Origin of the sequence: Bartonella grahamii ATCC 700132 (genome assembly GCF_000518085.1) — a bacterium.
GTDB classification, from domain to species: Bacteria; Pseudomonadota; Alphaproteobacteria; order Rhizobiales; family Rhizobiaceae; genus Bartonella; species Bartonella grahamii.
This window is the reverse complement of sequence record NZ_KI912377.1, coordinates 180,631-238,301: the sequence shown is the minus strand read 5'-3', so window position 1 is coordinate 238,301 and position 57,671 is coordinate 180,631. Positions and strand designations below refer to the sequence as shown.

Genomic DNA, 57,671 nt, shown 5'->3' with positions numbered 1-57,671 from the left:
GATGATTTTCTATCGTTTTTTTCTCAAATTATAAGCAAGAAAAAAGGGTAAGATTTATCATCAGAAAGTTATAAAATTAGAATTATTTTAAAAATAAGATAAGTTTGATTGAAATTTTTGCACTTTACCTATAGCCTAGGAAATAACTTGCTACTTTAATCTTGTAAAAAAACAAGACTTTTAGTTACCGGTTTTTGACGCCAATAGTTACCGGTTTTTGACGCCAAAAAATGGAGAAAATTGATGCCGGCAGTACAAGAAACAATACGCCAAGTACGTGAAATAGATGTTGACCAATATAAATATGGTTTTGAAACCAATATTGAAACAGATAAAGCTCCAAAAGGCTTAAATGAAGATATTATCAAATTTATTTCTGCTAAAAAACATGAGCCTGAATGGATGCTAACATGGCGCTTAAAAGCTTACCGACGTTGGCTGACAATGCAAGAGCCTCATTGGGCGCGTCTTGAATATCCTAAAATTGATTTTCAGGAGCTTTATTATTATGCTGCTCCAAAAAATCATACAGGACCAAAATCTTTGGATGAAGTGGATCCTGAGTTATTAGCAACGTACGAAAAACTTGGCATTCCCCTTAAAGAACAAGAGATTTTGGCAGGAGTAAGAAAACAGTCTGATCCCTCTACTTTCGATGACAGTATGTCTGTATCGGGGCAGGTGGCTGTTGATGCAGTCTTTGATTCTGTTTCTGTTGTAACAACATTCAAAAAAGAGCTGGCACGTGCTGGTGTGATTTTTTGTTCTATTTCAGAGGCGATTATTGAACATTCTGAGCTTATTAAGGAATATTTAGGAACAGTTGTACCTATAAGTGATAATTATTATGCGGCCTTAAATGCAGCTGTCTTCACAGATGGTTCATTTGTTTATATTCCCAAAGGGGTTCGTTGTCCTATGGAGCTTTCAACTTATTTTAGGATTAATGAACGCAACACTGGCCAATTTGAACGAACATTGATTATCGCCGCTGAAGATTCCTATGTTTCTTATCTTGAAGGGTGTACAGCACCCCAACGTGATGAAAACCAACTTCATGCGGCTGTCGTTGAACTTATTGCCCTTAAAAATGCAGAGATTAAATATTCTACAGTACAAAACTGGTATCCTGGCGATAAAGATGGAAAGGGCGGTATTTATAATTTTGTGACGAAGCGTGGAGATTGTCGAGGTGATAGCTCTAAAATCTCATGGACACAAGTTGAGACTGGTTCTGCGATTACTTGGAAATATCCATCCTGCTTACTCCGTGGTGATAATGCGCGTGGAGAATTTTATTCTATTGCTGTTGCAAACGGTCATCAACAAATTGATTCCGGTACAAAAATGATTCATTTGGGAAAAAATACATCCAGTCGTATTATTTCCAAGGGCATTTCTGCAGGTTTTTCAAATAACACTTATCGAGGACAAGTTACAGCACATCGAAAAGCACAAAATGCGCGTAATTTTACGCAATGTGATAGTTTGTTAATCGGAAATGATTGTGGTGCGCATACAGTTCCTTATATTGAAGCAAAAAATGCAACAGCTCAGTTTGAACATGAAGCCACAACATCAAAAATTTCTGATGACCAACTTTTTTATGTTATGCAGAGAGGAATTCCCGAAGAAGAAGCTATCGCATTAATTGTAAATGGTTTTGTAAAAGAGGTCATTCAAAAACTTCCCATGGAATTTGCTGTCGAAGCACAAAAGCTTATTGGTATCAGCCTTGAAGGTAGTGTTGGATAATTTATTGTAATTAGATAAATAGAAGACTTGATGTAAAAGGGCTGTAACAGTAGCAAATAATGCTAAAAATGACCTCTATGGTAATTACAAAAGTAGATGGATGCTAAGGCAAAATAATACGCATTGGTATCTGAAAAACAGCCAAAACAGGATTAAATTATGTTAGAGATAAAAAATTTACACGCCCGTATTGCTGGGACCGATACAGAAGTTATTCGTGGTTTAAACTTGACAGTTCAAGATGGAGAAGTTGCCGCTATCATGGGACAAAATGGAGCCGGAAAATCAACTTTGTCTTATTTGCTTGCTGGTCGTGATGATTATGAAATAACAGAAGGAGATATTCTCTATAATGGAAAATCGCTTTTAGAAATGGATCCAGCAGAACGTGCTACATATGGTGTTTTTCTTGCATTTCAATATCCAATGGAAATACCAGGGGTAGCAACGATGGAATTTTTAAAAGTTGCGATGAATTCTCAACGCAAAGCGCGCGGTGACAAAGAGCTTAAAATTCCTGAATTTATAAAATGTGTTAAAGAAGTTTCCGCCAAACTTGAAATAGATATGGATATGCTAAAGCGTCCATTAAATGTAGGTTTTTCAGGTGGAGAAAAAAAACGCGCTGAAATTTTACAAATGGCACTTCTTGAACCTAGACTTTGCATTTTAGATGAAACGGATTCTGGTTTAGATATTGATGCATTAAAAATTGTTGCAGATGGTGTTAATAAACTTCGGGATTCAAAACGTTCATTTTTGGTGATTACCCATTATCAACGGCTGCTTAATTATATTATTCCTGACACGGTACATGTTCTTTATAAAGGACAAATTATTAAAAGCGGAGATAAATCCTTAGCGCTTTATTTAGAGCAAAATGGGTATGCTGATCTTATCAGGGAAGCGGTTTGAGGTTATTGAATATGAATACACAGCAAAACTTGTTAGCAGTTGAAGAAAATATACTCAGTAATTTCAATCAGTGTGTAAACGACTTACCTGGTGATAAAGCTGTACAGGAAATCCGCAAGAAAACTATTGAGCAGTTTCAAACAACACGGCTTCCTTCCCGTAAAATCGAAAGCTGGCATTATACCAATCTGCGTACCTTACTGAAGTCTATTAGCAACTTTTCACAAGTTCAAGACAATCAATTGGTTGATGCATTGCTTTCAGAAAGTGCTGTTTTCTCCATAAACAATGGAAAAACATCGATAGAGTCAAAGGTAGACAATATTACAGTAAAACGCCTTTCAGACGCATTAGAAGATAATTCTGTACAGATAAATCAAAACATTTCTGATGAGGATTTTATTGGACAGTTAAATACAGCTTTTGTTACAGATGGTTGGCTTTTTCACATCCCTGAAAATACAAAGTTAAATATACCCATTGAATTACAAAATATACAAATGGGGGGACAATCTCATATTTTTTCGGATATAAAAGTTGATAAAAATAGTCAAGTTATGTTTATTGAACATCAGGTTGGCAGTGATAAAGATACCTTTGTCAGTTCAATATTTTCATTAAATGTCGCTGCTGATAGTGATGTTACGTGGATTCTCATTCGCAATCGTGATTTTAATTCTACGCAATTTGGTCGATTTTGTGCTGTTCTTGATCAAAGAGCGAAGTTATCACTTTATGTCATTAATATAGGGAGCCAATTAAATCGCCAAGAAGTCGATATTGAATTACAGGGAGAAGAATCTGATTTTCAATTACGCGTTATAAATTTATTATCAGGACAAACACATAGTGATCTTACAATGACTGTTCGTCACGTGGAAGAAAAATCAACATCAACCGAAATTATACGCAATGTGGTCACAGATAAGGCTGTTGGTGTTTTCCAAGGAATAATACGTGTGTCTCAAAAAGCGCAAAAAACAGATGCACGCATGGCTTGTAATAGCCTTATTCTTTCAGATGATGCAGAATTTAATGCAAAGCCTGAACTGGAGATTTTTGCTGATGATGTTGCATGCGGTCATGGTGCAACAGTTGCTAATATTAATCATGGTTATCTTTTTTATCTTATGGCGCGTGGTATCCCATTTAAAACGGCTCGTGCACTTTTGATTAAAGGATTTATCTCTGAGCTCATTGATGAGATCAAGCAAGATAATATTCAAATTGCTTTGGAGAATATCATTAGTAAATGGCTTGCAAAAAATGTTTAAGGTAGAAAAAATGGAAAATAACGTAAAAACATTTACTTATAATGTCGAAGAAATTCGGCGTGATTTTCCTCTTTTGCACCATCAAGTTTATGGAAAGCGATTAGCATATCTTGATAGTAGTGCTTCTGCCCAAAAACCAATGTCAGTACTCAATGCAATGAATAATTATTATCACTATAGTTATGCTAATGTGCATAGGGGAATGTATTTTTTAGCCAATATAGCAACACAATCATATGAAAATTCTCGTGAAACCGTTCGTGTTTTTCTAAATGCTCAAAAAGCTGAAGAAATTGTTTTTACGAAAAATGCAACAGAAGCTATTAATACCGTTGCTTATGGTTGGGCTATGCCCAAACTCAAAGAAGGTGATGAGATTGTTCTAACGATCATGGAACATCATTCAAATATTATTCCTTGGCATTTTCTCCGTGAACAAAAAGGTGTGAAACTTATTTTTGTTCCTGTCGATGAAAATGGTGTTCTGCACATTGAAGATTTCCAAAAGGCTTTAAGCGAAAAAACGCGGCTTGTTGCTATTACGCATATGTCCAATATATTAGGAACTGTACCTCCTGTTAAAGAAATTATTAAGCTCGCACATCAAAATTCTATTCCTGTTCTTGTTGATGGTTCTCAAGGAGCAGTACATTTAACCGTTGATGTGCAAGATCTCGATTGTGATTGGTATGTCTTTACAGGTCATAAGCTTTATGGTCCCACCGGTATTGGTGTTTTGTATGGTAAGGAAGATAGATTAGAAGAAATGCGTCCTTTTCAAGGGGGAGGGGAAATGATCGAGGAGGTAACAACCGATAAGGTTTTTTATAATGCTCCTCCTTACCGTTTTGAAGCAGGCACTCCTCCTATTGTTGAAGCTATTGGATTAACTGCAGCTATTGATTATATACAAGAGAAAGGTCGTAGCACGATTCATGCCCATGAGAGGTCCCTTTTAGCTTATGCGCAGGAAAAACTTAAAATGATTAAGTCATTGCGTATTTATGGTCATTCTCCCAATAAAGGAGCTATTATATCATTTACAATTGAAGGGATTCACGCCCATGATATCGCTATGTTTATTGATAGAAAAGGAGTTGCAATACGTGCGGGAACCCATTGTGCACAGCCTTTATTACAGCGCTTTGGTCTAACATCTATTTGTCGGGCATCATTAGCCATGTATAACACTCAAGAAGATGTAGATCAATTAGTAGAAGCATTGAAAGAAACAAGGACATTTTTTAATGGCTGAATCAATTGAAAAGCGTCATTCTACAGAATCTGTTGAAACTGTAAGCGAAAATAAAAAATCTTATATATCAGCAATTCCAGCAGATGAAATTGATCGTATGACGAATGATATTATTGCTGCTCTCAAAACAGTTTATGACCCAGAGATTCCTGCTGATATTTATGAGCTAGGACTGATTTATCGTATTGATATTGAAGATGATCGTTCAGTAAAAATTGAAATGACTCTTACAGCTCCGGGATGTCCTGTTGCTGGTGAAATGCCGGGGTGGGTAGAAAATGCAGTCAGTGCAGTTGAAGGGGTTTCGTATGTTGAAGTCACTATGACTTTTGATCCACCATGGACACCTGATTGTATGTCAGAAGAAGCTCAAATTGCTGTCGGATGGTACTAAAAGTATTGTTAAGAGACTCTAATTTAGCCATTCATGAATAAGCTGTTTACTTTTCACAAGCGTTTGAATTTAAGGACGATCGCATGAGTTATAATAAACAAAAATTAGAACTTAACTGGATTGGAAAAGAAAAACGCCCAAAACTAGAGCCTCGTATCTTATTAGAAGATCTTGAAAAATCTTATCACGCTTCGCATCAAATATCATCCCAAGATATTTTTGATAATAAACTTATTTTTGGTGACAATTTGCTCACACTCAAAGCGCTTGAACAAGAATATATGGGGAAGGTAAAATGTATCTATATCGATCCGCCTTATAATACAGGCAATGCCTTTGAACATTATGAAGATGGTTTAGAGCATTCCCTATGGCTCAGCCTTATGAGAGACAGGCTAGAATTGTTACATCATTTACTGGCGGATGATGGAAGTATCTGGATATCAATTGATGATGATGAACAAGCCTATCTTAAAGTGATGATGGATGAAATTTTTGGTCGCCAAAATTTTATAAACAACATTATTTGGCAAAAGAAATATGCTCCACAAAATGATACAAAGTGGCTTTCAGACAACCATGATTTTATAATGGTTTATGCCAAAGATAAAATGTTTTGGCGTCCTCAATTGCTTCCTCGTTCAAGCGATATGGATGCGCGCTATAAAAATCCTGATAATGATCCTCGCGGCCCTTGGAAATCTGGAGATTTATCCGTAAAAAGAGTGACGCTTAAGGATATTTATGAAATCATCACACCTTCTGGACGCAAGGTGATGCCCCCTAATGGTAGAAGTTGGGCTATGAATGAAAAAAAGTTCTTTGAATTATTAAAAGATAATCGTATTTGGTTTGGTCCAACAGGAAGCAATGTTCCTTCTCTGAAGCGTTTTTTATCAGAAGTAAAAAATGGTACGGTTTCAATGACGATTTGGCCCTATACAGAAGTGGGGCACAACCAAGATGCCAAAAAAGAAGTCAAAGTTTTTAATTCTGATAATGTCTTTACAACTCCTAAACCGGAACGGTTAATGGAACGCATCATTCAACTTGCCACCAACCCCGGTGATCTTATACTGGATTCTTTTGCTGGTTCTGGCACAACCGGTGCTGTTGCTCATAAAATGGGAAGAAAGTGGATTATGATTGAACTTGGTGAGCATTGTCACACCCACATTATCCCTCGTTTAAAACAAGTCATTGATGGAACTGATCAAGGGGGAATTTCCAAAAGTGTCAATTGGCAAGGTGGCGGTGGATTTCGCTATTATCGCCTTGCACCTTCTCTGTTACAAAAAGATCCATGGGGACAATGGATTATTAGTCGCGAATATAATGCTGCGATGCTTTCAGAAGCAATGTGCAAACATATGGGATTTACCTACGCACCTGATGAAAATCATTATTGGATGCAAGGGTATTCAACCGAAACAGATTATATTTATGTCACAACAAGCGCTATGACCCATGAACAACTCCGTATAATGAGTGAAGAGGTAGGCTCTCATCGCACGTTGCTGATTTGTGGTACAGCCTTTGATACAAAATCAGCATCCTTTGAAAATCTGACACTCACTAAAATCCCCCGTGCAGTATTAGAAAAATGCGAATGGGGAAGGGACGATTACAGTTTAAATGTAGCCAATCTTGAACCAGTGATTGTGGTAAAAGAAAACAACAAAAATAAAGATATTGTGCAAGCAGAATTAGATTTATTTGAATAGTATATAAAAAGCGGAGTTTTTCATGAACACTATTGAAAAAAGGATTTCTGCTCGCTTATCGTTACGTGATCCTCAACGTGAATCTTTAAATATTTTGGTAAAAATCTTAGAAAATATAGAGCTTTCTAAAAATGCTGATTTGGTTGCAGAGTTAGAAGTGATAAAAAATCTTTATCCTTCTGTACAAGATTTTGAACGAAACTTTCCCTCTTTTTGTTTTGCCTTAGCAACGGGTGTTGGGAAAACGCGACTTATGGGTGCTTTTATCAGCTATCTTTATTTAACAGGTCGCAGTCGCCATTTTTTTGTTTTAGCGCCAAATTTGACTATTTATGAAAAGTTAAAACAGGATTTTAGTCCCCAAAGTCCGAAGTATGTTTTCAGTGGAATGAGTGAATTTATTGCCAATAGACCCGTTATTATTACAGGTGAAGATTATGAAAGTGGTAAAGGTATTCGCGCTGATGAACACTATTTTCAAGGACAAAAGCGTTTGTTTGAGAATAGAGATACGGCTTTTATCAATATTTTTAATATTTCTAAAATTAATACAACAGATAATAAAAAAGGCGCACTAAAATCTAGTATGCCGAGGATTAAACGCTTACAAGAGACAATTGGCGAAAGTTATTTTAATTATCTCGCAAATCTTCCTGATTTAGTTTTGTTAATGGATGAAGCACATCGTTATCGTGCTTCTGCTGGTGCAGCGGCAATTAATGAGTTAAAACCTGTTTTAGGAATAGAGCTTACAGCGACACCAAAAACAATAGGTGCAAAACCCGTAGATTTTAAAAATGTTGTCTATAGTTATTCACTTGCAGAGGCTATGAGGGATGGTTTTGTAAAAGAGCCTGCTGTTGCTACGCGTAAAGATTTTCAACCTCAAAATTATACATCTGAGCAATTAGAACATATCAAATTACAGGATGCAATTCATGCCCATGAAAATGTGAAAGCAGATTTAGTTGCCTATGCCAAAGATTATAACAAAAAGTTCATTAAGCCTTTTATTTTAGTTGTTGCTCAAGATACAACTCATGCACAAAAACTACGGAATTTATTGGAATCAGATGATTTTTTTTCAGGGGCTTATAAGGGAAAAGTTTTAGAGATTCATACAAAACAGTCAAATATAGAAGAAGATCAAAATATTCAAAAAATTATTGCTATTGAGGATCCTCATGAGCCAACGGAAATTGTTATTCACGTTAATAAATTAAAGGAGGGGTGGGATGTTACGAATCTCTATACTATTGTACCGTTGCGTGCATCGGCTTCAGAAATTTTAACAGAGCAAACAATTGGGCGCGGATTGCGTTTGCCTTATGGGTATAGAACAGGCGTGGAAGCTATTGATCGTTTAACAATTATTGCGCATGATCGTTTTCAAGATATTATTGATCGTGCAAACGATCCAAACTCAATTATAAAAAAGCATATTGAGATTGGAAGAGAGGGGGATGTACCCTCTGAAAAGTCAGATATTGTGACGGTTCCATGTCAAGTAGAAGCTTTATTGATGCAAACGATGGTAACACGTAATTCCGATATAAATGGAGCATCTGATTTACAAGGTATCATATTACGTAATCCAGATTCCCCTACATTAACGCCTGAAGAGCGAGATATTGCAGTGATCGCGTGGGATCTTATCAAAGAGAATGATAAATTGCCAAGTTCTCAAATGCTTTATTCTGCACCGATAAAGGAAAAAATTGCTAATAAAGTTATGAATATTAAGCCTTCATCACAAAAGTCTCTTGTATCAAAAGTGGTTACAATTTTGATACAACAATTAGCAGAATTGATGATAGATATTCCCAATATTGTATTCATACCTTCGCGTGACGTGACTTATGGTTTTTCTGATTTTGATTTGGAAAATTTAGAAAACTTAAATTTGCAACCTGTTAGTAAAGAACTTTTAATTCGAGAATTGCGTACCCATAAAAGCATTTTTCTCACTTCTGAGAATGAATATGTCAAAGAGCCTTATCTCGAAAATTACATCATTCGTGGTTTGATTGATAATGACTTTATCGATTATGATAGCCATACGCTCTTATTACGAAAATTAGCTGGTCAGATAGTAGAACATTTCCGATCTTATTTACCCAATGATGCAGCCGTTGAGAACGTATTAATTCACTATCAGCATAAGCTTATTAGTTTTATTGTTGCGCAATTAAGAGAACATCAATGGGAAACGCAAAAAGATTATGAGGGTAAAGTGACATGGGGTTTTACAACTTTATCGCCTATCCATTATGTATTACCGCAAGGGACGTCTCCTCTTGATTTTCGTAATATTCCTGCCATTAAAAGCGATATTAAGAAACTTGTATTCAGCGGCTTTAGAAAATGCTGTTATCCTTTACAAAAGTTTGATTCAGTAGAAGGGGAGTTACGATTTGCTCAGATATTAGAGGATGATGTACAAGTATTGAAATGGATGAAATCTGCTCGGGGGTTTTTCAGAATAGAATATGATAAAGGATCAACTTATGAACCGGACTTTGTTGTAGAAACGGAGGATGCCAAGTATCTTTGTGAGCCTAAAAAAGCTTCTGAAATGCAAAATCCTATTGTGTTAAAAAAGAGAGAAGCTGCAGTTCAATGGTGTTGTCATGCAACGCGCTATGCGGCTACTTATGGCGGTAAAAAATGGTATTATGTTCTTATTCCCCATGATGCTATTAAAGCAAATAATAGTTTTGAAGGTTTATGTGCAGATTTTACCATTTCAGAATCTATACTTGAGAGCTCATAATTTATTTTTTCAAAAATAAAACACATAAGTTTTTTAATCGACGGATGTGAGGTGCAATCAAATGTTTGGATAATTATTTTTAATTTTTTGCACTATCGCATCATTAATTTAAAAGTATTAAGGGGTTCTTAAATCAAAAAATTAGTATTTTTTTCTAACGACATTAAAATAAAAGGAAAAATGTATAGAAAAGTTACACAAGATTATGATTTTTTATGGGGATTTTTAGCACATTTACAATTTTTGATAAAAGTACAATCTTACTTTCCTTATGTGAAAAGATCTTTGAGTTTATAGTCACAAATTTAAAAAAATATTTTAATTTCATTGGGTAATTTTATAAATATGCTTTTTTTAAAAAACTTAAATAGTTTATTGTTCTTTCATTTAAAAAGCCTGAATATAATGAAATATCCAGAGGGTGAGAGGGGGGAATTTATCATATGACTTTGAATTTAATAAACACTGTTTTTAATTTTTTAAAGAAAAATCCGACAACAAAATTTACAGCTCGAGAAATTGCTCAATGGGTATTTGAAAATTACCCAGATAAATGCCGTCAAAAACAAAAGCATTCAACGGCAATAATTACTCCTCTTAATAGTGATGCAGCCCTTATTCAGCAAATTGTTGCTGAAATAGGAGCAAGACGCCCTCAGTTACAAAAGCGTTATTCAGAAATTAAAACCACTGAAGGACGACCACGGCAATATTATTTTACTAAACAAACAGATGATGCTGAAATTGATTCAGTAGAGAACAATGCAAAGAGTAGAACAGAAGATGGTTCTATTAAAGAGCATGATCTTTATCCGTTATTATCTAAATTTTTATGGTCAGAGCTTGCAGTTTACAGCAAGCGCATTAATGAGAAATGTTCTCGTAATAAACATGGTGCAGGCGGAAATAAATGGCTTTATCCAGATCTCGTAGGAATGCAAGATTTAAGCAGTGAATGGAATCGTGAAATCAAAGATTGTGTTTTGCAATATTTTGATAAAAAAACGAAGCTTTGGTCTTTTGAAGTAAAAATTCTCATCAATCGTTCAAATTTACGAAAAGCATTTTTTCAAACAGTTAGTAATTCTTCATGGGCTAATTTGAGTTATTTAGTTGCTAGTGAAATTGAAGGGGTTGATACATTAAAAGAGCTTCGAATGCTTTCAAGTTTGCATGGAATTGGATTTATAAGACTCAATAAGGAAAACTCTTCCGAGAGTGAGATCTTAATTCCAGCCAAAGAACGTAGTGATATTGACTGGGATACTGCTAATAGATTAGTGGAGGAAAACAAAGATTTTCTTGATTATATTAAGCTCATTCGTCAATTTTATCAAACTGGCGAGATGCGTCCACTAGATTGGGATCATATGTATCCATGAGAGGTATTTTAAAAAAGACTCTATTGTTTAAAAACCCTTTTTTCAGAGTGATAAAAAATTACTCTAACTATTTTATTTGACTTATTATATTGATATAATCTATTGATTTATAATGATAATGAATCATTTGCTTTAAACTTAAAGGGAAATATCCTAGCATTCAATCTTTTAAAACCACCTTATATTGATATTGTATCAATCAAAATTGTTTGCGTGCATCTCATGAGTGGGCTTGAGTAGGGGAAGAGTAAAAATTCCGTTTTAGACCCGTTCTATTTTGTACGTGAGGCGTAATTCCATTAGATACTAGACTTAATAATTATAATTTATTACAAATTTGATATTTTAGAAAGTGAAATTCAATTTTCTTGCTTTGTTTACATCAAACATTGAAAATATTACTTCCTCATATTGAAGTCTTCTTACGGAGAATTTATACCACTATTTCTTTAATTTCCATTGTTATTCGTTTTGATTATTATTAAGTTTTTTGTTATCCAAATTAAACATTCAAAAAACTTTACTCTTATAAAATATTCACACAGTTTGCCACAATATTCTCTTTATTTTTCAATAATACCGCACGCCAAACGCGCACCACCTCCGCCAAGCGGTAATGGTTTGTCTGATTGATTATCTGCTCCTAAATGAATGACTAAAGAGTGCCCTTTAATTTCAGAGATTTTTTTTAATCGTGGAGCAAGAACGCTCATCATAGCATACCCTTGCTTATCAACATAAAGTGCTGGTAAATCACCAAGATGACCATTGACATTATAAGGTCCTAAATGTTTTCCGGTATGTTCCGGATCATAATGTCCACCTGCGCTTCCACCAATTATGCCATCTTTTGTATCACATGAAGGATTTACATGTACATGAAAACCATGCATCCCTTCTGATAAAGTAGATAAATTAGGGATGAAAATCAAACCGTATGTATTTTCTTCAATTTTAATGCTACCAATAGCCTTTTTGGAATTATTATCTTCTAATTTATAAATATTTACTTCTGTTGATTGCGCTAATGCAGAGTTTTTATGAATTAAAAATGCCATAAAAATCAGTAATGATAATAATATTTTTTTCATAAAATACCTTATTATTTTTAAATAAATTTTATCTATAAAAATAATTTACATAGAAATATTAGTTCTTAGAAAGAGAAAATAAATTAAATTATATTTCTGAACATAACTCTCATTTTTTGATCTATAAAAAAGGAAGCCTTCATAGAAATGATAATTATATCTCTCTTACATTTCTTCAAGAGGTACTTTAAAAAATCTATTTTTTTGAGATGTAATAAAGCAATTTTAATAATTCAGATATTATTTCATTTATAATAATTGTTTCATCAAAAAACAGAACATATAATTTGTTGATGATTTGATTTTTTTCATAAAAAAATGACGCGAAATTTCTATTCATTATGAAATTTATAAGAGAAAGAATTATTATGATTCATATAAATTTCCCATAAAATACAGCATATACCAACACTCCCTCCCATTCCTGATCCTATCAGTGTTCCTATTATTATTCCGGTAGAAAGTGCTACTCCTATACCCATTGCTATAACTGGACCAAATCCTGGAAGAGCAATATAACCATAAGCTGCAAGAGTTGCTGCGATAGCTCCTGATATGCTACCATTTAAACCGCCAATGAAAGCAAATTCTTTAATAGAATGGCAGCACTTTTTTAATTTTTTTTCCTTACAGCTATGAACAGAAACGTTACTGTAAGTTTTAAAATCAATCATATTTTTTTCTTTCATTTTGAATGCTAACTGTTCCTGAATAGTCAACGGATACGAAAAAATGGGACTTTTTAAATTTTACTAAAGCACGCCAGATGCCTTTGTCATCTAAACGCAATCGTTTAATATTCTCAAAACCATTTTGCATAAGACAATTTTTAACTTGTGAAGCAGTAAATGAGTTCTGACCTATTTTAGTGACATTTTGAGTAGAGCTATAGGTAAAGGCTTGACAATAAGGAAGATGAAAAACCTCACTGATTGAAGTAGTGACTGTCAATGAGACACATACAATCATTATAAAAAAAATACTTAATTTCAAAAATTTATTTAGTTTCATCTTGTCACCATTTGTTGAAACAACACTTCATTAACCTCTGTGTTACTAACAAGTTCCCAAGATGATTTTATTTTTAATATTATACTTAATGATAAAAAGTTTTGAAACTCTATTGATTAAATAAAAATGTTTTTTATTATTTATTTTCTTATTAAAATTAATGTTATAAAATAACTATTTCAAAATGGTATTATTTTTCATTTGCTTTATAGTGTAAAATTTAACAGACATGATTTAGCAAGATATCTTTACAATTCCATCTGTAGTCTATAATTAACTTAATTATTATGCTTATTAGTTTTTTATCTGTAATTTTTATATTTCATACAAAACTATAAGAAATATATTTATTATAATTATTTTTTCTTATTTTATATTAGTCTGCTAAATATATATAATAATTTTTAATAAAAAATGATGTATAGTACTAACAATTTTACATGTTTTATTACAAAAACTCAAATAGAAATAATTTTTCTGTGGTATTGATACCTTATTGACTTATTATTATTTGTTTATTTTACGTTATTATCCATTATTGCTCAGTAGAGCTGTTTAGATGATTTTGTTGGAAATATTTGCATAATTTCCTTGAATCCATAACCGGGATACATTCCTTCGCGCATAAATAAATTACGTAATGGTGAAAAACTATGTAACAAACCAAGCCCAACGCTTCGTATCATATGAACAGGCAACATATGAGAAAGTAGAGCAGAGTTAAGTGTATGAACAGCTCCACTTCGGATTAATATATCTGGTTTGCGGCATTTGTTATAATGCGCAACAATCATTTCAGAGTTAGAGTTGGACATTTTATTGGGTAAAATATCAATCAACGTTTGGACATCACGGAATCCTAAATTCAATCCTTGTGCTCCAATAGGGGGAAAAACATGAGCGGCTTCACCCACTAAAATTGTTCGATTAGCAGCAAAATGATGAGAAAGAAGTCCTGAAAGCGGCCATGCTTGAATTGATGTTTCTAAGCGTAGCTTTCCAAGCATTGATTGCATTTGGTTTTCGATCATTTTTGCAATTTCTTTTGGTTCTATATTCAATAATTCCTCAGCACGAGAAGGATGAACAACCCATACAAGACTAGATCTTCGCCCTGGTAAAGGAACCTGTGTAAATGGACCATGTTCTGTATGAAATTCGGTTGATGTATTTTGATGAGAAAACTCATGAGAAAAGTTGAGAACAAGTGCTTTTTGTGGATAATTCCACTGTTTGACACTTATTCCTGCTGCGGCACGTGTAAGAGAGTGACGTCCATCAGCAGCAACAACAAGTGGTGCTTGAATGACTCTATAATCAGCAAGAGTAATACATACATGGTTTTTTGTGTGATGAATAGATTTGGCTGCCGAAACAAATCTTGTAATATTGGGCGTATGTGTAACAGCATCGACTAAAGCACTGTTCAATTTTACATTAGGTATATTATAGCCAAAAGCTTTTTCACCAATTTCAGCAGAAGAAAAATGCACCGTAGGAGCATGCACAATTCTAGAAGTTATATCTACAATTCTCATGTAGGATAAAGCAGCAGCATATTTTTGAATATTATTCCAAATATTGAGCTTTTGAAGCATGCGTATTGCAGGCATCATAAGAGCAGTTGTCCGTAACTCATCTGTATGAGCAGGGGGGCCAACAAGAAAAACAGAAAACCCCTCATGTGCAAGACTCAGTGCGGACAACATTCCCACAGGACCTGCACCAATAACAGCAATATCTTTATGCTCTTTCTTTTCAAATATCACAACGATTTGAACCTTTATCCATTGAGAAAATATTTTAACATTTCCAAATGATCACTCTCTTTTTATTATATGAAGCTCTTCTATTATAGTATGTAATAAATAATGCGATATAAAAAAGTAACCTTTTTATGATTTTTTTAAATGCTGGGTTATATCATCGGTAAAAAAATGGCGTATTGATAGATGGTTGAAGACTTTAAAAACGAGGATAAGAAAACCTTGAAACGTAAACTAACAAAGAAAATCAAAACAAATGCTAAATTATTACGCCATAAAAAAGTAACAATGCCACAAGCAAAGGCTTTTTCTGTTCATTTACTAACAGCTTCGGGATCCTTTTTAGCGTTTCTTTCTCTTATATCAGCCTCTCAAAAAGAATGGACAGCTATGTTCTGTTGGCTTGGGCTTGCACTTCTCGTCGATGGTATAGATGGACCAATTGCACGCAAACTTGATGTTAAATACGTTCTTCCAACATGGTCTGGAGAGCTATTAGATAATATTATTGATTACGTGACTTATGTCTTAATTCCTGCTTTTGCACTCTATCAAAGTGGTTTTATGGGGGTAGGGTTATCGTTTTCATTGAGTGCAATTATTGTTATTTCATCTGCTATTTATTATGCAGATACTAGCATGAAAACCAAAGAAAACTTTTTTAAAGGATTTCCTGTTGTTTGGAATATGATGATTTTTACGCTTTTTGTCGTAAGACCGGGAGAGTGGATTACTTTTATCATTATTGTTTTATCGGCGATTATATCTTTTTTGCCAATTTATTTTATCCATCCAGTAAGAGTCCTTCGTTTACGCAGAGTTAATTTTCCAATTTTTCTCTTATGGTGTTTTTTTTGTGTTTCTGCATTCTTTTATCAACTAGAGGCTCCCTCTTGGGTTAAAATAGGAATTTCAGTAACAGGAATTTATATATATTGTATTGGCGCAATCATGCAAATATTTCCTCAACTTGGGGCAAAAAATATAAAAAAACAATAAATAGTTGTTTTAAGAAGGGTGTAAGATGCAAATTGATTTTGGAGCAGATGATGATATTTCTTTTACGAAAGAAGGGCGTGCTGGTATTATAAAGCTCACACGCCCTTCAGTATTAAACGCTCTGAATCAACGAATGGTTTCAGCTTTAAAAAAAGCTCTCAGGACATGGGAAATAGATGATAATGTTTCTTGTGTTTTAATTGAAGGGGAGGGGCGTGCTTTTTGTGCTGGTGGAGATGTTGTAGAAATCTACCATATGGGGAAAAGTGCCTCTGCTTGTCAATACTTTAGTGATGAATATAGTTTAAATGCTTATATCAAACATTTTTCAAAGCCCTACATTTCTTTCTTAAACGGTATTTGGATGGGAGGAGGGGTAGGTATTTCTCTCTATGGTTCGCATCGAATTGTTACAGAAAATACAGTTTTTGCTATGCCAGAAGGTGCAATTGGATTTTTTCCAGATGTAGGTGCAAGTTTTTTCTTACCATCTCTTCCCAATCATTTTGGCATCTATCTTGCATTAACGGGCGCACGCATAAAGTGGGGAGATTGCTTAAATTTAGGATTAGCAACACACGCCGTTACTGAAATTGAATTCGATATGATTAAAAAAGCTATTATTGAGCAAGGAGATCCTACTTTAGCTTTAAACGAGCGAGCAATTACAAAAGACTATGAAACGAGTCATGAAATACGTTGTATTATTAACACTTGTTTTAGTGCCCATACCTTAGAAGAATGTCTTGAGTTGCTACATAAAAAAAGTAATGAAGGTATTTTATTTGCTAAAGAATGTTATGATATTTTGCAGTCACGTTCTCCGATAAGTTTAAAAGTTATCTGGAAACAAATGAAACAAAATTCATCTCAAACGTTGGAAGATTGTATGAAAATTGAAAACCGTATTGCACATCATATGATTAATTCACATGATTTTCATGAAGGTATACGTGCTATGTTAATCGATAAGGATAAAAGACCTCAATGGCAGCCAGATAAACTTTCAAATGTAACAGATGAAATGGTAGATTCTTACTTCCAACCTGTTGAGCAAGAGTTATTATTGTGAAAAATAATTCACACAAACGGATTTCAAAAATCAATTTAATCTATAACTGTTATTTACGGTTTTTGGCACTCATTTGCTTAGTCCTAGGTATTTGTTATTGGATACGTCTTGTTGGTGTTTTTCCAGGTATTCTATGGCGTTTTGATCTTATGCCTTGGCAGTGGCAATTTGCATCAGCTATATTGGCTATTCTCTATCCTATTGCCTTAGTTGGACTTTGGATGTATTCATTATGGGGTATCATTGTGTGGTGTATTGCAGCATTAATTGAAGCAATAACAATATATTATTCTGATTTTATTTATCAGCCATTTGTACCGTTATTTCATGGAATATTGTTTTTAGCTTTCATAATACTACAAATTGTGATGATTTTTTTTAAAAGAGTAAAAAATAAAAAAACATCGTGATTGAAATTTTCTAGCCAGAATAACAGGCTCGATTTTCAATCATAACAATTTTCAAACATACGTTCCTCAAAGTGCTAATGCTAGTGCTAGATATACTCCCTCCATAAAGTTCCATAATATATATTATGCGATAATACGACACCGGAAAACAAAGCAAACCCTACTTTAAAACATAAATCATATTTATAATCGTACAACTCACTTTTTAAAAAAAATTATGGTAATGGCGATAATAATTGAACCGCACATTAAAATATTCGGTCTTTGAGAATATTCCTCAAAGACCAAAATAGTTGTGATGAAATTACGTCGTATAAATAATAAAAATTACTGTACTATTTTACAACGTTTTATACGTGCAAGATCACTCAAAACAGCATTACGATTATTTAAAGCTGAAATTTCATTACTTTCACTTGATTTTACATCCATAAAAAACAAAGCAGGTACAAATATAACACCTGCTGCTGCTAAAGCCACGTTTTTATTTCTTGCTTTAGAACGCTCTGCAATTGTATCATTAATCTGACGTTTATTAGCAAAAAACTCCCGTTGAATATCGGCACAACTCATTGATCCGTCATGTAATGTTGTCGTTGAAATATTTTTTTCTAAACGCCCTCCACATGCTGTCAAGGAAACCGCTAAAACCACAATACATACACCCCGCTTAAAATTCTTATACATAAAAGCCTCATTTTCGACATAAAAAACACTAAATATGTCAAAAACGAAATAAAATAAAGGATAAATTTAAAAGTGTTTTATTTAACTTAAAAATTCCCATAATAAGCTTATGCATCTGTTTCAAAAATAAGACCTTGATATGCAGGTTTTACATAGGATGGAACGTAATTTATAACCTTATTGTAATCCAGCGATCTGTCCATATGTGTGAGTATTGCTTGTTTTGGCTTTAAATATTCTATCCATTGTAATGCTTGATCAACAGAAAAATGACTCGGATGAGATTTAAATTGAAGAGCTTCAATGATGAGAACATCCAAGTCCATTAATTTGGATAAAGTTTTTTCAGGAAACTCACTAACATCCGTACAATAGGCAACATTCCCAATCCGAAAACCTAAGGAATGAATGTTTCCGTGATGTTGTAAATGTGTATTGACGCTTATTGCTCCGCCCTGCCCCTGAATAATAAATTGGCTATCTTCATTGATAAGATGCTCTTTTAAAATGGGAGAATAAGATGAAGCTTTTGGTGTTTGAAAACAATATCCGAAAGCACTTTTGAGATGCTCTAGTGTAAATCTGTCGGCATAGATATCTATTAGACATTTTTGTGCAAGTGCATAGCTGCGTAAATCATCAATACCGTGGATATGGTCTGCATGAGAATGTGTGTAAAGAGCAGCATCAAGATGGCTTACACGCGCATCAATCATTTGTGAGCGAAAATCTGGACCTGTATCAATAACGATTGTTGTTTTGTCTCCTGAAGGTTTAATACGTTCAACTAATAAAGAACTTCTGTAGCGTTTATTTTTAGGGTTATTCGGATCACATGTTCCCCAATCACCATTGGGCCGAGGCACTCCTGGAGAAGGACCACAACCTAATATTGTAAATCGGTATTGATCACACATATCTTTTGCCTTATTTCATTTTACTAAATAAACGAAAAGCGTTACGCGTTGTTATTTGAGCTGTTTCTTCAATGCTTAAGCCAATTGTTTCAGCCAAAACAGCTGCTGTATAGCATACAAAAGACGGTTCATTTGTTTTTCCCCGATGGGGACTAGGTGCTAAGAATGGAGCATCTGTTTCCACTAACAAATGCTCATGGGGCACAATTTTTGCTATTTCACGGATTTCAAGTGCATTTTTAAAAGTGAGAATACCTGAAAAAGAAATATAACCACCAAGTTCGATTCCAGCATGAGCAAGTTGCATTCCAGACGAATAACAATGAAGGATAAAGGGGAAAGCTCCTTCTTTTATCTGTTCACGTAATATTGTCTCCATATCGAGATCGGCATTGCGTGAATGTATAACAAGAGGAATCTGTGTTTCTCGAGAAGCAATGATATGTTCTTGAAAAACTTTTTTTTGCTCTTCTGGTGTAGAATAATCATAATGATAATCAAGTCCCCCTTCCCCAAACGCAACAATTTTAGGGTGATTCGAGAGCTGTATAAGCTCTTCCGCTGTAATATTTTGTTCTTCATGCGCATGATTGGGGTGTGTTCCAACAGAACAAAAGACTTGATCATAGCTTTGCGCAATGGCTAACAGCTTATCTAACTTATGAACATGGGTTGAAATTGTTATCATACGTTTAACGTCAGCATCTAAAGCCCGTTGGATAACATTATCCAAATCTTGTGAAAAATCTTCAAAATCAAGATGACAATGTGTATCAATCAACATGATAAGTATCTTCTTTCTTCAAGATATAACGAGGAAAAATCGGTTCTGGTGGTGGAAGATCAAGCCCTTCTTGAATTTTTGAGTGACTTATATGATACAACAACCGATCATCTTCAGCAACCGCAAGGCTATCAAGAAGTTTCGCTGCTGATTGGGGTATGAAAGGTAAAAGCATAATTCCTATTCTCCGCAAGATTTCTACAGTGATATAAAGAACTGTAGAAAATCGCTCTTGGTCATTTTTACGTAAACTCCAAGGTTGTTCGTTGGCAAAATAGCGGTTGGCATCTGCTACAATTGAAAAAATAGCTGAAAGTGCTAAATGCATACTATAAGAAGACATAGCTTGATGTACAGTTTCAAGTACTTGAAGAGATTGTTCTAAAAGCTGTTTATCTTGAGCTAAAAATGAAGTTGGTCTCGGGACTTGTGCATTACAATTTTTGGCAATCATAGACAAACAGCGCTGTGCTAAATTACCAAGATCATTAGCAAGATCAGCATTAATACGGTTCACAAGGCTTTCATGGCTATAACTACCATCTTGTCCGAATGGTACTTCACGGAGAAGAAAATAACGGACCTGATCAAGACCATAATGATCAACCATTTCAAAAGGATCAACGACATTTCCAATAGATTTTGACATTTTTGCACCACGATTAAGTAAAAAACCATGTGCAAAAATATTTTTAGGCAATTCAATTCCAGCAGACATTAAAAATGCCGGCCAATAGACTGCATGAAAACGAATAATATCCTTACCAATAATATGCGTATTTGCAGGCCAAAAATCACGTTTTTTTGAATTTTCATTGAAAAAACCAATTGCTGATAGATAATTTGTAAGCGCATCAACCCAGACATACATCACGTGCTTTGGATTCTCAGGAACAGCAATGCCCCAGTTAAAACTTGCGCGTGAAATAGAGATATCTTTTAAACCTGATTTGATAAAACTTATAATTTCATTACGCCGCTCAAGTGGAGCAATAAAATCAGGATGTTTTTCATAATATTCAAGAAGAGCTTTTTCATAATGAGAAAGTCTAAAAAAATAACTTTCTTCTTCATTCCATTCAACTGGAGAGCCTAATTCTTTCTCACGGCGGATGTTGTCTGGTCCAATTTCCGTATCTTTTTCTTCATAATAGGCTTCTTGGCGAACCGAATACCACCCCGTATAACGACCGAGATAAATATCGCCATTTGCTTCCATCTTTTTCCAAATTTCTTGACAAGCTTGATAATGGCGTTCTTCTGTCGTACGGATAAAATCATCGTTAGAACAATTTAATACTGCAAGCATTTTTTGAAACACAGCACTATTACGATCTGCAAGTTGCTGAGGTGTCATGCCTAATGCTGCTGCGGTTTGTTGCATCTTTAGACCATGCTCATCTGTACCAGAAAGAAAAAATACATTTTTTCCGTTTAATCGTTGAAAGCGGGCTAAGACATCGCTTGCAATTGCACTATAGGCATGTCCAATATGTGGAGCACCATTAGGATAAAAAATGGGAGTTGTTATGTAATATGTGTCACGCATGTCATACTCGTTGTAAAACGCTATAAATAAAAGATATAATGACATAACGTCTGTTCATCGTATTGTCACGGAAAAACTAATCCTCATGAATGATCTTATGAACTTTAAAAAGTAAGTTAATAACAAACTGCTTTTTATCGAGATTAAACAATTGTATTTCCTCTATTTCTTGATGAATCTCTTGCCATTTTTCCGCATATTTTTTTGAGAGAAATAAGTCACCCTTTTCAACGAGCATGATAGCTTTTTTTTGAATTTTATTAAGAATTTCATCACAAAATTGTTGAAATTGGAATGTAGAAGAAACAGATGAAAATGTTTGTGCAAGAGTATGTACAATCGTTGCGTTACAAACAGGTTTCTCTAAGAGAACATCAATTGTTTTAATAATTTCAAGACCGTCATGGCAGATAAGTAAAGCAGCTTTTCGAGGACTTCCTTTAGATTTTTTAATAATTATTTCAATTGTTTTCTCATCAGGTAAGTTTTGATTGGCAAAAATATGTATAATAACTTTTTTCATTTCATCGTTATTCAACGGACGAAAAGAAATTTTTTGACACCGTGAATGGATTGTTGGAAGCAATTTTCCTGAAGAATGCGCGATAATAACAAATAGCGTTTTTGAAGGTGGTTCTTCAAGTATTTTGAGAATTGCATTTGCTGCATTTCTATTCATATCATCTGCAGAATCAATAATAACAATACGCCATCCATTATCTTGCGATGTTCGGCTTAAAAAATGCATAATATCACGGACATCATCAACGAGTATTCCTGTTTTAAACTTTTGCGTTTTTACATCAAATCGACGTGAAATATACAAAAGACCAGGGTGACTTCCTTGTGTAATTTGGCGCCATGGAGTAGAATAAGGATCGGGTTTCAAGAAAGCATCCTGTTGAGAACTTAAAATGTTCCAAGCAAGATGAAAGGCTAATGTAGCTTTTCCAATCCCATATTCTCCTTCAAATAATAATGCATGATGCAAACGCTCTTCTTTAAGCATTTGTGTCAAAAAATGACGAACATCCTCATGACCAAAGACAACATCATTCTGGGATGGTGATAAAATTGTATCAATATCATCATATTGGCGTAAGATATTTACATTACTCATGAAAGCTTATCCAACAATACCTGATGACAAATATTTTTTATTTGATGTGCAACGGCTTCCACTGAGCCAGTGGCATCAATGACTCGAAATCTATGGGGTTCCTGTTTGGCCAATTGAAGAAAAGCTTGACGCCTTTGTTCTTGAACTTCCAACTGATCTTTTTCAAAATAATCAATTTCTTCTGTTTCTTTTCTTCGTAAATTTGCACGTTTCATACCACACATTGCTGGCATATCTAATAAAAATGTTAAATGGGGCAAGATACCATTGAGTGCAATACACTCTAAAACAGCAAGAAGAGAAGAACTGACTGTATCATTGAGTCCTTGATAAACGCGTGTAGAATCAATAAAGCGGTCACATAAAACGATTTTACCTTTTTGCAAAGAAGGCGCAATAACCTCGGTAACATGGTCGACACGTGCGGCTGTAAACAAAACAGCTTCAATCAACGGTCCATACTGTTGCGCCTGCCCTGACAATAAAATATGCCGGATTGCTTCTGCTCCTAGCGTTCCCCCTGGTTCTCGTGTTGTGACAACATCATAACCTTGGTGTGAGAGAGACTCAGCAAGTAAAGAAATCTGCACCGTTTTTCCTACCCCGTCCCCTCCTTCGAATGTAATAAAATAACCTGACACGTATGACCTTAACCTTATTAGCACGTAACTACAAATATTTCCGTAACCATCCAATTGTTATTTCATAGAATGCATTTTTTACTTTTGCAAAGAAACTTCCTTCCTGAACATTCATTCCGGCAAAAACTGGTTTTTCCAGAAGAACCTTTTTATCTTCTAAAATTTGAATAACGCCAACTGATTGTCCAGAAACGATAGGAGCTTTCAATGGACCATGATATTTAATTTTTGCTTTAACATTTACTTTTTTTTCATTCGAAAGCATAAAACTTATTGGTTTTTTAACAATGAGTGGAACAAAATTTTGCGTACCACCATAAACAGAAGCACGACCAACCGCTTCTTCTTTTGTGAAAATCGTTTTGAGATCAAATGCTGTCATTCCCCATTGAAGAATGCGTTCTATTTCTTTTGTATATTTTTTACCATCTTGTAAACCATTGATTGCTAAAAAAAGACGTCGATGATTTTTAGAAATGGTGGCAACCATTGAAAAACCTTCTTTTCCGCTGTAGCCAAAACCAAATCCTTCTACACCAATTTCCTTAGAAATAAGAGGATTTTTATTACGTTGAAAAATATTATTCCACGTAAAATGAGGTTCACGATAAAGTGCATAATAATCCGGATATTCCTGAACAATATGACGTGCTAATATAATCATATCACGCACGGTTACAAATTGTCCCTCTTCGGGTAGCCCTGTTGCGTTAACAAAATGACTCTGAGATAATCCGACTATTTTCGCGCGCTGATTCATCAGTTTTGCAAAATGAGCCTCATGTCCAGATATTCCTTCAGCAAGAATAATAGCAGCATCATTTCCATTCATAATAATTAAACCACGTAAAAGATCAGAAACACTGATTTCTGTCTTTATCTTTGCAAACATAGTGGTTGTACCGGAAGGTGCTCCACCTTTACGCCAAGCATTTTCACTGACCTTGAATTTCTGCGTACTCTTTAACAATCCCTCCTTTAAGTGATGAAATACGACTTCCACTGTCATCAATTTTGCTAATGAAGCAGGAAAAAAAGGAATATCACTTTGTTTTTCATAAAGTATTGTCCCTGTATCATCATCGAGTAACAACAATTGTGATGCAGAAATTTGAAAACCTTCTGCTCTCCCCCACGTGTCAAATGCCAATATCCCCCATAAAGTCAATAAGATCCTTAATGTTGTATACATAGCTTCTCCTCCCATCCCAAAGATCAACATAAAGAATCTTATATAGGAAAAAACTTTTTTATTTCCGCAAATTGAGGAATTATTGACAACTCAAGAAAAGACTTTATTTTTATTCAACGTTATCAAAAGTAATATGATGCACTTTTTATCTTCTACATAGGTTTAGTTTAATATTTTAAAGTATACAAAGACAAAAATATTTTTAAGTTTTTTGTTTTATATTTATAGTAAATTGTTTATTATAAAAATTATAATATTTTAACTTATATATTATTAAAAATGCTGTAAGATTTCTTCGTTATATTTCTTCTCATATTGAATTTAATAAAATTTGCTTACTTACGCGTCATAAGTAAAGTTCGTATATGGATAAAAATTATTAAAAAAGAGAGTAAAAATACCTCTTATCAACCTCTCAAGAGTTAAGAATTATCGCACAAAACATTGGAGGCTTACAAAGTGTACGATGGTGTCGGTTTATATCTTCATAAGTGTAAAGATAGTGATGTCTAAAGGCGTTACCACTCATACCATTCATAGGCGCTATCGTAAAATAGGCTTGTAACGTGTTGAAATATTTCCCTTTTAAATAAGTACGTGAATTGGCAATGTATGTGTATTTTGTTTGAGACGCTCTGTTTCTCGTGAGGGGACTTACTCCATTAAAGAACATGATAAACAAAAGCATGAAGTAATGCATAATCTCTTCATAAGATATTACCGTGGATGCTTTTTGGAAAGCTGCAAAACCGAATCAAAAGAAAATATTTTTCAAGCTTTTTATTCCTATCAAATTGATTGTATAGTTGCTTTGGAGATTACACAAACAGACTGATACAATAATCTCCCCTCGTCTAGCAAAAGCTATTACAGCAAGAAAAGTACGTGCTTTATTAAAGCAAGAAATATCATAAAACGACGAATAGACCAGTAATGGAGTAGAAAGTTCGTACTGAATTTATAATAGCACCCAACCACGCTTTTTTAAAAGGACAACGCGCTTTAAGATGAAAACCTTCCACTAAATCCGTAAGTTCTTATCTTTTTTACTAGAGAATTATATAGATAAAAAATCAACGCATATTTTCTTAAAACAGTTGTAGCCAATTGACCTTTGTTTTTTTGTTTAGCTTATTTATAGAAGCAACTTGATCGAATGGCATCGGCTTATCAACCATGATAGGACCAATTTCTGGCAATTTAACTGCAACAGTTTTATTACGTTGTTCCTGTTCAACAGCAGCAGCTTTAGCTAATCCTTCTTTGTTTCCTGTATTGCGCTTATCTTTTAACAAAACAGTTTCTCTTTTTTTCGAAACATTTTCTGACGCTAATGAATACGAGGCAGCATTTCCAGGAGTATAAGAGGCCATTAAATATGCACCATCATAATAGCCAACGGGTGCTTCAGCAATATATTCTACCTTAACATCTGCAACCCCCCTATCTACATACCCCAGTATTGCCGCAGCTTGCTTTGATAAATCAATGATTCTGTCTTTCATAAAAGGTCCGCGATCATTCACTCTAACAATGATTGAAGATCCATTTTTCAAATTAGTAACACGAGCATAGCTCGGTAAAGGCATTGTAGGATGAGCAGCAGTCAAAAGATTCATGTCATAAATTTCACCGTTGGCAGTTAAACGCCCATGAAAATCTGAACCATACCATGATGCTTCGCCAACACGTTTATAAGTTGGATCATTTTGAGGATAATACCACTTTCCTTTTATTTGATAAGGTTTACCAACAATAGCTCGTCCACGCTTTTTTTCTTCCGATTGATTCTTCTTATTGGATACTTGTTGAGGTAGTACAGAAGTGTTTACGTTAATTGGTTTATTATGATAGGAATCTTTTATTGAAAAATTCATAGTTTGGCTTGCGCAACAAGATACCAGTGACTGAGAAATGACTATCATAGAAAACAATTGAAGTGTTGGTTTAATCATAAAAGTAAAATTCTTTTTTCTATTTGAAGGCATCTATTCAGTCCACTTATTTCTGTTAAGTATTACTGTAAAAACCACGTCACGCTTTTTGTACGCGACGGAAGAATTTACGTTTTTAAATGATTCCCCTCACGCATATACCACTCTTGAATTTTCCCCTCTTATCAAGAAATTAACACATTGTTAACCATTTTATGGTTTTTGTAAGAAATAAATGTACTATACTCGATGTTAAAAAGAATGAAAATTAAACAAATCAACATCTTATAGAAAAGTTATTTCATAATATAAACTGTGAATAAGTGGTGATTTTAGCAACTTGTTTTGCGAATCATGTAATGCAGTAGGTATTAAAAAATCAATCTATGGATTGAGAAAAGGAGCAACCACATTTGCTGCCAACGCAGGTACAACCGTATCGTAAGCTTAAAGCTCTTTATTTTTGGACAGGAGACAGCATAGCATCGCTCTATTCCAAAACATCTGATAGAAAATGACTGATTATAGAATCAATAAAAAACTTCAAAAAGAATCAAAACGAGAAAGATTCTTAAATTTTTGTATAGTCTATTGATATTATTTAAATTTGGTGAGCGCGCAGGGATTCGAACCCTGGACCTACTGATTAAAAGTCAGTTGCTCTACCAGCTGAGCTACGCGCTCTCACACAAGCTATCTAGTTTGTAGACTATCTAATTTGCAGAAAGTGAAGGGAACATACGGTTGACTTTTCATTTGGTCAACACCTTTTGAAGAAAAATATTATTATTTTCTTCAGTTATCAATAATTTTCCGTTTTCCCCTCCTTTTTTCATCATTGTATAGATACTCTTTAATCTTCTTTTTGAAGTTTCAATCAAGGAACAATTTCATTGCAAAATATTGCATAGATTCGGAGCGCTAAAATTATAAGAAATTACCCTCCTTCCCTCACATGGCTTGTTGAGCATAATGGATAGAGAAAAAATACCTTTTACTATAATATTATTTTTATATCTTCATATTTTAGTTTTCAATTTTCAAATATGAATACAGATTTACAATATAACATATTGATTTATAACAATTTATAATTTCATCACTTGAGTGAGAGAATAAAACTATAAAAAAGAAATGAAAATACCTTTTATACCTCCTTTCAATAACCAAAAATTATCTCAACATTAGGGTTCAGCAAAATAGTATATAGCGGTTGGTACGTTAGACCTGAAAATGGGACAATGAGCAACAATGGCATTTTGAGGGTATGATTTTTATTCATGCATAATGAATATATAACGAAAGCCAATTTATCCTATAGAATAAAACAGACATAAAATTCAGTCTCATTGAAAGTATCCCGAATGACTATAAATTATGCTCACTATTATAGCTGTAGATAATTTTACTTAAAAAAAGCAGAAATAATATGCAGTGTGCAAAATGATCTAAATACCCATAGAGTGTTCTAAATATATAAAATGCCTTCTAATTAACTTTTTTATATCAAGAAATTACAAAATACGTAGATATATTTTTAGAAGAAAAGTATAACACTGGTCATAAAATTTAGTGTTGGATAATTCAGTCAGAGCTATAAAGTATTTTTATACATTGTTTAATATTAATGTATATATATAATATATAAATAATAATTTCATAAAATTCTTAAAGTAAGTTTTATATAAATAATAATTTAAATATGTCTATAAATAAACATATTTCTTCATTAACTTAACTTATAGGATCAAAAATAAAGAAAATAATTTTGATTTTGCGGAAAAAAATTGTAAAATTGTTATATATACATGTATTTTTACTTTACTCCTTTTTTATTATTTTGATTGGAATATTGAATGCTAACATGTAAACAATATGAGCTACTCTTGTTTATTCATAACCATACAAAAGAAACTGGTGTTCCTCCTTCTTTTGAAGAAATGAAAAATGCATTAGAACTTTCTTCAAAGTCTGGTATTCATAAGCTCATTATAGCCTTAGAACAACGAGGGTTTATACGTCGTTTACCCAATCGCGCTCGTGCAGTAGAGGTGATTCGACTCCCTGAGAAAATAACATTTAACCTTTCTTTAGCACGTAAAATTTCTCCCAGTATGATAGAAAAAAATAAAAGGGAAATATCAAAAAACTTGAGTAACCTTGACAACTTTGATGAAGAAGAAAAAAAAAATATCACCATTCCTATTATGGGACGTATTTCTGCGAGCGTGCCCGCCTCTGCTATACTGCAACAAATAAACACTCTTTCTCTCCCACGTAATATGGTTAATACAGGTGAGCACTACGCATTAGAAGTTAAAGATGATTCTATGATGGAGGCTGGTATCCTTGATAAAGATACGATCATTGTGAAACGTCAAAATACAGCAATAACAGGTGAAATTATTGTTGCGTTTATTGATAAAAAAGAAGCCACATTAAAACGTTATCGACGCAAAGGAGCTTCTATTGCATTAGAAGCCGCAAATCCTCATTATGAAGCACGTACATACGAATCCGAACGTGTAGAAATACAAGGCAAACTTACCGGACTTATTCGCAAATATTAAAAATAAACCTTATAGTACGCGATAGATATCGCAATAAGGAGTTGTTGAGTATTTTTTTATTGTGCCACACGCAGTTGACTTCCTCTCCACTGCCAAAGGATGCCCCAATTCGGTTTATAAACAGTCCAGATCCTTATCGAGCGGGTTTCATTTTTCCTTCCCTACATGTCCTTCACTTACGCAAGGAGCGACAAGTAAGCTTTAAAATATTCACCACGTACTTTATAAAAGAACTTGAATGCTTTGAAGGAAGCAACCTTATATCATCGTCCTCAATGACAGAATTTTACGATATAAATTGTATGCATGCATAAAAACACATAAAATTTTGTAGAAAAAAATAAAATAACTTTGTAACAGATTTTATTGCATAGGTATAAAAATTAAAGAACATTATTTTTCAGTTATAAAAGTGTAACTCAATCATTCACAATAATTGTAGGATCATCATGGTAGCACCTCGTATTAGTTTTGTCTCCCTCGGATGCCCAAAAGCACTCGTAGATTCTGAGCGAATTATTACACGCCTTCGCTCTGAAGGGTATGAAATTTCACGTCAACATCAAGGAGCTGATGTCGTTATTGTGAATACCTGTGGCTTTCTTGACTCGGCAAGGAGAGAATCATTAGCCAATATTGATGAAGCTCTCAAAAAAAATGGAAAAGTTATTGTAACGGGGTGTCTTGGTGCTGATCCTGATGTTATTCGCCAAACGTATCCTAATGTATTGGCTATTACAAAACCGCAAGCTTATGAAAGTGTTATAGAAGCTGTTCATACAGCAATTCCTCCTGTTCATGATCCTTTTCTTGATTTAGTTCCTCCCCAAGGTATTCGTTTAACACCTCGCCATTACGCCTACTTAAAGATTTCTGAAGGATGCTCTAACCAGTGTAGTTTTTGTATCATCCCTACTCTGCGTGGTGATCTCACTTCACGTCCCATCAGCGATGTTCTTCGTGAAGCTGAAAAACTCGTGCAAGCGGGTGTAAAAGAACTTTTAGTTATTTCACAAGATACGAGTGCTTATGGTATTGATCTAAAATATCTCGAAAATTCTTGGAAAGATCGTACAATAAAAACAAAATTCTTTGATCTTTGTCGCGAACTAGGCGATATGGGTATTTGGATACGTATGCATTACGTTTATCCTTATCCCCATGTTGATGAAGTTATCGAACTTATGGCTGCAAAAAAAATTCTTCCTTATCTGGATATTCCTTTTCAGCATGCATCACCAGCTATTTTGCGTCATATGAAGCGTCCTGCACTCATAGAAAAAACAAACCGTAGAATTGAAAAATGGCGAAAAATATGCCCAGATCTTACTTTGCGGTCAACATTTATTGTTGGTTTTCCTGGCGAAACGAATGAAGATTTTAATATACTCCTAGAATGGCTAGAAGAAGCAAAAATTGAACGCGCTGGGTGCTTTAAATATGAAGAGGTAAAAGGAGCCGCCGCAAATGATTTGGGATTAGAAAATATTCCTGAAGAGGTGAAAGAAAATCGCTGGCATCGTTTTATGGCAAAACAACAACAAATTTCTACACATCTTTTAAAGAAAAAAATTGGAAAAAGACTCCAAGTGCTTATCGATGAAAGTCAAGGAAAAGTTGCCAAAGGACGTAGTCAATACGATGCTCCAGAAATAGATGGTGTTGTCCATATATCATCACGACGCCCGTTGCGTGTTGGTGAATTTGTCAGCGTTAAAATTGAACAGTCGGATGCCTATGATCTTTATGGTGTAGCAGTTTGAAAATTTAACTTCTTCCCTGTCCTCAATGATGAAGATTTCTATCAGCATTGGTTTATAAAAAGATCGGCTACTCACAATCGAACTTGATCACTTATGTAACTCACTTCATGAGAATTTACGAGCAATCCTCGCCCTGAATGTTTGCTATACACTCCACAAATACCGAGCAGTTATATATTCTCTTAATTTAATGCCTTAAATGAGGTGACGGCGGCGCAAAAGAATAAAATCCTCAAGGTTCACCATTTTTACTTAACAAAAGAGAAAATCGACAATCGTACTATTTTCCCATTTTTCATATTGCGACAGTCATTAGTTAGTGAAAGGAAACTTTTTTCAATAGTGTCTTATGCACACAAGAATTTCCTTTGTGATATGCCAGCAAATGTTTTTTATGGATGCAATATAAGAGAATTTAAAACAAAACAATCTTACGGTATTTAAATTAAAAAAATAAATTATCATTATAAATAAGTATCTTATCTTAAACTCTTTGAACTTATTTTTTTAAATATCTAATCTTTATTAACAGGTCTTAAAATCAAAGAATTTCTTATCAAGCAAATGACTTGGGCGTACATTTGTTAAAGCGCGAATCATCGTATCTTTACGTCCTGGCATTTGTCTTTCGATATTTTTCAGCATTTCTTTCATTGCATTACGTTGTAAACCATCTTGACTACCGCAAAGATTACAAGGAATAATCGGAAATTGCATTGCTTGAGAAAATTTTTCCATATCTTCCTCAGCTGCATAAACAAGAGGACGTAACACAAAAAGATCTCCTTCATCATTTTTAAGTTTTCCAGGCATGGCAGCTAATCGGCCACCGTGAAACAAATTCATAAAAAATGTTTCTAAAACATCATCACGATGATGACCTAAAACTAATGCAGAACATCCCTCTTCACGTGCAATACGATAGAGATTACCACGTCGTAATCGAGAACAAAGTGAACAATATGTCTGCGACTCTGCCAATTTATCTGTAACAATGGAATAAGTATCCTGATATTCAATACGATATGGAATTTTATAAGAACTTAAAAAGTCTGGAAGAATATGCTTAGGGAATCCAGGTTGCCCTTGATCAAGATTACAGGCAAGAATTTCAACGGATAAAAGACCTCGCCACTTTAAGTCTAAAAGAAGCGCTAATAAACCATAAGAGTCTTTTCCACCCGATAAAGCAACAAGCCATTTTTTTCCTGTAGAGAGCATAGAAAAATCATCCAAAGCTTGTCGCATATGACGCAAAAGTCGTTTGCGCAATTTATTAAATTCTACGCTTGAAGGAGCAACACGAAACATTGGATGACAATTATCTGCTTCGCTTATTAAAGGATCATCTCTCCCTTCGTTTTCTTCTATTGCCTGATATTCAACTGAAACATCATTCATAATACCATATCCTGCACAATAAACAGCTTGTTTTGCAAAGATAAAAACAAATATTAAAGCAAGCTTACATTTATGTTTTTTGAATTTATAAATTAGATACACAAAAAAGAAATGGAACTATATAAGTCTATGACTATAAAACATAGCAATAAACTTAATATAGAACCATTCACAAAAAGCACTTATTAACTTCAGAGATTGTAAAAATAACACAATATTTTGAAGTTATAATAATAGAAGAGAAAAATAATTTCTCTTGCAGAAAAATTATCGAGAATAAAATTCAACAACCAAATTAGGTTCCATTTGTACAGCATAAGGAACATCTGCAAAAGCAGGAATACGTGTAAAGGTTGCTTTCATCTGTTTATGATCTGCTTCAATATAATCAGGGACATCACGTTCTGCCAATTGCACTGATTCTAAAACTAAAACAAGTTGTTTTGATTTTTCCCGAACCTCAATAACATCACCAGGTTTACAACGATAAGATTGAATATTTGTGCGCCGACCATTTACACTAACATGACCGTGATTGATAAATTGGCGAGAAGCGAAAATCGTAGGCACGAATTTTGCACGATAAACAACAGCATCCAAACGTGATTCTAACAAACCGATAAGATTTTCACCAGTATCACCCCGTCGACGAGCAGCCTCTTCATAGGTCTTATGAAATTGTTTTTCTGAAATATCTCCATAAAACCCTTTCAATTTCTGTTTAGCGCGCAACTGCACCCCATAGTCAGAAAGTTTTCCTTTACGACGCTGTCCATGCTGACCTGGACCATAATCACGACGATTGACAGGAGATTTCGGACGACCCCAAATATTTTCTCCCATACGACGGTCAATTTTATACTTTGTTGTTTCGCGTTTACTCATCGCATTTCCTTATAAAATAAAACACGAGATCTCAAGACCCCAAGGAAACGCGCCCTCCTCTGCCTTTAAATACTAAAGACTGACAGAATACCTTAACATATCAATATGCAAAGTTATCCACGGGACACGTCAATTAATGCTATTTTCTTGAAAAAATAGCCAGATCATCATTATTGGTCTTACAACCCAAAGTCAACTCCTTTCATGAGTTTTAAGCCAAATCCTTTAAACAAATTCTCCGTTAAAGAAGTGATATTTTTCGATGTTAACAACGCAAAATCTTGATATTTTTTTATATATTGATCGTGTACTTTTTCCGACAGTGGTAATAATGATCTGATATGTTTGGCAATCGCTTTCGCCGGATCAATCCACTCAACGGACCATAAAGCATGTTCACGAAAGAAGTTAATCAAAAAAGGATAATGTGTGCAGGCTAAAACAATAACATCAGTATATTGTCCATTTTTTTCCACAAAACATGGTAGGATTTCTTTTCTTAACTCTTCTGAATTGATAGATTTTCCCCGTAAATAATCTTCAGCAAATCCAGCCAGCTTTTTACTACCCACAAGTTGAACATGACACTGTCCAGCAAAAGAATTAATTAATTCATTTGTATAGGCACGTTTCACTGTTCCAGGAGTAGCTAATACGGAAATAAAACCAGATTTTGTTTGTTCAGCAGCTGATTTAATTGCAGGAACCGTTCCTACAAAAGGGACATGAGAAAAATTCTGTCGTAAATCTGCCATCATCAGTGTAGAAACGGTGTTGCAAGCAATCACACATAAGGCTGGATTGTAGCGTGTTAAAAGATTTGTAAAAATCTTTAAAATACGCTCTTTCAAAATATTTTCTTTCCAATTTCCATAAGGAAATCCTGCATCATCAGCAACATAGATAAATTGCATTTCAGGGATAAGAATACGTGCCTCCCTGAACACTGTTAAACCACCAATACCGCTATCAAAAAAAAGAACAGGTCGTTCATCCATTAGTTTTCACACTTATTTTTAATTTTTTTACGATCACGCTCTTCAGGTGCTCTACTCCCCCGTGGATATTGTGGTGAAAAATGATCCAAAGAAGATATAATGCCTCGCAATAAACGAACCTCAGGTTCACTAAAGTTAGCGCGCGTAAAAACAGAGCGCAAATTTGCAAGCATTACTTCTTTGCGCTCAAGGGGTCTAAAATACCCACGGATATTCAAAGCCTCTTCTAACTGAGATAAAAAACCATGAAATATTGTTTTATTTGCAGGTTCCATCTCTGCGGCACGAAATGCCGTATCGCTGACATCCTCTAGACCTGTTTTCATCCATTCGTAAGACATTAAAAGAACTGCTTGCGCAATATTAAGTGACGCAAAAGCAGGATTAACTGGAAAAGTAATAATTTCATCAACAAGGCTGATTTCATCATTTTCTAATCCCCATCTCTCTCTTCCAAAGACAATACCTGTCTTATGTCCGATACTTTCACGCTGACGTAATACGCTTGCTGCTTCGACAGCACTTTTTACAGTTTTAAATCCACATCTTTCACGTGCTGTTGTGGCAAAAACATAGTGTAAATCTGCAATTGAATCACGCAATGTATTAAAAATCACAGTGTCGTTAATGACATGATCAGCTTTACTCGCAGCAGCTATAGCTTTTTCATTTGGAAACATTTCTCGAGGTTTGACTAACCGAAGCTTAGAAAGCCCAAAATTTGCCATTGCCCTTGCGACCATACCAATGTTTTCAGGAAGCTGCGGTTCAACTAAAATAATAACGGGACCATTTGTTAAATTTTCACGATTCTTATTCGTTCCAGCCATCAATCTTACCTAGTTTCACTTAACTATCTCCCTCTCCACTATTTTTTACGAAACCTTCTTCACAGTACTCTAATGCTGTTTAATAATAAATTATAGACAATGTTATCTTTTCACTCAAAGATAATAAATTTTAAAAGCCATTAAAGTGAACGATGGAATTTATAACAATTTATATAGGATATCGTAGCGTTTTTTACATCAATTTTATCTTTTTTTTATAGGGAATAGCCCCTACAAATCATAATCTCAGTTGAATTATGAAATCATAAATCCTAAAAAAGGGATATGCACTTTATTCCCAAACTTTTTCCTGCAAAGCTTATCCGTCGTTATAAACGTTTCCTTGCGGATGTTCAACAAGATGATCAGCATGTTCTCACCGTGTCTGTACCTAATACAGGATCAATGCTTGGATTAACAGCTTTCAACTCCAATATCTGGCTTTCATATCATAATAACATCAAACGAAAATATGCCTATCAATTAGAAATTATTGAAGCCGATAATACTTTGGTTGGCATTAATACTGCTTTACCCAATAAACTTGCATTAGAAGCAATTCAAAGCGGATTACTACCAGAATTAAGTGGATATAAAACAATTTTAAAAGAACAACGCTATGGAACACAATCACGAATTGACTTTCTTTTACGTGATGACATTCTTCCTGACTGTTACCTAGAAGTCAAAAATGTTCATTTTATTCGTCAAAAAGGATTAGCAGAATTTCCTGATAGTAAAACAAAACGTGGAGCACGTCACCTTGATGAGCTCATAGGAGTTGTACAACAAGGAAAAAGAGCTGCTATGCTTTATATTATTCAACGAGAAGATTGCGCAGCTTTTACAATCTGTCATGATCTTGATCCACTCTATGGACGTAAATTTGATTTAGCACTAAAATCAGGAGTAGAATGTTATGCTGTAAAGTGTCACGTAAGTGTAGAAGGCATTTTTCCGATTCAGAGAGTAAAAATAGAAAACAGAAAAAACAATGACTGAGTATATTGAATATAATAAAAGCCCTTTAAAATTTAATGGGAAGATTCGCATTTTCGATGATTATGCTTTTGCTAAAATGCGTGAAGTTGGTCGCATTGCTGCAGAATGCCTTGATGCACTTACAGATATTATTAAGCCAGGCGTTACTACGCAAGAAATTGATGATTTTGTATTCATTTTTGGTGCTAAGCGAGGAGCACTTCCTGCTGATCTAAATTATCATGGATACAGCCATTCATGCTGTACATCTATCAATCACGTTGTCTGTCATGGCATTCCCAATAAAAGACCCTTGCAAGAAGGCGATATTGTGAATGTGGATGTAACCTTTATCCTTGATGGTTGGCATGGGGATTCAAGCCGAATGTATCCTGTTGGGAAAATCAGGCGTGCTGCAGAACGCCTGCTAAAAATAACCTATGAAAGTCTTATGAAAGGAATCGCTGTTGTTAAGCCTGGAGCAACCACAGGTGATATTGGTGCAGCCATTCAACAGTATGCAGAATCTGAACGATGCTCAATTGTGAAAGATTTTTGTGGACATGGGATTGGGCAGCTTTTTCATGATGCACCCAATATCCTCCATTATGGAAATCCTGGAGAAGGAATAGAATTAAAACAAGGTATGATGTTTACAATTGAGCCTATGATTAACCTTGGTAAACCACAAGTTAAGATTTTATCTGACGGTTGGACTGCTGTTACCCGTGACCGCTCTCTGACAGCACAATATGAACATACAATTGGTGTCACAAATGAAGGGTATGAAATATTTACACAATCTCCTAAAAATATTTTTTATATTCCAAATTCGCATACCTAACGCAATGTAGAGATGTTATGGCTAAAAAATTAAATCAAAAGGAAAATACTCAAAGTGATCACTTTGCATTAACATCGAGTTCTCCACTCACCCCAGTATCAGAAAGAAAAAGTGAAGCCCCTCAGAAAAACGCACAGCTCCATAAACATTATCAAGGACACCGTGAGCGTCTTCGGAAGCGTTATTTAAAGTCAAAAGGAAATGCAATCGAAGATTATGAATATCTTGAATTATTGCTTTTTCGCACAATACCCCGTGCAAACACAAAACCCATAGCTAAAAATTTGATAGCACGTTTTGGTTCATTAGCTGATGTGTTGGGAGCAGATATTCACCGACTTCAAGAAATTCCAGGATGTGGTCCTGCCACTGCAATTGATTTAAAAATTATTTCAGATGTTGCTGGACGTCTTGCTCGTGCGCAATTGTTTAAACGCGATATTTTTTCATCATGGGATAAAGTGTTAGCTTATTGTAAAGCTGTTATGGCGCACGAAACACGTGAACAATTTCGTATTTTGTTTCTTGATAAGAAAAACGGCTTACTTGCTGATGAGGTGCAACAAACTGGAACCATTGATCATACACCTGTTTATCCTCGTGAAGTTATTTCTCGAGCTTTAGAGTTATCTGCATCAGGACTTATCTTAGTCCACAATCACCCTTCTGGCGATTCCACCCCCTCTGATGCAGATATAACAATGACATATAGATTAAAAGATGCAGCAAATGCGTTAGGCATTATTATCCATGACCATCTTATTATTGCACGAAATAATCATACGAGCTTTAAAGCATTAAAACTTATATAAATCTTATGGGATAAAAAAGACTTCATTCAACCATGAACAACAAATCAATTTTCTAAATCAATATCTAATATAGCCATTGAGAAATTATAGGAGAGCTCATCTTCATCTTCATCTCGATAGATAATGCCTAAAAACTCATCTCCCATATAAACCTCACAAGAATCACTCTTTTTAGGCCGTGCTCTAACTTGCAATGCTGAGTTTTGGAATATATTTTTTAAATAATTATCAAGTTTTTTTATTTCATCAGCATTCACTATGCTCTCCTGTTTTTTTAACGATTTAAATAACTGCGTGTCGCGCAAATAAGACAACCTCATGATTCTGTAAAGTTAGTAAAAAAGCTTAATCTGAATATTTACTTAATATTACATATATTTACAACGCGCTTTATACATTTATAAAAAACTTTTACAAAAGGATTCTATCATTATTAAATATACCCGTATAGATTAAAAAATGGCAAAAAACTGTATATTTTTAATAATTTTACTTTATCTCCAATTTTAGCATACGCATTTAGAATGCATATTCGTAAGAAAAATTGATCAATAATTTATAATTTTGTTCCTTTTATAAAGGATAAAAATAATAATACTTTTTTTATTTAAAATTACATTTTTTAGAAAAAAATATTATTATATCATTCAAAAATAATTCTTTTTAATAAATTTTAAATTATAATTATCTAACCCTAGAAGAATTACATCTCTAAAAAATATACAAAATAGGCTAATAAGAGTTTAGCTTTCTTCCCATTTTTTATAAAAAACTTATGTCACAATAGAAAAATTTTTAAATAAGCGTTTTTCAATTTATACGAGATAAAAATATTGAGTATTTTTGTGAATGCTAGAACCTATGAAGAATGCTTATCTTATAGGATAACGAGAAAGAAAATCTATAACGCCTTTTTTATAAACTTTATCGCCTACAGCAAGCATATGATCTCGACCAGGAATTGATAAAGCTTCACCACAAGGCAATAAAGCTGCTAACGGCTCTGCTGCACCGCCAATTTCATCTAATGAACCAACGGCAACAAGTGCAGGTTGCTTAATTTTGTAAACTTCAGATGCCGTTAACTCCTGTTTTGATGTGATAATACAAGCAGCAAGAGCACGTCTATCGCTTTTCGTTTGATCTGCAAATTTACGGAACATTAAACCGCGCGTATTAGTAATAGTAGAAATATCTTCTGCTAAAAGTGCCTCAGCAACAGGCTCCCAATTTCCCGCTCCCGTTACCATACCAATACCTAAACCACCAAAAATAACACTGTGTACATATGTTGGATGCAAAAGAGCCATGAAAGCACTAATACGAGCCCCCATAGAATATCCCATAACATGGGCTTTAGATATCTCTAAATGCTGTAGTAACTTTATTGCGTCGCCAGCCATAGCTTGAGGTGTATAAAAAACATGGTCATAACTTTTAACTGAATCTCCGTGACCGCGATTATCAAGAGCAATAACACGATATCCTGCTTCAGTGAGAATGCGAAACCAACCCGTTGCATACCAATTCACTCGTGCAGAAGATCCAAAACCATGGATCAACAAAACAGGCGCACCCTGCCCTTCTTCTCGATAAGCAAATCGCAAACCATTATATTCAAAAAAACGAATATCTTCAGCGGTCATTTTTTATTGCACTTTCCACAAAGTACAGGATGAATAACACGTTGCCCTTTTTCTATCTTTTTTTCAGAAACTTCACCAGCATTAATCTCAAGTGCAAAAGCTGCAGGAACTTCCGATGAAATGGTATTTGTCGAAAATGGAGAAGTGTTTTCAATAATCGATACAATAATTCCCTCAGAGTTTAAGAAAATCATATCTAAAGGTAAAGGCGTATTTGCCATCCACATAAAAATTTTCTGTTCATCTCCCGATTGAGAACTTTTTAGCTGCTTAAAGAGCATTGCACGATCGCGTGGAAAATCAGTCCGATACATTAAACCAGCCGCGGCTTGAGACGGCGTAAAAGCAATCTCTACCTTATAATAAACCGTACCTTGCTTTGTATGTATTTCTAAAGGAATCGGATGAACAGGAATCTCTATGGGCTTTTTTGCTACAACAACACGCATTTCTAACATAAAAAGCATTACCAATAAAACAATATGCCCCTTTTTAAAAGGCTTTAACATTCTTGTCTCCACCACAGAAAATTTTTAAATTTTGTTTCTAAAATAAAAAGTACCAGAGTTTAAAAGTCAAAAAAGTAAGAGGGTTGTTTCCTTGTTGTTTTCTAGTTTCTTTCAACGTAATATACGCAACTTTCTCCATTTGGTTTATGGATTCACTAGAGCCATATTTTCTTTAAAAACCTACCTCTATAGAAATTTACGGAATAACCCCCTTTAAAAACATACTGTTTTTATTCGTGAAATTCAATGCGTAGCTAAAGGAATGCCTATATCCGGATAAATCTCTGCTGTCATTAAACCTTTTTCTCCTTTACCAAAACGTACAAGAACAACTTGGCCGGAACGAAGCTCTGCTAAACCAAAACGGCGCAACGTTTCCATATGAATAAAAATATCTTCTGTTCCTTGCCCACGGCTAAGAAAACCGTATCCTTTGTCACGATTAAACCATTTAACAATTGCACGTTCTAGTCCACTTTCTGGAGTAACAACAACATGGGTACGGGCTGGAACTTCTGATGGATGAATTGCTGAAGAACAATCTATGGATTTCACCTGAACGCACTTTAATCCTCTTTCAGTTTTTTCCACAGCACAAATAACTTTTGCTCCCTCCAAAGCTGTTTGAAAACCATCCCTTCGCATTACCGTAACATGCAATAATATATCGGGGAAATGAGGTAAATCAGGTACAATAAATCCATACCCCTTACTACCATCAAACCACTTAATGACACCACTGATTTCGATAATCTCCCCACAAGCACCTATACTATCTTCAGATAGGGGACAATCTTTTAATGCATCCTTACTCGTCATAATAACGTGATCCTGTAGCTTATAAATTGTACGATATTGATTCTCTAGGTTTAAGTAAACATTGCTCTTGTATCAACACGCAAGCCCCAAGATAAGATTTCCCCATATTGTCGTATCTTCTATGTTAATGTCAGAGAATATCAACATGAATATTTATAAAACTATTTGATTGTAAGCTTTACATATCTTACAAGGAGTGCCCTATAAAAGAGGTTATATGAAAGGTTTTTTTACATAATGATATTTTCATAAATGTGTAACTTGCATGATGAAGAAGTTCAATATAAGGTGAAAAAATAACAATTCAATTAAGGAAAATGCGCAATGCAATTGAAGAAAATCCTTACGACAATCACAGCATTCATGGCATTTACTGCAAATGTTTATGCAAGTGAACCTATCAAAATTGGTGTTTATCTTCCATTAAGTGGTCAAAATGCATTTGGAGGTCAGCTTGAAATTAGAGGTATAGAATTAGCCCATAAAAAAATTCCAGAAATTTTAGGACGTAAAGTAGAACTTGTTATTATTGATAATAAGTCTGATAAAGTAGAAGCAGCTAATGCTGTTATGCGTTTAACAGCAAGTGAAAAAGTAAGTGGAATCATTGGTAGCTATGGTTCCTCGCTTTCGTTGGCAGGTGGTGAAATATCTGAAAAAGCAAAGACTCCAACCATTGCAACTTCCTCAACAAGTCCTCTTGTTACACAGGGTAAAAAATATTATTTCCGCGCTTGTTTTATTGATTCCTATCAAGGAGTGGGAATCGCGACTTACATAAGTCAAACTTTACACGCAAAAAAAGCAGCTATCCTCAAAGATATTTCAAACGATTATGCCATTGGTCTTGCAAGCTACTTTATGCGTGCTTTCAAAAAATTAGGTGGTGAAGTTGTCTCAAATTTAAACTATAATTCCGGGGATCAGGATTTTTCAGCTGTTCTTACGCAAATTATCGCGCAAAAACCTGATATCTTATTCATTCCATCTTACTTTTCTGAGGGTGCTATCATTATGAAACAAGCACGAGAATTAGGAGCAAAGTTTCAAATTATGGGTGGAGATGCTATGGATAATCCAGAAACCATTGCGATTGCAGGAAAAGCTTCAGAAGGTTTCTTACATACGACACTTCCCTATAGTGAGGATATGCCAAATATGTCAGTAGCTGCGCAAGAATTCACAGCAGAATGGAAAAAAGAGTATCCTGACAAAGAGCCGAATATCAATTCTGTTTTGGGATATACAAGTTATATGATGTTTATGAAGGCTATTGAAAATGCTGGTAGCGCTGATCGTGAAAAAATTACTATCGCTCTTAGCAAATTAAAAGATTTTCAAACCCCCTTCGGTGATATGTCAATGGATGAAAATCATAACCCTAAGATTCCTATTGGTATCATTAAAATACAGGATGGAAAACGTGTTTATTTAGAAGAGGTTAAACCTGCTTTTTAATTAAAAAGTTTTACTTATTAAAATGCAAGAATTGGTTGAGGATCTTTTTCTCAACCAAAAACTTAGAAATTTCTTGTTATCCTATGTAAATTAACAAATGTGGAAGGATGAGAGATGAGCACTGAAATGTTCATCCAGTATTTTTTTAATGCACTGGCATTGGGATCTCTTTATGGGCTTATCGCTATTGGTTACACCATGGTCTACGGTATACTGAGACTCATTAATTTTGCTCACGGTGATATCTTCATGCTGGGAGCATATTTTGTTTTCTTTTCCACAATTAGCTTTATGCCTGCTTGGGCAGCACTTCTTCTTTTGTTTATCGCGGCTCTTATTTATTATTCGGTCTTTATAGGGTTTAAAAGGCGCCCTTCAATTTACTGGATTGCTGTTTTTTTAATCCTTGCGTTAGGTTTTGTTTATTATTTTAAAATTTCTCCACAAGATTTTACCCCGATTTGGGTTTTAGCTCTTTGTTTTTCCATTTTTATTACAAGTGCAGTGGGTATTATTGTTGATCAACTTGCCTATAAACCTCTACGTCATGCTCCGCGTATCTCGGCGCTTATCGGTGCAATTGGTGTTTCTTTTTTTATTGAAAATCTTTCTACTGTACTCTTTAGTGGTGTTCCGAAAGGTGTAAAACAACCAGATTTTCTTGTAACACCATTTTTATGGCATTTAGGATCAGGAGCAGATGGTATCATTAGAATTGCTCCCATGTCTCTGATCGTTCCCGTTGTGTCATTGATTCTTATTGTTTTACTGTTATGGATTATCCATAAAACAAAACCGGGTCTTGCTATGCGTGCAATCTCCCATGATATTGAAACGACGCGTTTGATGGGTGTGTCTGTCAATAAAGTTATTGCATTTACATTTGGAATAGGCTCAGCTCTTGCCGCTATAGCAGGTATTATGTGGTCTTTACGTTATCCTCAAATTCAGCCTTATATGGGCGTTCTTCCTGGTCTCAAAGCATTTATCGCTGCTGTTATCGGAGGTATTGGTTCGATACCAGGAGCAATGTTGGGAGGATTGTTATTAGGGTTTATTGAAATTATGATTATCGCATTTTTCCCCGCGCTATCTGGATATCGAGATGCCTTCGCTTTCATTTTATTGATTCTGATTTTATTGATATTGCCCACAGGATTAATGGGTAAAAAAAGTCAGGAGAAAATCTAATGGCAAAGTCAGTGACAACTGTTTTATCTTGTATAAGTGTTTTAGTTCTCATAGGTTTTTTATTTTATGCTGATAGCCATTTTAATGACTATACGCTTCGTATCATAAATCTGATTGCTATTAATGCGATATTGGCAATTTCGCTTAATTTGATTTACGGTTTCACAGGTATGTTTTCTCTTGGACATGCTGGATTTATGGCTATTGGTGCTTATGTTTGCGCAATTTTACTTCTTTCCCCTGAACAAAAAGAAATGATGTGGATTCTGGAGCCTATCGCTGAACCATTGTATCATCTGCAATTACCTTTTTTTGTCGCTGTTGTTATAAGTGGTTTATGTGCTGCAGTTGTAGGTTTATTGATTGCTTTGCCAATATTACGTCTTGGTGGTGATTATCTTGGAATTGCAACATTGGGTTTTGCAGAAATTATTCGCATTGTCATTACGAACGCAACATCGCTTACAAATGGCTCTTTAGGTATCAAGGGAATACCTCAAAATGCAACATTATGGTGGAACTATGGTTGGTTAGCATTTACTGTTCTCTTTATTGTCCTTTTACTGCAAAGCAATACTGGTAACGTATTACGTGCCATTCGTGATGATGAAATTGCTGCGAAAACTATGGGAATTAACGCTTTTTTCTACCGTAGTTTTTCTTTTACTGTTGGAGCGTTTTTTGCAGGTATAGGTGGAGCATTAATGGCTGCTCTTATTTCAACCATTGATCCCAAAATGTTTAATTTTCTTCTAACTTTTAATATTTTGATGATTGTAGTTGCTGGTGGTCTCGGCTCAATTACAGGAAGCATTATTGGCAGCATTATTATTACAGTTATGCTTGAATGGCTTCGTATTATTGAAAGTCCATTTGACTTAGGTTTCATACATATTCCAGAAACACCAGGGCTTCGTATGGTTGTTTTTTCTCTTTTATTGCTGGTAATTATCTTGTTTTGGAGAAAAGGGTTGATGGGACAACGAGAATTCTCATGGAATGGAATTTATAGCTTTTTGACACGCAAAAAGCTTTCTAATACTGAGGGAAAGCTATGAACGACACCATCCTTTCACTCAATAATATTGTAATGCGTTTTGGCGGATTAGTTGCTGTAAATAATATTAATATGGCAATTAAACGAGGAAGTATTACTGGATTAATTGGTCCCAATGGTGCTGGAAAAACAACCGTTTTCAATATGATTTCTGGATTTTATGCTCCTACAAGCGGCGTCATTCTTTTTGATGAGCAAAAAATTTCTGGAGCGCCTCCTTATATTATCTGTAGACGCCATATTGCCAGAACATTTCAAAATATTCGTCTTTTCTCAGGGTTAACGGTTTTGCAGAATGTTATGGTAGGAGCGCATGTTCGACAAAAATATCCTTGGTTTTCTTCAGCTCTATTTTTTTCAAAAGCAATGAAAGAAAAGAAGGAAGTTTATAAAAATTCCTTGGAGCTCCTTGAGCAGCTACAGCTTGATCACCTTGCCAATCAATCGGCAACAGCTTTACCTTATGGTGTGCAACGACGTCTAGAAATTGCACGCGCGTTAGCCACAAAGCCCAAATTGCTTCTTCTTGATGAACCTGTTGCTGGCATGAATCCACAAGAAAGTGAAGATCTTAGAAAATTCATAGCAAAAGTGCAAAAAGACTTTGATCTTACAATTCTTCTTATTGAGCACGATATGAAAGTGGTTATGGGGCTTTGCCAACATATTTTGGTTATGGAATATGGCTGTTGCATTGCCAATGGTACACCAGATGAAATTCGTAATAACCCTAAAGTTATTGAAGCTTATCTTGGCGGAGATGTTTATGGATATTCTTAAAATAAAAAATCTTTACGTTCATTATGGCGCCATTAAAGCTGTCCAAAATCTTTCTATGTCCATAAAAAAGGGAAGTATTGTCACTTTAATTGGAGCCAATGGTGCTGGAAAAAGCAGTATTGTACGTTCTATTACAGGACTTAATCGCTCTGTTTATGGAAAAATTACCTATAATGGCAAATCTATTATTAAAAAATCACCAGAAGAGATTTTGCGATTAGGTATTGCTCTAAGTCCTGAAGGACGCCGTATCATGCCCCATCTCACTGTTTTAGAGAATCTTCATCTAGGTGCTTATATCCGTCATGATAAGCAGGGAATTTCCCGTGATATTGAATGGATATTTGATCTTTTTCCGCGCCTACGAGAAAGAGCAAAACAGTTGGGAGGAACAATGTCAGGTGGTGAACAACAGATGGTTGCTGTGGGCCGTGCACTCATGAGCAATCCTGATATGGTCATATTAGATGAACCATCGTTGGGATTGGCACCGCTTCTTGTTCGAGAGATTTTTTCGATTATTAGAAAAATTAATGAGATGGGAAAAACTGTTCTTCTTATTGAACAAAATGCATTTGCTGCGCTTTCTATAGCTGACTATGCTTATATTTTAGAGGTAGGACATATTTTATTTCACGGTGAAGGTAAAACTATGCTCTCTGATTCGCGTGTTAAAGAAGCCTATCTTGGTGGATAAAGACTACGAATTGAGGAAATAGAGTTCATCCCTCCACCTTTTAAAAAAGCATTTCTCATCCTCAATGAGAAATGCTCCTTTATGAAGTTTGATTATTACATCCACCATTTTTCTGCACTGAATATCCCTGCTTCTTTTTCAATAATGTGCGCTATCTGAAAAATGACTTCCTCAGCAAAAGGTTTACCAATCAATTGCAATCCTAGAGGCAAACCATTTGATGACAGACCTGCAGGAACAGAGATTCCTGGTAAACCAGCCATATTAACGGGTACCGTAAAAATGTCATTAAGATACATTGCTACAGCATCATTTTTTATTTTTTCATCAGCAATACCAAAGGCAGGTGTTAGTGTTGCTGGTGTTAGAATAGCATCAATGCCTGAAGCAAAACATTGATCAAAATCACGTTTTACGAGTGTTCTTACTTTTTGAGCTCTTAGATAACAGGCATCATAATAACCAGATGAAAGAACATAAGTCCCAACCAAAATACGTCGCTTGACTTCATCACCAAAACCAACAGAGCGCGTGTTTTCATACATCTCAATGATGTCTTTTCCAGGCACGCGTAGACCAAAACGCACACCATCATAACGTGCTAAATTAGAAGAGGCTTCTGCAGGAGCTATAATATAATAAGAAGGTAGAGCATATTTTGTATGGGGCAAAGAAATGTTCTTAATCTCAGTTCCTGCTTCCTTTAACCAACTTATGCCTTTTTGCCAAAGCTCAATAATTTCTGGAGACATTCCATCCATATGATATTCTTTTGGAATACCAATTTTCATTCCTTTAATTGATTGACCAAGATAACTTTCATAATCAGGAACTGGTAAATTCACGGAAGTAGAATCTTTTTCATCAAAAGAGGCCATTGATCTTAGTAAGATGGCACAATCACGAACATCTCTGGCAACAGGTCCAGCTTGATCAAGGGATGAAGCAAATGCAACAACGCCCCACCGTGAACAACGTCCATAAGTTGGCTTTATTCCTACAGTTCCAGTAAAAGCTGCTGGTTGACGTATTGAGCCACCTGTATCGGTTGCAGTTGCACCGGCACAAATTTGTGCAGCAACAGCGGCAGCAGATCCTCCCGAAGAACCACCGGGTACGAGTTTTTCATTCGAGTCTTTTTTTCTCCACGGATTAATAACGGGACCATAATATGATGTTTCATTGGATGAGCCCATAGCAAACTCATCCATATTAAGTTTTCCTAACATTACAGCACCGTCTTGCCATAAATTAGCCGTGACAGTTGATTCATAATGCGGTTTAAAACCATCAAGGATATGTGAACAGGCTTGAGTATGAACACCATAGGTTGCAAAAAGATCTTTAATCCCCAAAGGAATTCCTTCTAAAAGCCCTCCCTGCCCTCTCGCTAAGCGACTATCTGATTCAGCAGCCATTTTCATTGCCTGTTCTGCTGTTATTGTTACATAAGCATTCAAAATTGGATTAGCTGATTCTATTGCTTGTAAATAAGCTTCCGTTAATTCTGTTGCTTTGAGATTTTTCTTTGTTAGAGAATCACGAGCTTGCGCAATTGTGAGGGTTGTTAAATCGGTCATATTGGTTCTCAAATTTCAAAAATATAAAAAGTTACTCAACAATTTTTGAGACAAGAAAAAAATTTTCTTCTGTAACAGGGGCATTGGCTACAATATCTGCTGCTTTATCGCCATCTGTAACACTATCTTCACGCATTCGTAGAGTCATCGGCATCACAGATGTTAATGGCTCAACTCCACTGACATCAACTTCATTCAATTGCTCTACAAAACCTAAAATAGCATTGAATTTTTTTGTCACAGGTTCTATCTCATCATCGTGGATAGCAATCCGCGCTAAATGTGCGACCCGCTTGACGGTCTCTTGATCAACAGACATACTATTTACGCCTTTCTGTTTTTATTAATCTTTATTCTGGCTATACAAGGCTGAGCTTGCAAGCGCAAGAATATTAGATAACATGAATGAAGAATATAACCATTAGATCTGAAACATTAAAAAACGCATTATACCCTTATGATCGTTATTAATATAAACGAAGTTATGACACATCTTTTGCCTGGACAAACAATAGCAGGCTTAGATTTAGGGACAAAAACTATCGGAATTGCGATTTCTGATATGGGGCTGACTGTCTCAAATCCGCGTCCTGTACTACAGCGAAAAAAATTTACAGAAGATGCTTACACACTTATTAAAATTTTTGACCGTGAAAATGTAGGCGTTATTATCATTGGCTTACCCCTTAACATGAATGGGAGCAGCGGTTCTCGTGTTCAAGCAACCAGAGCTTTTGTGAGCAATATGAAAGCTTATACAAAAATTCCATTTGTTTTTTGGGACGAACGTTTGTCAACAATTGCTGCAGAGCGTTCTCTTCTAGAAATGAATGTATCGCGCGCTAAAAGAGCAAGCCGAATTGATTCGGCAGCCGCTGCTTTTATATTGCAAGGTGCTCTCAATAGAATTCAAAACTTTCATCATATGGAAGGATAGAGGACATTGAGCAAATGCCCTGCATTATATCGTGCAATGAGCATCCCATAGGAAGATCTCCATTGTCCCCCAAGACGGCTTTCCATATAGGCATTTGCAACATGTTCTATGTCTGTAGAACGTAATGCTGCTGCTGCTGCTGCATAGGCTACCTGTTCAACAAAAAACCTTCCTGCACCTTCATTTGCTGATGCCATATCACCTGCTGACTTAATAATTTCAATTGCTCGTGGTCCCGCTGGTCCAATATCAAGAGCAATTTTTTCTAACAATTTCTGAAACAGTCCCGGTGCTTTTTCAGCAATAAGAATGGCATCCTTTACCAATTGATTAGCAGAACTATTTCTCACAATTCGTGCAGGCCCATTATGCAACATTTGTGATAATGGATTATTCTCTATAAAACTTTCAATACCAAGTTGTGCAATAATTTCGCCAATAATAGGCACAACCAATTGACTTACGTGATAAGCAATAATAGGTGTCATAATGCGGGCAAAAGCTGCTTCAGAACGGTCATTTGCTGCATTGTCAAATGCTCTCGCTAAACGCAAAACCAATGCTTGTGAAGCAGCTATATCTAATGCAATATCTGCAAAAATACGTTCTGTCAGTGGTGGTAAAGGTTGATTGGGCATTTTTTTCCGGAAAAAATCTATGCCAAATTGAAGAGCCGCTCGCAAAACACCTGCCGATATGACTGATTGATCGAAACGCATCATCGTCTCGATATCTTTAATAACTTTAAGCCCTTCTCCAGCATTTCCCAAAAGCCAACCATAACTGCCTTGGAAATCAACAACCCCCTCTGGTGTTAAAAGTTCTCCAGAACGCTGAATTAAATGACGAATCGATATAAATCCATTTAATGCGCCATTTTCTTGTATGCGTGGAATAAAAAAACAACTTAAATGACCATTTAAATCTGCACTAACAAGATATCCGTCAGCGGTAGGATTAATAACATTGGTTTTTACAACATTTAAACGATATAGATCACGTTCCATACTGTCATCGAAAGAAATCTTCTTAACACTTGGAAAATTAAAAGCGTATTTTTCAATATCATCAAATGCACAAGTTAGAGAAGCAGCCTTTTTATGATGAATAGGCTTTGATGAGGAATCATATTGGCGTGATAAAAGTACATTTTGCCATTTTTTGAAGAGCTCAATATCACTAATTAACACAGCAATAGCTGCACTCGTTATGATAACTTCATTCAAATGTCCTGTTTCTAAACCAGCAGATAAAGCTAAACGAATCGCACGCGCTTGATAGCGTACTCCATTTTCTGAGCTCGTATTTTCCCAAAGTGAGGTAACCAAACCAGCTTGTCTAGAATATTGTTGAAGAGCTTGATAGGAAGAATGGATCTCTAATTTTTCCGTCGGTTGCCCCCATTCATCATTATAACACAATAAAGGCTTATAATGATTTGCTAAGCAAGAGAGTTTACATGCTTCTCGACTCGCTGCAAAATCTCCTATTTCTTCAAAACTTGCTAACAAAAACTTAGGCAAAGTAGAGGCAATACGAAACATAAGCGTATCGCTAAGAAATGTATTTTTTCGACGATTATTTTGCGCAGATACAGCACTCATAGGTATATTCCTACATTCAAACCATTCATATCATAGACTATTTGTCTTTTTAGAGTTAAGAAACATTTATCATATTCAAACAAATGCTTGTTTAACCTGTTTAGAGAGAGATAAAGAAGAATGCTATGATTCAAGATAATTTTTTTCCACTTTTCCCTCATCAACATCTTTTAGCTATTAAAGATCTAAGTGTACAAGATCTTAATACATTGCTTGATCGTGCAGAAGCAAATGTTATCCTTTCTAACAAAATTGATAAAATAAAATCTACTTTGCATGGACGGACTCAAATTAATCTCTTTTTTGAAGCCTCTACGCGAACACAATCTTCTTTTGAATTAGCGGGTAAAAGGCTAGGTGCACACGTGATGAGTCTTGCGATCGGCAACTCATCTGTAAAAAAAGGAGAAACATTACTTGATACAGCTGCAACTCTCAATGCGATGAAGCCGGATATACTGGTTTTTCGCCATAACAGTGCAGGAGCGGCAGCTTTATTAGCGCAAAAAGTTGATTGTTGTGTCATTAATGCAGGTGATGGTGCTCATGAACATCCAACACAGGCTTTATTAGATGCTCTAACCATTAAAAGAGCAAAAGGTCGTATTGAAGGATTAACTGTTGCGATTTGTGGAGATATCTTACACTCACGTGTTGCCCGTTCCAATATCCTGAGTCTCAATGCTTTGGGTGCTCGTGTTCGTGTTGTTGCTCCCTCAACACTCTTACCCGCAGAAATCACTCATATGAGTGTTGAGGTTTTTAACACAATGAAAGAAGGTCTTAAAAATGCTGACGTTATCATGATGTTACGCTTACAGCATGAACGGATGACAGGTTCTTTTATTCCCTCTACGCATGAATATTTCCATTATTTTGGCTTACATAAAGAAAATTTAGCCTATGCCAAAAATGATTCCATTATTCTGCATCCTGGCCCAATAAACCGTGGTGTAGAGATTGCATCTGACATAGCAGATGGACCACAAAGTATGATTCATACACAAGTAGAAATGGGAATTGCAGTGCGTATGGCGGTCATGGAGGCTTTATTAGATTCACGCGCAAAGATCAGTGGAGAAAAAAAATGATAAAACCAATTGTTTTTCAAAATGCTCGTATTATTGATCCTTCACGCGCAGTCGATGAAATTGGTACAGTTATTGTTGAAAATGGACGGATTATAGCCGCTGGAAAAGAAGCTCTGAATCAGGGATTCCCTGAAGAAGCGGAAATTGTTAACGCACAAAACAAAGCAATTCTCCCTGGACTTGTTGATGCGCGCGTTTTTGTTGGAGAATTAGGGAATGAACACTGTGAAACAATCGCATCAACAAGTCAATCCGCCGCCGCAGGTGGTATTACTTCTTTCCTCATGATGCCAGATACGCGTCCAGTCATTGATAATGTGGCACTTGTTGAATTTATTAGGCATACAGTACAAGAAAAGTCATCGGTCAATATTTATCCCGTTGCTGCGATCACACAAGGTTTCAACGGACAGCAAATAACGGAATTCGGCTTACTAAAAGATGCAGGAGCTGTTGCCTTTTATGAAGGAAAAAAAACTCTTCAAAGTTCATCTGTTATGCGACGTGCAATGACTTATGCGCGTGATTTTGATGTTCCATTGATGCATGAAACGCAAGATAAAGATCTTACAGGACAAGGTGTGATGAATGAAGGGCTGCTCGCCAGTTGGCTTGGTCTTTCTGGCATCCCCCGCGAAGCAGAAGTTATCCCACTTGAAAGGGATCTGCGATTAGCAGTATTAACGCAAACACGCTATCATGCCGCTCAAATATCAACAGCACTCTCTGCCGATGCACTTCGTTTAGGTAAAAAACGCAGTGAGAAAATTTCAGCGGGTGTATCTATTAATCATTTATCTTTCAATGAAAATGACATTGGTGAATATCGCACCTCTTTTCGCTTAATGCCCCCATTGCGTACAGAAGAAGACCGTATAGCAATGATTGAAGCAATAAAGGATGGGACTATAGATGTTATTGTTTCTTCTCATGATCCTCAAAGTAAAGATACAAAACATTTACCATTTAATGACGCAGCGGTTGGGGCTATTGGTATGGAGACTTTATTGAGTGCAGCCTTACGCCTTTACCATGATGAGAGCCTATCTCTTTTACGGATAACTGAACTTGTGTCAACAGCGCCTGCAAAGCTCTTTGGACTCAATGCAGGAACACTGAAGAAAGGTGCTCATGCAGACCTTATTGTGGTTGATCTTGAAGAACCATGGGTTGTTTCGAAAGAGAAGCTCTATTCATGTTCAAAAAATACCCCTTTTGAGAATGCACGTTTTCAAGGACGCGTGCTCCAGACCTTTGTGAAAGGGAAAACCGTTTTTAAACTTGATAAACAAACTTAATGAGATTCTTAATGAATGAAGCAGAAATATTTTTTCAGTCCACTCCATGGTTTATTTTCCTCATATCTTATCTCATGGGCTCGATTCCATTTGGTCTTCTTTTTACGAGATTAGCCAAACTTGGCGATGTGAGAACAATTGGTTCCGGCAATATTGGAGCTACAAATGTTTTACGAACAGGAAATAAAAAGCTTGCTGCTCTAACACTTCTTTGTGATATGTTGAAAGGAACTATCGTTGTTTTCGTTATAAAGTTTTTTAGTGATCCGCTAGACAATAGTATCCTTGTTTCTCTAGCAGGTTTTTTTGTTTTCTTAGGGCATCTTTTCCCCATATGGCTTAAATTTAAAGGCGGCAAAGGTGTTGCTACCTATCTAGGGATCTGCTTAGGAATCTATTGGCCTGCAGCAATTATTTTTATTATTGTATGGATAACGATTTTTCTCCTCACACGCTATTCTTCATTATCCGCACTCGTTTCTATTGTTATAACTGCGATATTTGTTTTTTACTTTTCCGATCCTTATTTCTATTTTATGCTGATTGTGATGAGCATATTTGTGTATATAAAGCATTACGCAAATATCGGTAGATTATTAATTGGGGAAGAAAGTAAGATTGGGACTCAAAACGGGGATAAATAAAGGAATCCTGCTCACTGATCGTCAACGTCTAAATTGGTTACGGTTGTTGCGTAGTGAAAATATTGGAGCAGTGAGTTTTCGCAATCTCATTGATCATTATAAAACAGCAGAAAATGCTCTGGAAGCGCTGCCAGAGCTTAGTAGAAAAGGCGGTGGTTCTGTATCTATTAAAATAGCAAGCTTAGAAGATGCAGAAAAAGAAATACAAAAAGCGAAAAGATTAGGTGTTCGGTTTATCGGTATGGGAGAACCAGATTATCCAGCTTTTCTTAAGGTTACAGAAGCCCCTCCGCCGCTTATTGCTATCAAAGGTAATGTTTCAATTTTTCAAAAAACTTCTATTGGAATTATAGGTTCTCGAAATGCTTCAGCCGCTGGAAAAAAGCTTACGGCTCAATTTGCGCGTTTTCTCGGAGAAGCAGATTTTGTAACAATTTCTGGGCTCGCTCGTGGAATTGATAGCGTTGCGCATCAAGCAAGTTTAAAAACAGGAACTGTTGCAGTCATGGCTGGGGGAATTGATCATATCTATCCTCCTGAAAATAAAAGGTTGTATGAAGATATTATTGCCAACGGTGGAGCCATCATCAGCGAAATGCCCATTTCTTGGAAGCCGCGCGCTATCGATTTTCCAAGAAGAAACCGTATTATTGCTGCTCTATCACTTGGTCTCTTGGTTGTAGAGGCAGCCCTGCGCTCAGGGTCCTTAATTACCGCACGACAAGCAGCTGAAATGGGACGGTTAATTTTTGCCATTCCCGGTTCTCCACTTGATCCAAGATCTGTTGGTACAAACAATCTTATCAAAGACGGAGCTCTACTCACCACACACCCTTCTGACATTATAGAAACACTTACGCCATTAATTTCACCGCTTCCAAATTCGCAACTCAATTTTTTTGAGGAACCATCCTCTTTACAACTTAAAAAGGAGAATTTTAATTTAGCAGATGAAAAAAACAGCAGCCTCTCTTTAGCAGGTGATGATGCCGCACGTGCAGCAGTTCTCTCTGCTCTTTCAACAACGCCAATCGATTTAGACACACTCAGTATCCACTCAGGTGTTTCACTCCCAGCTCTCTACCTCTTGTTGGTAGAACTCGACCTTGCTGGAAAGCTTATTCGACACTCTGGTGGTTGTGTGTCATTGTCGAATCTTGATCTTCCCCAAGAGCCTCAGCACTATTAATAATGCTTTGCCCTTCTTTGGCAACCATATCCAAAAGCAATGCTAAAAGCGGACTATGCGCCTGACGCGCCATCTGATTCATTTGCTTAGACATGTCTGTAATATATTGGATAACTTTTAAATGATTTATAAACATAATCCTCTATCCTTGAGCATTTCCCCTCCTACCTCTCAATAGACGTTATCTTAGTATTTCGCCGTATGTTTTTGTAATAACAGTGGAAAGTAAATCGTGTAATTCTATATAGGGTGTATTCTAATAATAACAATCATAAGTTGTACAATATTCATGTTTTTTATATGGCTAATATTTTTTTATGTTCTCTTAAGCAATTGTCATTAGCTATTCGCGTAAAAGGCGTTTATAAAAAAGTTTTTTATTTCAATATTTGGGTAAAATTATGAATATCGTTATCGTTGAATCTCCAGCAAAAGCAAAAACAATTAATAAATATCTTGGGTCTCAATACAAAGTTGTCGCATCATTTGGACATGTTCGTGATTTACCTGCAAAAGATGGTTCTGTTTTACCGGATCAAGATTTTTCTATGAAATGGGATATAGATTCTTCTGCCGCTAAACGTTTAAATGAAATAGCAAAAGCCGTTAAAGAAGCCGATAGCCTTATATTAGCAACAGACCCTGATCGTGAAGGGGAAGCTATTTCATGGCATATTCTGGATGTTCTTCGTCAAAAAAAAGTTTTAAAAGATAAACCTATTAAAAGAGTTGTCTTCAATGCCATCACCAAAAAGTCTGTGCTTGATGCTATGAACAATCCACGTGATATTGATACATCACTTGTAGATGCTTATCTTGCACGTCGCGCACTTGATTATCTCGTTGGTTTTACACTTTCACCTGTTTTATGGCGGAAACTCCCTGGTGCACGTTCAGCAGGACGCGTTCAATCGGTTGCTTTGCGTATTATTTGTGATCGTGAATCAGAAATAGAACATTTTATCAAAGAAGATTATTGGTCCGTTACAACACAATTAAAAACCATCCGAAATGATAGTTTCCAAGCAAGATTGACAATGTTTAATCAACGAAAAATAGGCAAGCTTGATATTCAATCTCAAGAACAAGCAGACCAAATTCGCTTTATGTTGGAGAAAGCCCAATATCATACACTCAGTGTTGAAGCAAAACCTACAAAGAGAAATCCTCTTCCTCCATTTACAACCTCCACACTACAACAAGCAGCTTCTTCAAAATTAGGATTTTCAGCTTCTCGCACTATGCAAATTGCCCAAAAGCTTTATGAAGGCATTGAAATTAATGGTGAAACGGCAGGGCTTATTACTTATATGCGTACCGATGGTGTGCAAATAGCACCAGAGGCTATTGATTCAGCACGAAAAGTTATTCATGAAACTTTCGGTAAAGACTATATTCCTGAAAAACCACGTTTTTATTCAACAAAGGCAAAAAATGCACAGGAAGCACACGAAGCGATCCGTCCAACAGATTTTCAACGCAATCCTAGTCAAGTCCGTAATTTTCTCGATAGCGATCAAGCAAAGCTCTATGAGTTGATATGGAAGCGTGCTATTGCCAGCCAAATGCGTTCTGCTGAAATTGAACGCACAACTGTTGAAATTGAAGCACAGCAAGGAGAAAACCGTGCAAATCTACGAGCAACAGGATCTGTTATTCGCTTTGATGGCTTTATTTCCGTCTACACCGATCAACGAGACGAAGAAAATAATGAAGAAAATGAAACAACACGTTTACCACAAGTAAACACTGGTGAAGCACTTACAAAAGAAAAAGTTGAATCTGTACAGCATACCACAGAGCCCCCTTCTCGTTATTCTGAAGCTTCATTAATTAAAAAGCTTGAGGAGTTAGGAATTGGCCGTCCTTCAACTTATGCCTCCACATTGGCGACATTGTGTGACCGTGGATATATTGTAATTGATAAACGAAAGCTTATTCCCGATGCTAAGGGACGTATTGTTACAGCCTTTCTTGAAAATTTTTTTAATCGCTATGTAGAATATGGTTTCACAGCAGATCTTGAAGAAAAGCTGGATCTTATCTCTGATGGAAAACTTTCTTGGAAAGACGTATTGCGAGATTTTTGGGATGGATTTAATGCATCTATTAGCAATATCCAAGAACTCCGTATAACCAATGTTCTTGATGTTTTAAATGTAACATTAGCACCTCTCGCCTTTCCTGAACGTGAAGATGGAAGTGATGTGCGTTCCTGTCCTCTTTGTAAAAATGGTCAATTATCATTAAAACTCGGTCGTTATGGTGCTTTTGTTGGCTGTTCCAATTATCCCGAATGTAAATACACACACCAACTCGGTACAGATACTGGAGAAGAGAATGAAGCTGTGCGCAATGATGAACCTGTTATCCTTGGTATTGACCCTGAAACAGGAAAAGATATCTCTCTTCGTAATGGCCGTTTTGGTCCCTATATTCAACTTGGTGAAAGCAAAGAAGTTAAGCGTGCAGGACTACCAAAAGAATGGCAGGCAGAAAATGTAACCCTTGATAAAGCCTTGGCTTTACTATCCCTTCCCCGTGAAATTGGCGTTCATCCTGAATCTGGAAAAACAATCACGGCTACGATTGGACGATATGGTCCCTATCTTAGCCATAACGGAAAATCTGCGCGCCTTCTTCATGCAGATGAAGTTTTTGATATTGGTATCAATCGCGCTGTTACAGTATTGGCAGAACAACAAGAAAACAAAACCAAGCAAAGCAGAGCAACACCTGCAGCATTGGCAATATTAGGAGAGCATCCCGAAGGAGGAACCATTACCGTACGCAACGGGCGTTATGGTCCTTATGTCAATTGGGGTAAAATTAATGCAACGTTGCCAAAAGATAAAGATCCCATTAGTGTAACATTGCCAGAGGCATTAGAACTTATATCGGCTAAAGCATCAAGTAAAAAAACAACTTCAAAAAGAGCTTCTTCTAAAACAAAAGCAAAAATAAAAGAGACATAAATTTTGGCTAAAGGTGAAAAAAACATAAAATATCTCTCTTCATTCAAGGAGAAAAATTTTCCCAATAAGGAAGAAATTCTTTCCTTTATAAATGAGAATCCTAACCACTCAAGTAAACGAGAAATCGCCAAAGCTTTTAACTTAAAAGGCGATTCTCGTATTTGGCTTAGAGATATATTACGTGAGTTAAAGGATCAAAATCCTATCTCTAAACAACGCAAAAGAGCAATAAATAAAGGAAAATTACCTCCTGTTACTTTAGTAAAAATTAGCGGACGTGATAAAGATGGGAGTTTTATTGCACAACCTCTTGAATGGGAAGATTCTCCAAAGCCCAATATTGAAATACACTCTTTTCATCACATAAAAGGAAGTAGCATTGGTGTTGGAGATCATATTCTTGTAAAAGTTTTTCGAAATAAAAATTCTGAAAGCTCAAGCCCCCTTTATATGGGACGAATTATTCG

General features: G+C 35.5%; 52 protein-coding genes, 1 tRNA gene and 2 pseudogenes (2 of these 55 only partly in view). 30 read left to right on the top strand and 25 right to left on the bottom strand.

Annotated features, from left to right (window positions below):
* The 9 genes from U736_RS0109945 to U736_RS0109900 all read left to right on the top strand — a co-directional run.
* Positions 1-51: the 3' portion of a cysteine desulfurase family protein gene (locus U736_RS0109945; RefSeq protein ID WP_015856378.1), read on the top strand. 1,095 nt of this gene lie to the left of the window's left edge; 51 of the gene's 1,146 nt are visible here — the last part of the coding sequence; its start codon lies beyond the left edge, outside the window; it ends in the stop codon at positions 49-51.
* Between the two features lie 192 nt (positions 52-243).
* A complete protein-coding gene (sufB, locus tag U736_RS0109940) occupies positions 244-1,755 on the top strand; it encodes a Fe-S cluster assembly protein SufB (RefSeq protein ID WP_015856379.1) in 1,512 nt (503 codons plus the stop codon).
* 159 nt (positions 1,756-1,914) lie between these two features.
* The gene (sufC, locus tag U736_RS0109935) at positions 1,915-2,670 is read left to right on the top strand and encodes a Fe-S cluster assembly ATPase SufC (protein ID WP_015856380.1); all 756 of its coding nucleotides are present in this window, start codon (positions 1,915-1,917) and stop codon (positions 2,668-2,670) included.
* An 11-nt stretch (positions 2,671-2,681) separates the two neighbouring features.
* Positions 2,682-3,944, top strand: coding sequence for a Fe-S cluster assembly protein SufD (sufD, locus tag U736_RS0109930; protein ID WP_015856381.1), 1,263 nt, complete (start codon positions 2,682-2,684; stop codon positions 3,942-3,944).
* A gap of 10 nt (positions 3,945-3,954) precedes the next feature.
* Positions 3,955-5,199, top strand: a complete 1,245-nt coding sequence (locus U736_RS0109925; RefSeq protein WP_026500746.1) for a cysteine desulfurase — start codon at positions 3,955-3,957, stop codon at positions 5,197-5,199.
* Positions 5,192-5,593, top strand: coding sequence for an SUF system Fe-S cluster assembly protein (locus U736_RS0109920; protein ID WP_015856383.1), 402 nt, complete (start codon positions 5,192-5,194; stop codon positions 5,591-5,593). Before U736_RS0109925 ends, U736_RS0109920 begins: the two co-directional genes overlap by 8 nt.
* Positions 5,594-5,676: 83 nt before the next feature.
* Positions 5,677-7,317: a site-specific DNA-methyltransferase gene (locus U736_RS0109915; RefSeq protein ID WP_015856384.1), complete on the top strand. Its 1,641-nt coding sequence runs from the start codon at positions 5,677-5,679 to the stop codon at positions 7,315-7,317.
* 22 nt (positions 7,318-7,339) lie between these two features.
* The gene (locus U736_RS0109910) at positions 7,340-10,090 is read left to right on the top strand and encodes a DEAD/DEAH box helicase (protein WP_026500745.1); all 2,751 of its coding nucleotides are present in this window, start codon (positions 7,340-7,342) and stop codon (positions 10,088-10,090) included.
* A gap of 443 nt (positions 10,091-10,533) precedes the next feature.
* Positions 10,534-11,472: a COG2958 family protein gene (locus U736_RS0109900; RefSeq protein ID WP_015856386.1), complete on the top strand. Its 939-nt coding sequence runs from the start codon at positions 10,534-10,536 to the stop codon at positions 11,470-11,472.
* A gap of 563 nt (positions 11,473-12,035) precedes the next feature.
* Here the strand turns inward: U736_RS0109900 and sodC are convergent.
* The 4 genes from sodC to U736_RS0109880 form a co-directional block, all read right to left on the bottom strand.
* Complete coding sequence (sodC, locus tag U736_RS0109895) at positions 12,036-12,563, bottom strand: superoxide dismutase family protein (RefSeq protein WP_015856387.1); 528 nt, start codon at positions 12,561-12,563, stop codon at positions 12,036-12,038.
* 332 nt (positions 12,564-12,895) lie between these two features.
* Complete coding sequence (locus U736_RS0109890; RefSeq protein WP_015856388.1) at positions 12,896-13,252, bottom strand: membrane protein; 357 nt, start codon at positions 13,250-13,252, stop codon at positions 12,896-12,898.
* Entirely contained in the window at positions 13,230-13,574 is a 345-nt protein-coding gene (locus U736_RS0109885; protein WP_015856389.1) for a hypothetical protein, read from the bottom strand. Before U736_RS0109885 ends, U736_RS0109890 begins: the two co-directional genes overlap by 23 nt.
* A gap of 542 nt (positions 13,575-14,116) precedes the next feature.
* Positions 14,117-15,343: a UbiH/UbiF family hydroxylase gene (locus tag U736_RS0109880; protein ID WP_015856390.1), complete on the bottom strand. Its 1,227-nt coding sequence runs from the start codon at positions 15,341-15,343 to the stop codon at positions 14,117-14,119.
* Positions 15,344-15,526: 183 nt separating this feature from the next.
* Here U736_RS0109880 and pcsA point away from each other — a divergent pair, with 183 nt between their 5' ends.
* Genes pcsA through U736_RS0109865 form a run of 3 tightly spaced genes read left to right on the top strand, consistent with a single transcriptional unit; the run spans position 15,527 to position 17,821 of the window.
* The gene (gene pcsA / locus U736_RS0109875) at positions 15,527-16,339 is read left to right on the top strand and encodes a phosphatidylcholine synthase (protein ID WP_026500744.1); all 813 of its coding nucleotides are present in this window, start codon (positions 15,527-15,529) and stop codon (positions 16,337-16,339) included.
* Between the two features lie 25 nt (positions 16,340-16,364).
* Entirely contained in the window at positions 16,365-17,411 is a 1,047-nt protein-coding gene (locus tag U736_RS0109870) for an enoyl-CoA hydratase/isomerase family protein (protein WP_015856392.1), read from the top strand.
* Positions 17,408-17,821 (top strand): DUF6163 family protein, encoded by a 414-nt coding sequence (locus tag U736_RS0109865; RefSeq protein WP_015856393.1) that lies wholly within the window; start codon positions 17,408-17,410, stop codon positions 17,819-17,821. The genes U736_RS0109870 and U736_RS0109865 overlap by 4 nt, the downstream gene beginning before the upstream one ends.
* A gap of 327 nt (positions 17,822-18,148) precedes the next feature.
* On the opposite strand, the gene U736_RS0109860 is transcribed toward U736_RS0109865, so the two are convergent.
* The 8 genes from U736_RS0109860 to U736_RS0109820 form a co-directional block, all read right to left on the bottom strand.
* Positions 18,149-18,508 (bottom strand): hypothetical protein, encoded by a 360-nt coding sequence (locus U736_RS0109860; RefSeq protein WP_015856394.1) that lies wholly within the window; start codon positions 18,506-18,508, stop codon positions 18,149-18,151.
* A 107-nt stretch (positions 18,509-18,615) separates the two neighbouring features.
* Entirely contained in the window at positions 18,616-19,425 is an 810-nt protein-coding gene (locus U736_RS0109855; protein WP_015856395.1) for an MBL fold metallo-hydrolase, read from the bottom strand.
* Between the two features lie 10 nt (positions 19,426-19,435).
* Positions 19,436-20,209 (bottom strand): TatD family hydrolase, encoded by a 774-nt coding sequence (locus U736_RS0109850; protein ID WP_015856396.1) that lies wholly within the window; start codon positions 20,207-20,209, stop codon positions 19,436-19,438.
* Positions 20,199-21,758, bottom strand: coding sequence for a methionine--tRNA ligase (gene metG, locus U736_RS0109845; RefSeq protein WP_015856397.1), 1,560 nt, complete (start codon positions 21,756-21,758; stop codon positions 20,199-20,201). The genes U736_RS0109850 and metG overlap by 11 nt, the downstream gene beginning before the upstream one ends.
* A 76-nt stretch (positions 21,759-21,834) precedes the next feature.
* Positions 21,835-22,878 carry a DNA polymerase III subunit delta' gene (locus tag U736_RS0109840; protein ID WP_015856398.1) on the bottom strand — a complete coding sequence of 348 codons (1,044 nt, stop codon included), beginning with the start codon at positions 22,876-22,878 and terminating at the stop codon, positions 21,835-21,837.
* A complete protein-coding gene (gene tmk, locus U736_RS0109835; RefSeq protein WP_015856399.1) occupies positions 22,875-23,519 on the bottom strand; it encodes a dTMP kinase in 645 nt (214 codons plus the stop codon). Before tmk ends, U736_RS0109840 begins: the two co-directional genes overlap by 4 nt.
* A 28-nt stretch (positions 23,520-23,547) precedes the next feature.
* Complete coding sequence (locus tag U736_RS0109830; RefSeq protein ID WP_015856400.1) at positions 23,548-24,711, bottom strand: D-alanyl-D-alanine carboxypeptidase family protein; 1,164 nt, start codon at positions 24,709-24,711, stop codon at positions 23,548-23,550.
* 1,088 nt (positions 24,712-25,799) lie between these two features.
* Positions 25,800-26,699 (bottom strand): septal ring lytic transglycosylase RlpA family protein, encoded by a 900-nt coding sequence (locus U736_RS0109820; RefSeq protein WP_015856401.1) that lies wholly within the window; start codon positions 26,697-26,699, stop codon positions 25,800-25,802.
* A gap of 277 nt (positions 26,700-26,976) precedes the next feature.
* On the opposite strand from U736_RS0109820, the pseudogene U736_RS12960 reads away from it, so the two are divergent.
* Positions 26,977-27,163, top strand: a pseudogene (locus tag U736_RS12960) (tyrosine-type recombinase/integrase); the annotation flags it as partial.
* 90 nt (positions 27,164-27,253) lie between these two features.
* Here the strand turns inward: U736_RS12960 and U736_RS0109815 are convergent.
* Positions 27,254-27,329: transfer RNA gene (locus tag U736_RS0109815), tRNA-Lys, on the bottom strand.
* Between the two features lie 1,172 nt (positions 27,330-28,501).
* Here U736_RS0109815 and lexA point away from each other — a divergent pair.
* Positions 28,502-29,215, top strand: a complete 714-nt coding sequence (gene lexA, locus U736_RS0109805) for a transcriptional repressor LexA (protein WP_015856402.1) — start codon at positions 28,502-28,504, stop codon at positions 29,213-29,215.
* Positions 29,216-29,664: 449 nt separating this feature from the next.
* Positions 29,665-30,978: a 30S ribosomal protein S12 methylthiotransferase RimO gene (gene rimO / locus U736_RS0109800; protein ID WP_015856403.1), complete on the top strand. Its 1,314-nt coding sequence runs from the start codon at positions 29,665-29,667 to the stop codon at positions 30,976-30,978.
* Positions 30,979-31,503: 525 nt separating this feature from the next.
* Here rimO and ttcA read toward each other — a convergent pair.
* The 4 genes and pseudogenes from ttcA to U736_RS0109780 all read right to left on the bottom strand — a co-directional run bounded on the left by ttcA (position 31,504) and on the right by U736_RS0109780 (position 35,092).
* Positions 31,504-32,379 carry a tRNA 2-thiocytidine(32) synthetase TtcA gene (ttcA, locus tag U736_RS0109795; protein ID WP_015856404.1) on the bottom strand — a complete coding sequence of 292 codons (876 nt, stop codon included), beginning with the start codon at positions 32,377-32,379 and terminating at the stop codon, positions 31,504-31,506.
* A gap of 267 nt (positions 32,380-32,646) precedes the next feature.
* Positions 32,647-33,264, bottom strand: a complete 618-nt coding sequence (rpsD, locus tag U736_RS0109790; RefSeq protein WP_015856405.1) for a 30S ribosomal protein S4 — start codon at positions 33,262-33,264, stop codon at positions 32,647-32,649.
* Between the two features lie 179 nt (positions 33,265-33,443).
* The gene (gene murI / locus U736_RS0109785; protein ID WP_015856406.1) at positions 33,444-34,262 is read right to left on the bottom strand and encodes a glutamate racemase; all 819 of its coding nucleotides are present in this window, start codon (positions 34,260-34,262) and stop codon (positions 33,444-33,446) included.
* Positions 34,255-35,092, bottom strand: a pseudogene (locus U736_RS0109780) (RNA methyltransferase). The gene murI and the pseudogene U736_RS0109780 overlap by 8 nt, the downstream one beginning before the upstream one ends.
* Before the next feature lie 285 nt (positions 35,093-35,377).
* Between U736_RS0109780 and sfsA the strand changes: the two are divergent.
* Genes sfsA through radC form a run of 3 tightly spaced genes read left to right on the top strand, consistent with a single transcriptional unit; the run spans position 35,378 to position 37,729 of the window.
* A complete protein-coding gene (sfsA, locus tag U736_RS0109775) occupies positions 35,378-36,094 on the top strand; it encodes a DNA/RNA nuclease SfsA (protein WP_026500743.1) in 717 nt (238 codons plus the stop codon).
* A complete protein-coding gene (map, locus tag U736_RS0109770) occupies positions 36,087-36,917 on the top strand; it encodes a type I methionyl aminopeptidase (protein WP_015856409.1) in 831 nt (276 codons plus the stop codon). Before sfsA ends, map begins: the two co-directional genes overlap by 8 nt.
* Positions 36,918-36,934: 17 nt before the next feature.
* Positions 36,935-37,729 carry a RadC family protein gene (gene radC, locus U736_RS0109765; RefSeq protein WP_015856410.1) on the top strand — a complete coding sequence of 265 codons (795 nt, stop codon included), beginning with the start codon at positions 36,935-36,937 and terminating at the stop codon, positions 37,727-37,729.
* A gap of 44 nt (positions 37,730-37,773) precedes the next feature.
* Here the strand turns inward: radC and U736_RS0109760 are convergent, their stop codons facing one another.
* The 4 genes from U736_RS0109760 to U736_RS0109745 form a co-directional block, all read right to left on the bottom strand.
* Entirely contained in the window at positions 37,774-37,986 is a 213-nt protein-coding gene (locus tag U736_RS0109760; protein WP_015856411.1) for a DUF3126 family protein, read from the bottom strand.
* Positions 37,987-38,601: 615 nt separating this feature from the next.
* A complete protein-coding gene (locus U736_RS0109755; protein ID WP_015856412.1) occupies positions 38,602-39,375 on the bottom strand; it encodes an alpha/beta fold hydrolase in 774 nt (257 codons plus the stop codon).
* Positions 39,372-39,884, bottom strand: coding sequence for a DUF192 domain-containing protein (locus U736_RS0109750; RefSeq protein WP_015856413.1), 513 nt, complete (start codon positions 39,882-39,884; stop codon positions 39,372-39,374). The genes U736_RS0109755 and U736_RS0109750 overlap by 4 nt, the downstream gene beginning before the upstream one ends.
* A 243-nt stretch (positions 39,885-40,127) precedes the next feature.
* Positions 40,128-40,703 (bottom strand): cold-shock protein, encoded by a 576-nt coding sequence (locus U736_RS0109745; RefSeq protein WP_015856414.1) that lies wholly within the window; start codon positions 40,701-40,703, stop codon positions 40,128-40,130.
* A 324-nt stretch (positions 40,704-41,027) separates the two neighbouring features.
* On the opposite strand from U736_RS0109745, the gene U736_RS0109740 reads away from it, so the two are divergent.
* From U736_RS0109740 to U736_RS0109720, 5 genes are all read left to right on the top strand, one after another.
* Positions 41,028-42,161 carry an ABC transporter substrate-binding protein gene (locus tag U736_RS0109740; protein WP_015856415.1) on the top strand — a complete coding sequence of 378 codons (1,134 nt, stop codon included), beginning with the start codon at positions 41,028-41,030 and terminating at the stop codon, positions 42,159-42,161.
* Between the two features lie 114 nt (positions 42,162-42,275).
* Positions 42,276-43,352: a branched-chain amino acid ABC transporter permease gene (locus tag U736_RS0109735; RefSeq protein ID WP_015856416.1), complete on the top strand. Its 1,077-nt coding sequence runs from the start codon at positions 42,276-42,278 to the stop codon at positions 43,350-43,352.
* The gene (locus U736_RS0109730) at positions 43,352-44,410 is read left to right on the top strand and encodes a branched-chain amino acid ABC transporter permease (RefSeq protein ID WP_015856417.1); all 1,059 of its coding nucleotides are present in this window, start codon (positions 43,352-43,354) and stop codon (positions 44,408-44,410) included. Before U736_RS0109735 ends, U736_RS0109730 begins: the two co-directional genes overlap by 1 nt.
* Complete coding sequence (locus U736_RS0109725) at positions 44,407-45,189, top strand: ABC transporter ATP-binding protein (protein ID WP_015856418.1); 783 nt, start codon at positions 44,407-44,409, stop codon at positions 45,187-45,189. The genes U736_RS0109730 and U736_RS0109725 overlap by 4 nt, the downstream gene beginning before the upstream one ends.
* The gene (locus U736_RS0109720; protein ID WP_015856419.1) at positions 45,176-45,886 is read left to right on the top strand and encodes an ABC transporter ATP-binding protein; all 711 of its coding nucleotides are present in this window, start codon (positions 45,176-45,178) and stop codon (positions 45,884-45,886) included. Before U736_RS0109725 ends, U736_RS0109720 begins: the two co-directional genes overlap by 14 nt.
* Before the next feature lie 95 nt (positions 45,887-45,981).
* On the opposite strand, the gene gatA is transcribed toward U736_RS0109720, so the two are convergent.
* Both gatA and gatC read right to left on the bottom strand, forming a co-directional pair.
* Complete coding sequence (gene gatA, locus U736_RS0109715) at positions 45,982-47,466, bottom strand: Asp-tRNA(Asn)/Glu-tRNA(Gln) amidotransferase subunit GatA (protein ID WP_015856420.1); 1,485 nt, start codon at positions 47,464-47,466, stop codon at positions 45,982-45,984.
* A gap of 31 nt (positions 47,467-47,497) precedes the next feature.
* Entirely contained in the window at positions 47,498-47,785 is a 288-nt protein-coding gene (gatC, locus tag U736_RS0109710) for an Asp-tRNA(Asn)/Glu-tRNA(Gln) amidotransferase subunit GatC (protein ID WP_015856421.1), read from the bottom strand.
* 138 nt (positions 47,786-47,923) lie between these two features.
* Here gatC and ruvX point away from each other — a divergent pair, with 138 nt between their 5' ends.
* On the top strand, positions 47,924-48,403 hold the full coding sequence (gene ruvX, locus U736_RS0109705; protein WP_015856422.1) for a Holliday junction resolvase RuvX: 480 nt from the start codon (positions 47,924-47,926) through the stop codon (positions 48,401-48,403).
* On the opposite strand, the gene U736_RS0109700 is transcribed toward ruvX, so the two are convergent.
* Entirely contained in the window at positions 48,388-50,007 is a 1,620-nt protein-coding gene (locus tag U736_RS0109700; protein ID WP_015856423.1) for an acyl-CoA dehydrogenase family protein, read from the bottom strand. The genes ruvX and U736_RS0109700 overlap by 16 nt on opposite strands.
* A gap of 125 nt (positions 50,008-50,132) precedes the next feature.
* On the opposite strand from U736_RS0109700, the gene U736_RS0109695 reads away from it, so the two are divergent.
* Genes U736_RS0109695 through dprA form a run of 4 tightly spaced genes read left to right on the top strand, consistent with a single transcriptional unit; the run spans position 50,133 to position 54,229 of the window.
* Positions 50,133-51,098 carry an aspartate carbamoyltransferase catalytic subunit gene (locus U736_RS0109695; RefSeq protein ID WP_015856424.1) on the top strand — a complete coding sequence of 322 codons (966 nt, stop codon included), beginning with the start codon at positions 50,133-50,135 and terminating at the stop codon, positions 51,096-51,098.
* Positions 51,095-52,396, top strand: coding sequence for a dihydroorotase (locus U736_RS0109690; RefSeq protein ID WP_015856425.1), 1,302 nt, complete (start codon positions 51,095-51,097; stop codon positions 52,394-52,396). Before U736_RS0109695 ends, U736_RS0109690 begins: the two co-directional genes overlap by 4 nt.
* An 11-nt stretch (positions 52,397-52,407) precedes the next feature.
* Positions 52,408-53,040, top strand: a complete 633-nt coding sequence (gene plsY, locus U736_RS0109685) for a glycerol-3-phosphate 1-O-acyltransferase PlsY (protein WP_015856426.1) — start codon at positions 52,408-52,410, stop codon at positions 53,038-53,040.
* Positions 53,015-54,229, top strand: coding sequence for a DNA-processing protein DprA (gene dprA, locus U736_RS0109680; RefSeq protein ID WP_015856427.1), 1,215 nt, complete (start codon positions 53,015-53,017; stop codon positions 54,227-54,229). Before plsY ends, dprA begins: the two co-directional genes overlap by 26 nt.
* Here dprA and U736_RS12035 read toward each other — a convergent pair.
* A complete protein-coding gene (locus tag U736_RS12035) occupies positions 54,159-54,365 on the bottom strand; it encodes a hypothetical protein (protein ID WP_005773510.1) in 207 nt (68 codons plus the stop codon). The genes dprA and U736_RS12035 overlap by 71 nt on opposite strands.
* A 265-nt stretch (positions 54,366-54,630) precedes the next feature.
* On the opposite strand from U736_RS12035, the gene topA reads away from it, so the two are divergent.
* Complete coding sequence (topA, locus tag U736_RS0109670) at positions 54,631-57,204, top strand: type I DNA topoisomerase (RefSeq protein ID WP_026500741.1); 2,574 nt, start codon at positions 54,631-54,633, stop codon at positions 57,202-57,204.
* A gap of 3 nt (positions 57,205-57,207) precedes the next feature.
* Positions 57,208-57,671: the 5' end (the start) of a ribonuclease R gene (rnr, locus tag U736_RS0109665; RefSeq protein ID WP_015856429.1), read on the top strand. It continues 1,813 nt past the right edge of the window; only the first 464 of its 2,277 coding nucleotides appear in the window; it begins with the start codon at positions 57,208-57,210; its stop codon lies off the right edge, out of view.

Coding starts and splice junctions, on each gene's coding strand:
- sufB (WP_015856379.1), top strand. CDS start 244: ATGCCGGCAGTACAAGAAACAATACGCCAAGTACGTGAAATAGATGTT.
- sufC (WP_015856380.1), top strand. CDS start 1,915: ATGTTAGAGATAAAAAATTTACACGCCCGTATTGCTGGGACCGATACA.
- sufD (WP_015856381.1), top strand. CDS start 2,682: ATGAATACACAGCAAAACTTGTTAGCAGTTGAAGAAAATATACTCAGT.
- U736_RS0109925 (WP_026500746.1), top strand. CDS start 3,955: ATGGAAAATAACGTAAAAACATTTACTTATAATGTCGAAGAAATTCGG.
- U736_RS0109920 (WP_015856383.1), top strand. CDS start 5,192: ATGGCTGAATCAATTGAAAAGCGTCATTCTACAGAATCTGTTGAAACT.
- U736_RS0109915 (WP_015856384.1), top strand. CDS start 5,677: ATGAGTTATAATAAACAAAAATTAGAACTTAACTGGATTGGAAAAGAA.
- U736_RS0109910 (WP_026500745.1), top strand. CDS start 7,340: ATGAACACTATTGAAAAAAGGATTTCTGCTCGCTTATCGTTACGTGAT.
- U736_RS0109900 (WP_015856386.1), top strand. CDS start 10,534: ATGACTTTGAATTTAATAAACACTGTTTTTAATTTTTTAAAGAAAAAT.
- sodC (WP_015856387.1), bottom strand. CDS start 12,563: ATGAAAAAAATATTATTATCATTACTGATTTTTATGGCATTTTTAATT.
- U736_RS0109890 (WP_015856388.1), bottom strand. CDS start 13,252: ATGAAAGAAAAAAATATGATTGATTTTAAAACTTACAGTAACGTTTCT.
- U736_RS0109885 (WP_015856389.1), bottom strand. CDS start 13,574: ATGAAACTAAATAAATTTTTGAAATTAAGTATTTTTTTTATAATGATT.
- pcsA (WP_026500744.1), top strand. CDS start 15,527: ATGGTTGAAGACTTTAAAAACGAGGATAAGAAAACCTTGAAACGTAAA.
- U736_RS0109870 (WP_015856392.1), top strand. CDS start 16,365: ATGCAAATTGATTTTGGAGCAGATGATGATATTTCTTTTACGAAAGAA.
- U736_RS0109860 (WP_015856394.1), bottom strand. CDS start 18,508: ATGTATAAGAATTTTAAGCGGGGTGTATGTATTGTGGTTTTAGCGGTT.
- U736_RS0109855 (WP_015856395.1), bottom strand. CDS start 19,425: ATGTGTGATCAATACCGATTTACAATATTAGGTTGTGGTCCTTCTCCA.
- U736_RS0109850 (WP_015856396.1), bottom strand. CDS start 20,209: ATGTTGATTGATACACATTGTCATCTTGATTTTGAAGATTTTTCACAA.
- metG (WP_015856397.1), bottom strand. CDS start 21,758: ATGCGTGACACATATTACATAACAACTCCCATTTTTTATCCTAATGGT.
- U736_RS0109840 (WP_015856398.1), bottom strand. CDS start 22,878: ATGAGTAATGTAAATATCTTACGCCAATATGATGATATTGATACAATT.
- U736_RS0109830 (WP_015856400.1), bottom strand. CDS start 24,711: ATGTATACAACATTAAGGATCTTATTGACTTTATGGGGGATATTGGCA.
- U736_RS0109820 (WP_015856401.1), bottom strand. CDS start 26,699: ATGCCTTCAAATAGAAAAAAGAATTTTACTTTTATGATTAAACCAACA.
- lexA (WP_015856402.1), top strand. CDS start 28,502: ATGCTAACATGTAAACAATATGAGCTACTCTTGTTTATTCATAACCAT.
- rimO (WP_015856403.1), top strand. CDS start 29,665: ATGGTAGCACCTCGTATTAGTTTTGTCTCCCTCGGATGCCCAAAAGCA.
- ttcA (WP_015856404.1), bottom strand. CDS start 32,379: ATGAATGATGTTTCAGTTGAATATCAGGCAATAGAAGAAAACGAAGGG.
- rpsD (WP_015856405.1), bottom strand. CDS start 33,264: ATGAGTAAACGCGAAACAACAAAGTATAAAATTGACCGTCGTATGGGA.
- murI (WP_015856406.1), bottom strand. CDS start 34,262: ATGGATGAACGACCTGTTCTTTTTTTTGATAGCGGTATTGGTGGTTTA.
- sfsA (WP_026500743.1), top strand. CDS start 35,378: ATGCACTTTATTCCCAAACTTTTTCCTGCAAAGCTTATCCGTCGTTAT.
- map (WP_015856409.1), top strand. CDS start 36,087: ATGACTGAGTATATTGAATATAATAAAAGCCCTTTAAAATTTAATGGG.
- radC (WP_015856410.1), top strand. CDS start 36,935: ATGGCTAAAAAATTAAATCAAAAGGAAAATACTCAAAGTGATCACTTT.
- U736_RS0109755 (WP_015856412.1), bottom strand. CDS start 39,375: ATGACCGCTGAAGATATTCGTTTTTTTGAATATAATGGTTTGCGATTT.
- U736_RS0109750 (WP_015856413.1), bottom strand. CDS start 39,884: ATGTTAAAGCCTTTTAAAAAGGGGCATATTGTTTTATTGGTAATGCTT.
- U736_RS0109745 (WP_015856414.1), bottom strand. CDS start 40,703: ATGACGAGTAAGGATGCATTAAAAGATTGTCCCCTATCTGAAGATAGT.
- U736_RS0109740 (WP_015856415.1), top strand. CDS start 41,028: ATGCAATTGAAGAAAATCCTTACGACAATCACAGCATTCATGGCATTT.
- U736_RS0109735 (WP_015856416.1), top strand. CDS start 42,276: ATGAGCACTGAAATGTTCATCCAGTATTTTTTTAATGCACTGGCATTG.
- U736_RS0109730 (WP_015856417.1), top strand. CDS start 43,352: ATGGCAAAGTCAGTGACAACTGTTTTATCTTGTATAAGTGTTTTAGTT.
- U736_RS0109725 (WP_015856418.1), top strand. CDS start 44,407: ATGAACGACACCATCCTTTCACTCAATAATATTGTAATGCGTTTTGGC.
- U736_RS0109720 (WP_015856419.1), top strand. CDS start 45,176: ATGGATATTCTTAAAATAAAAAATCTTTACGTTCATTATGGCGCCATT.
- gatA (WP_015856420.1), bottom strand. CDS start 47,466: ATGACCGATTTAACAACCCTCACAATTGCGCAAGCTCGTGATTCTCTA.
- gatC (WP_015856421.1), bottom strand. CDS start 47,785: ATGTCTGTTGATCAAGAGACCGTCAAGCGGGTCGCACATTTAGCGCGG.
- ruvX (WP_015856422.1), top strand. CDS start 47,924: ATGATCGTTATTAATATAAACGAAGTTATGACACATCTTTTGCCTGGA.
- U736_RS0109700 (WP_015856423.1), bottom strand. CDS start 50,007: ATGAGTGCTGTATCTGCGCAAAATAATCGTCGAAAAAATACATTTCTT.
- U736_RS0109695 (WP_015856424.1), top strand. CDS start 50,133: ATGATTCAAGATAATTTTTTTCCACTTTTCCCTCATCAACATCTTTTA.
- U736_RS0109690 (WP_015856425.1), top strand. CDS start 51,095: ATGATAAAACCAATTGTTTTTCAAAATGCTCGTATTATTGATCCTTCA.
- plsY (WP_015856426.1), top strand. CDS start 52,408: ATGAATGAAGCAGAAATATTTTTTCAGTCCACTCCATGGTTTATTTTC.
- U736_RS12035 (WP_005773510.1), bottom strand. CDS start 54,365: ATGTTTATAAATCATTTAAAAGTTATCCAATATATTACAGACATGTCT.
- topA (WP_026500741.1), top strand. CDS start 54,631: ATGAATATCGTTATCGTTGAATCTCCAGCAAAAGCAAAAACAATTAAT.